Raw genomic sequence first — 48,821 nt, 5'->3', positions numbered from 1 at the left:
CCGCGCTTCTTCATTCACCGCAAGATTTACTGCGCCTTGGTCTCGGTCGTTGCAGCAGGCTTGGCCGCTGGCTTCTTCGCCGGTTCAGCCTTTTTCGCTGCCGGTTTGGCCGCAGGCTTTTTCGCTTCGGTCTTCGCCGCCGGTTTCTTAGCCGCTGGCTTGGCCGCTGCTTTCTTCGCCGGTTCAGCTTTCACGGGTGCCGCAGGCTTCGGAGCTTCCACCGGAGCTGGCGCAGGGGTCGGTGCAGGTGCTGGAGCGACCGGCGCTGGAGTCGGCTCTGGGGCCTTCACAGGCTCAGGCTTCTTCTCGTCATCCGAACCGCCGAACAGATTAGTGAAGAAGTTGCCCTTCTTCGCCGCCACGGCACCCGCCGCGCCTGCCGCTGCTGCAGCCGGCACCACTTTGGCTGGTTCGAACGATTTGCCCGCCGCCAGATCTTCAACCTGACTCGCTGCACGCTGACCGGTGCGCAGTGCACCTTCCAGGGTGCCCGGGTACAAGGTGTCGGTGTGTTCGCCGGCGAACGTCACACGTTGCAGCGGACGTTCCCACAGACGCCAGAACTTGCTGATCTGGCCCGGGCCGTAAGCCAGGTAGGCGCCGCCCATCGACGGGTCGGTGCTGTAGCGACGGATTTCATAACCGGTGAACGAGCCACGGGCCTGTGGATAAAACGCGTGCAGACGGATCAGCACCTGATCGACCATCTGCTTGTCGCCAAACGCCTGCATCACACGAGCGTTGTCGCCGGACAGGTTGATCACCACGTTGGCCCCGCCCTTCAGGGCTGGCTCAATCCAGAGCATGCCGAGGCCGGCGTTGCTGTAGATCTCGCCGGACATGCGCGCCTTGCTTTCCCACACCGGCGTCTTGAACTTCAGCATGATCTGGTCGCGCCAACCGTAGTTGGTGCCCTTGATCGCCGCCAGATGCTGAGCGTCCAGCGCCGGCGTCAAAGCAATCTTGTTCAGCGCACGCAATGGCACGGCCAGTACGACGTAATCAGCCTGGTAGCCAACACTGCCGACCTTGACGGTCACGCCGTCCTTGTCCTGAGTGATCGCCGACACTGGCGAGTTGGTCTTGATGGTTTTGATCTGTTTGACGAACGCCTGCGCCAGCACCTGACTGCCGCCGACCAGACGCGAAGCGCGCAGGTCACGGTCGGAGATGCCGCGATACACACGGTTCTGCTGCGCGAAGTACAGCAGCGACAGACGCGAAGGCTCGTCGTAATGCGTGCGGATATCCTGGTTGATCAACTGACGCGCAGTGGCCGGCAGGTTCTGCTTGTCGAGCCAGCTCGACACGGTGATCTGGTCCAGCGCGTGCAGGGTGCTGGTCGCCGCCGGGTTCTGCGGATCGTCGATCGAGCGTGCCAGATCGTCGAGGGTTTTCTGATAGCGCTTCAGGGCATCGGCGGTGGCCGGTTGCTTGGTCGCCAGATCAGCGGCAGAGAAATACTCGCCGTCGATCAGGTATCCCGGGGTCCGCACGAATTCCGGCGCAGGCGTGGTACCGAGTTTGAATGTCGAGACGTACTTGTTCAGCACCGGCTGGGTCTTGTCGTTGCCGATCCACTCGCTGGTGGCCATACCGGAGCGACCGCCCAGGCTCGGTTTGGCTTCCAGCAGGGTGACCTGCCAGCCCTTGTTTTGCAGTTCATAAGCGGCGGTCAGGCCCGACAGGCCGCCGCCGATCACGATTGCAGTTTTATCCTTGGCCAGCGCCGTAACGCTGAACAGCCCCAACATCACCAGCGCACAGGCGCGCAGCCAACCGACAGACATTCAGCGAACTCCGGAAATACACATAGGAAAAAGCAGTTGTGCGGGTCAGACGACCCAAAGAACCGCGAAGAATACGTTAGCCATCAAAACGCCGCCAGCGACGTCTATCGGCTCATACAAAGTAGCTCAATCGACACAATGGGTTGTCCCCACGCGATGCATTGCATAGGCTTGCGCGATTGTTTGCCCGCGCCTGTCGCGAGCCGCCTCGAGGAGACTGTAAATGGGCCTGAATAACCAGTGGATGCAACGCGACCTCGCGGTGTTGTGGCATCCCTGCACCCAGATGAAAGACCACGAACAGCTGCCGCTGATCCCGATCAAGCGCGGTGAAGGCGTCTGGCTCGAAGACTTCGAGGGCAAGCGCTACCTCGACGCGGTCAGCTCGTGGTGGGTCAACGTGTTTGGCCACGCCAACCCGCGCATCAACCAGCGCATCAAGGATCAGGTCGATCAGCTGGAACACGTGATTCTGGCCGGTTTCAGCCATCAACCGGTGATCGAGTTGTCCGAGCGTCTGGTGAAGATGACGCCGGAAGGCCTGAACCGGGTGTTCTACGCCGATAACGGTTCGTCCTGCATCGAAGTCGCGCTGAAAATGAGCTTTCATTACTGGCTCAATCGCGGTCAGCCGAACAAGAAACGCTTCGTCACCCTGACCAACAGCTACCACGGCGAAACCATGGCGGCGATGGCGGTCGGCGACGTGCCGCTGTTCACCGAAACCTACAAAGCGCTGCTGATGGACACCATCAAGGTGCCGAGCCCGGATTGCTACGGGCGTCCGCAAGGCATGAGTTGGGAAGAGCATTCACGCAACATGTTCGCCGCCATGGAACAAACCCTGGCCGAGAACCATGACAGCGTCGCGGCAGTGATCGTCGAACCGTTGATTCAGGGCGCTGGGGGCATGCGCATGTATCACCCGGTTTATCTGAAATTGCTGCGCGAAGCCTGCGATCGCTACGGCGTGCACTTGATTCATGACGAAATCGCCGTCGGCTTCGGCCGCACCGGGACGATGTTTGCCTGTGAACAGGCCGGCATCCGCCCGGACTTCCTCTGCCTGTCCAAGGCCCTGACCGGCGGCTACCTGCCGCTGGCCGCGTGCCTGACCACCGACGAGGTCTATAGCGCGTTCTACGACGACTACCCGACCTTGCGCGCTTTCCTCCATTCGCACAGCTACACCGGCAACCCGCTGGCGTGCGCGGCGGCACTGGCGACGCTGGATATCTTCGAGCAGGACAACGTTATCGAGAACAACAAGGCCCTGGCCCAGCGCATGGCGTCGGCGACGGCGCATCTGGTCGATCACCCGAACGTCTCCGAAGTACGCCAGACCGGCATGGTCCTGGCGATCGAGATGGTCAAGGATAAAGCCACAAAAGAGGCCTACCCTTGGCAGGAACGTCGCGGTTTGAAGGTGTTCCAGCATGCGCTGGAACGTGGCGCGTTGCTGCGTCCGCTGGGCAGCGTGGTGTATTTCCTGCCGCCGTACGTGATTACCCCGGAGCAGATCGACTTCCTCGCCGACGTCGCCAGCGAAGGCATCGACATTGCTACGCGTGACAGCGTCAGCGTCGCCGTGCCGAAAGACTTCCATCCCGGCTTCCGTGACCCAGGCTAACCGTGACCGCTCGTTCCCACGCTCCGCGTGGGCATGCAGCCCGGGACGCTCCGCGTCCCAAAGCGGACGCAGAGCGTCCATTGAGGCATTCCCGCGCAGAGTGTGGGAACGATCTAATCTGAGAGACCCGAAATGAGACTGTCCCGCTTCTTTATCGACGCCCCCCTGAGCACCGGCGAACACGAATTGCCGGAGGCCCAAGCGCATTACATCAGCCGCGTGCTGCGCATGGCCGAGGGCGATGCGGTGCAACTGTTCGACGGTTCCGGTCATGAGTTTCGCGGTTCGCTGGTGGAAGTCGGCAAGAAGCGCGTGGTGGTGCAGATCGACGAACAGCTCGCCGGCCAGGTCGAGTCGCCGCTGCACATCCACCTCGGCCAGGGCCTGTCCCGGGGCGAGCGGATGGACTGGGCGATCCAGAAAGCCACCGAGCTGGGCGTGAATGAAATCACCCCGATCTTCAGCGACCGCTGCGAAGTCCGTCTCAAGGACGAACGCGCCGACAAACGCCTGCTGCACTGGCGTCAGGTGGCGATCAGCGCCTGTGAGCAGTGCGGTCGCTCGCGGGTGCCGGTGATTCATCCGCCGGTGTTGTTGGCGGACTGGATCAAACAGACCGAAGCCGAGTTGAAACTGGTGCTGCATCCGGTGGCCGAGCCGCTGGTGAGTCATGCCAAACCTTCGACGCTGGCGTTTCTGATCGGGCCTGAGGGTGGTTTGACCGACGCCGAAGTCGAGCAGGCCAAAGGCAACGGTTTCCACGCCGCCCGCCTCGGCCCGCGCGTACTGCGTACCGAGACCGCGCCGGTGGTTGCGCTGGCGGTGGCCCAGCAACTTTGGGGGGATTTCTAACCCCCCAAAAGATCGCAGCCTTCGGCAGCTCCTACAGTTGAAATGCATTCCAATGTAGGAGCTGCCGAAGGCTGCGATCTTTTGATTTTGCTTCACAGGACGTAGAACATAATCGCCACAAAGTGCAGCAAACTCCCGGCAATCACGAACAAATGCCAGATCCCGTGCGCATGCCGCAAGCGGTGATCGAGGGCAAAAAAGATAATCCCCACGGTGTACAAAACCCCGCCAGTGGCCAGCCAGGCGAAACCAGTGGTGCCCAGCGCCGCCAGTAATGGCTTGACCGCCACCAGCACGATCCAGCCCATCACTGCGTAAATCACGATCGACAGGATCCGCGCCTCCGAGCGTGGCTTGATCTCCTGCAAAATGCCGATCAGCGCCAGCCCCCAGACAATCCCGAACAACGTCCAGCCCCAAGGCCCACGCAGGGTCACCAGACAGAACGGCGTGTAGCTGCCGGCAATCAGCAGGTAGATCGAAAAGTGATCGACCTTCTTCATGATCGCTTTCTTGCGCCCGCGCACGCTGTGGTACACGGTCGAGGCGCTGTAGAGCACCAGCAAGGTAAACGCGTAGATCGCCACGCTGACAATTTTCCACGGACTGCCGTCCAGGCAGGCAATCACCAACATCCAGACGCCGCCGACAAAAGCCGCCACTGCCCCGACCAGATGGGTCCAGGCGTTCAATCGTTCTCCGTGATACATGTATTGCTCACCTCACATTCGTTACCGCAGCGCGCAAGGCTCGGGCCTTGAGCGTAAAAGCGCAATGTTTCTGTTCAACGCCAGGATCAAAAGATCGCAGCCTTCGGCAGCTCCTACAGGTGATCGCATTCCAATGCAGGAGCTGCCGAAGGCTGCGATCTTTTGATGTTCAAGGCACAATCGACGCATTCCAAAAAGAGTCCGCGCCATGCTGATCGACGAAGAATTGACCCTGAAAAAACTCGAGGTGTTCCTCGCCTTCATGCGTACCGGCAACCTCGCCCGCGCCGCTGCCGAGTTGCAGACCAGCAATGTCAGCGTGCACCGCGCCATTCACTCGCTGGAAAGCGCCCTGCGCTGCCCGCTGTTCAAGCACGAAGGGCGCAACCTGACGCCGCTGGAAAGCGCTTACGTGCTCGAAGAACGTGCACAGAAGTTGATCAACGACGTCGTCGAAAGCGTGCGCCTGACCCGCGAAGCCGCCGGGTTCTCGGCTGAACGTTTCAAACTCGGCTCGCTGTATTCGCTGACGGTGAAAACCGTGCCGCAACTGATCATGGGCCTGAAGATCCGCCGCAGCGAACTCAACATCGACCTGATCCTCGGCTCGAACATCGACCTGCTCTACAAGCTGAAAAACATGGAAGTCGACGCGATTCTGGTGTCGCTGGACGACAGCATCAACGACCCGGATTGCGAGCAGATTGCGCTGTTCTCCGACGACATCTTCCTCGCCACGCCAGCGGATTCAAAATTCGCGCAACGCAGTGAAGTCGATCTGGCCGAAGTTCGCGATGAAACCTTCATCACCCTGACTCAGGGTTTTGCCACGCATCAGGACGGCAACCGGGTATTCAAGCAGGCAGGGTTCGAGCCGAAGGTGGCGATGCAGGTCAACGATATCTTCACGCTGTTGAGCATGGTCAGTTCGGGGGTGGGCTATGCGTTGCTGCCGGGGCGGATTGCGGCGGTGTACGAGAACCGGGTGAAGCTGATTCCGCTGCAGGAAAAGTACCGGTTGCAGCAGCACATTGGCGTGGTGTTTTTGAAGGCCAAGGAGCGGGATCCAAATTTGCTGGCGTTGCTGGCGGAGTGTCGGATGTATGCCAATCGACAGGTTGGGGTTTAGATCAAGATCAAGATCAAAAGCTACCCCCTCACCCCAGCCCTCTCCCCCAAGGGGTAGAGGGGGAAAGGGAGCAGGTCGGGGACTTTTCAAGGCCTGAGTTCGACTCAGGACTTTCAGGTCGGTGGATAACGCGAAAACAACTCGGCCGGTTCCCTCTCCCTCCGGGAGAGGGCTAGGGTGAGGGCAGCTTCTACGGCGACTACCCCATCAACCCGCGCATCGCCAGAAACAACAACGAAGGCCCAAGCAAACACCCAAGCGCGGTGTAAAACGCCGCCGTCAGGCACCCGTAAGGCACCAGCTTCGGATCGGTCGCCGCCAACCCGCCGGCCACGCCACTGGACGTGCCCATCAAGCCGCCGAAAATCACTGCGCTACGCGGATTGTTCAGGCCGATCATCGGCGCCACGAACGGCGTCATCACCATCACCAGAATCGCCTTGATCAACCCCGCCGCAATGGACAGCGCCATGACCTCGGAACTGGCGCCAATCGCCGCGCCGGTCACCGGGCCGACAATGTAAGTCACCGCGCCGGCACCAATAGTGGTCAGGCTCACAGCATCGGTATAACCGAACGCCATCGCCACGCCGACACCGGCCACAAACGAAGTCCCCACCCCCACAAACAGCGCCAGCACCCCGACAAACCCTGCCCGCTTCAACTCATCGACACTGACGCCGAAAGCCGTGGCGACAATCGCGAAGTCGCGCAACATCGCGCCACCCAACAGACCGATACCCGACAACAACGGAATATCCACCACGCCTTTCTGCCCACCGGTCAGTGCACCGCCGACATACGACAGCACCAGCCCCAGCAGAATGGCGATGGCCGAGCCGTGCAAACGGCCCTTGGTGAAGGTGTTGGACATCCAGTAGGAGACCCACATGGTCAGCCCGACAATCAGAAACCCGCTGATCAAACCGTAGCCGGTAATCACTTTCATCATCGATTCGTACATGGCGATTACCCCGCAGTCTTGGCTGGAGCGATCGGGGTCTGCTCCTTGTTACCCATGCGCGTCAGCACGGGCACCAGGGCAAAAGCGATCACCACAGCGAGGGTGCCGGCAAGAATCGCCATCGGCCCGCCCTTCAACGCGCCATAGACGTTTTGCTGCGCGGCCATGGCGACCACGATCGGAATGTAGATAGCGCTCCAGAACTCGACGCCCTGCTCAGTCTTGCCCTTGAGCCAGCCGCTTTTGTTCAGATAACTGCCGAGGCCGATCAACAGCAGCATCGCAATGCCGACGCCGCCGACGTTGGCCGGCACACCGATCAGCTTGCCGAGCAGTTCACCGACCCAGATACCCACCAGCGTACAAAAGGCGAGAAACGCCACACCGTAAATAATCATTGTTGTAGTCCTCAAAGTGCATCGTCGAATGTTGTTTTTGTTGTTCGAAGCTTGAGTCGGCGGTTTTAGAGTTGGCGGCCACCCTCCTCTCGCAACAGCGCCTGCAAGGTGTCGAGACGAGCACTGTCGAAGGCAGTGACGGTGCCCTGCTCGAACACCCGGCGCGCCAGCCCGGTCAGCACCGCACCGGGCGGCAGTTCGATTTGTAAACGCACGCCGCGCTCGTAGGCGCTTTGTACGGTGCCGCGCCAATCCACCACGCGGCACATGTTGAAAGCGAGGTCGTCGCGCAGCGCTTCTACTTTGGTCACAGGGCGCGCGCGACTGCCGCTCAGGTAAGCGATTTTCGGGGTTTTCAGTTGTACTCCGGCGAAGGCCTCGGCAAGGGTTTGCGCCGGTTCGTCGAGCAGCGGACAGTGCGACGGCACACTCACTGCCAAACGTTTTGCCAGACCGGCGCCACGACTGCGCGCCAGTTCAGCCACCGCTTGCATGGCCTTGTCGCTACCGGCAATGACCACTTGGTTATCCGCATTGATGTTGGCCAGATACACCGGCGAATCCTCGCTGTGCACTTGCGCCAGCAGCGTTTCGACTGTGGATAATTGCAGGCCGATAATTGCAGTCATGCCATAGCCCTGTGGATAAGTGTGCTGCATCAGTTCGCCGCGCAGGCTGACCAAGTGCAACGCGTTGCTGAAGCTCAATGCACCCGCAACCACCGCCGCAGGATATGCACCGATCGACAAGCCAGCGACGTAATCCGCCGTGAGTCCGCTCTGTAGCAATTGCCGTGAAGCAGCGACGCCGGCTATCAGCAGGCACAGCTGAACCGCCCTTGTGGTGCGCAACGCTTCGCTGGAATCGAGTAGCAAAACATCCTCACCGAGCACATCGCTGGCCTCGGTCAACGTTTCCCTAGGCAAGCGCTGCAGCATGCCCGCTTGCTGCGCGCCCTGGCCGGGGAACACCAGCAGACTGCTCACGCTGCCTGCTCCTGCGGGTTCCACGGGTCAGTCACCAGACCGGCCTGATACTCGTTTTTCAGCAGCACTCGCGCCGAACCACCGGCCCATTCACGCAACGCCACAGCACCGAACGGCGTCTGCAATTGCAGGTCGACCCGGCACACAGCTTGATCGAAAAGTTCAACCAGTTTGCGTGCCTGATTACGCGTGATCAGTTGCGGTGTACGCAGAATCAGATCGAGATCGCTGGCCGCGTGCATCGCGGTAAAACCACTGGCCAATTCAAACCCGACACTGCCGCTGACACCCCAGACCCAACCGCAGTCATCGAGCATCGGCCGCAATTGTTTGAGTGCCTGCATGACCGGCAGATCGCGCTCGCACTCAACATGACAAAGCGCTTCGGGACTGACCCGACAGGCAATCGAATCGATCGCCATAAACGCCGCCAGCCGCTGTTCGCGCAGCACGCCGCGCACGCCCACCGCGACAAAACCGTCAGTGCTCAAGGCCCGCCGCACCACCACCGGTTGCCCGGCGGCCAGCGACTCGACTGCCCACAACGGCGCATCCGCCGGCAACTGCGCCGGACTCATGCCCCAGAGCAAGTCGTGGGCCAGAGGCGTGTTCACCACTGTGCCCTCAGCAGTTCGCGAACCTTGCTGGAGGCCGCACGGTTTTTCGCGCCGAGGCGATTGCTCAAGTCAGTGCTGGAGATATCGCTGATGGCCTGTTTCAGGCATTCGTTCACCCGTGCCAGATCCTCTACGGTCGGCTGTTCAATCTGCTGCACCGACAGGGTTTCCCAGAGCAGTCCGAGGCTCGCATAGCTGTCGATGTCATACGCCATCGGCGGCACACTGGCGGCCAGCGCTTCAAGTTCTTCGACACTGCGCAAGGTCACCCGCGCCGCCGACGCCTTGCCCATCGCATGCACCATCACGCCCGGATCGCGCAGCGCAATCAAACGATTGGCCTGATAGCCGTGGGCGAGAAACGCACCAGACATGGCTTTGCCCACTAGCAGCGCAATCACCGGGTGCCCGGCCAGACGCGCACGGGCATAACTGTCCGCCGCACCGGCCAACGCCTGATGAATGCCGAGCGCTTCTTCGCGCCGACCATAAGCCTGGCTCGGTACATCGACGATGGCGATGATCGGACGCTTCTGCGCTTTATCACGATCAGCACTGATCGCGTCATCCACAGCCTTGGCCAGCCCCCAGCCTTCAAGCAAGCCAACTTCGCCATTGCGAGCACGCGGAAAACGATTGTCCGGATCAGCGACCACAGCGATAAAACGCCCCAGCTCACCGTCGGCAACCTTCAACGATGGCGGCAGCCCTTCGATACTTTTAGCGCCCGCGCTCAAGGCGTCGAACCAGTGCAAACCGCGCAGCGAATAACTGCTCATGAGCGCTCTCCTTGATACAGATCGCGAACCACCGACGGTTCGATTTGCGGGTCAGTGTTCAGACTGTCGAGACGCTGCAGAAACCAGTCGGCGCGCTGGCTGCGCGGTTGTGCCGGCAAACCTTGCTGGAGCAATTCGCCGACCTGCTGACGAATCTTCGCCACGTCATCGGCGACATACCGATCGACAAGACCACTGGCGAAACGCTGCTCGCCGCCGGTCAGGCTCCAAATGAAAGGCCGGTCGCGGGAGTCGTATTCCTCGATCCCGGCTTCCTGCTCGATCACCTGCGGGCCATTCAAGCCGAGGCGTGCTTCCTGAGTCACCAATAGATAGCTGCAGAGCGCCGCCGCAATCGACATGCCGCCGAAACAACCGACGCTACCGGCGACCACGCCAACCACCGGTTGGTACTGCTGCAAATCGACAATCGCCGCATGAATATCGGCAATGGCCGCCAGCCCGAGATTGGCTTCCTGCAAGCGCACGCCACCGGTTTCCAGCAGCAACACCGCGCGCGTCGGAATGCCTTTGCGGTTGTCTTCCGCCGCCAGTTCCAGCGCGCCGGCAATCTTCGCCCCACCGACTTCGCCAAGGCTGCCGCCCTGAAACGCGCCTTCAATCGCGGCAATCACCACCGGCAAACCGTCGAGGCTGCCCTTGGCAATCACCACACCGTCATCGGCCTGCGGCACCACGCCCTGACGTTCGAGCCACGGCGACATCACCCGTTGAAACGGGTCGAGCAATTCGCGAAAACTGCCAGCATCGAGCAAGGCTTGCGCCCGTTGCCGCGCACCGAGTTCGACGAAGCTGTGTTTGTGCAAAAGCGCTGCGCTGTCAGTCATGGCCGATCTCCTCGAAACCTTGTTCCAGACGCAAGCGCACCACCCCTGGCGTCGCGCCGAAATCGTGGATATCGATGGCCATCGCCGGCGGCGTGGTGCCGTCGAACATCCGCGCAAACAGGTGCTGCCAGCGCAGCTGCGCGCCATTGACCGAGGTCTGCACATTGATCGTCAACTTGCCGGCCACACCCGGTTCGATCAGCACTTCCAGATCCCCCGAGCCGACACAACCGACCAGCGCACGCCCGCGTGGCGGCTGCCCGGCGGGGAATTCAAACGATAGGGTTTCCATCAAAACGCTCCCTGAAGGATGCCGTCGCGCTCGATACGGTCGAGCAGCAGCGTGGCGGCGAGCAAGTCGGCGGCGCCACCGGGCGAGGCATTCAATGCGATGAGTTGTTGATCGAGTTCGTGCAAGCGGCGACGACCACTGAGGCTCGCGCTGCCACCGGCGTCGAGCACCGCTTGCGCGCCGGACTGCATGGCGTGCAGGCCCTCTTCGCCGGCGCGGTAAAGCACGCAGGTGTCAGCCAGGTCAGTCATGATCGCGAGCAAGGCGTCGAGCCGGGCGTTCTGTTCGCCGTGGCCATTGGCGCGGCTGCGCCTGAGTTGTGGCAGGCCGCGTTGCAGTACCGAAGGGAAGCCGAGTTGCGCTTGTTCACGGGCACCACGGGCGCCGTAACGCAGGGCGACTTGCGCGCCGTGGCTCAAGGGTTTTGGTGCGTGGCGATCATCCAGCAAGGCCAGACGTGCGGCGCGCAGGGTCACGGCATTGGCGCTGGAGGATTGCGGTTCCAGTGCAGCGGCGGTCACCAACAGACCCAAGGCCCAGATCGCCCCTCGATGGGTGTTCACACCGTTGGTGGTCGCGAGCATCGATTGCTCACCTTCACGACCAATCCGGCCAATCGCTTCGCGTAACGTTGAATCGACTTCGCCGATTGCAACCGCCGCTTCAGCCATTTCCTTGAACGCCGGCCACAACGCCAACGCCGACGCGTGCATCAAGCCTAGGTGCAGATCGGTGTGCGCGCCATTGCCGCGACGGTCGACCAGCGCCGGTTTCGGCGACAGATCGGCTTCGTCGATCAGCGCGTCCACCGCCAGATCAGCCAATCGATCAGCTTGGGACAGCGGTTTTGCTTGCAGGTTAAATGCGTGCATTACCAGCTCCTGAATTTCGCGGGCGGGTTGTACAGGCCGCCGGACCACTCGACCAGATCGGCCACGCTTTTCGCCGCCAGCAGTTCGCGGGTGGCGTCGGTGCGGCGGATGCCGAGGTCTTCGGGCAAGGCGATCAGGCCTTCGCGGCGCATGCGTTCGGTGTCTTTCGGGTTGTGGCGCAGGCCGATGGCGGTGACGCCCGCAACAGCGGCGATCATTGCCTGGCGTTCTTCCAGCGAGCGTGCCTTGTACAGGTAGGCGATGCCTTCTTCGGTGAGCAAGTGGGTGACGTCGTCGCCGTAAATCATGATCGGCGCCAGCGGCATGCCGCTCTTCTTCGCCACCTCGACCGCGTCGAGGGTTTCGACGAAGGTCGGTTTGCCGCCCTCCTGGAACGTCTCAACCATCTGCACCACGAGTTTCTTGCCGCGTTCGAGCATCGGTTGCTGCGCATCGTCGTGGCGCATATCCAGCCACGCCGGGGTGCCGTGACGGCGACCGCGCGGGTCGTGGCCCATGTTCGGCGCACCGCCGAAACCGGCGAGGCGGCCACGGGTCACGGTCGAAGAATGGCCGTCGCCATCGACCTGCAACGTCGCGCCGATAAACAGATCCACCGCGTATTGCCCGGCCAGTTGGCAGAACATCCGGTTGGAACGCAGCGAGCCGTCGCGGCCGGTGAAGAACACGTCGGGGCGCGCGGCGATGTAATTTTCCATACCCAGTTCAGTGCCGAAGCAATGCACGCTTTCGACCCAACCGCTCTCGATCGCCGGGATCAGCGTCGGGTGCGGGTTGAGCGTCCAGTTGCGGCAGATCTTGCCTTTAAGGCCGAGGGATTCGCCGTAGGTCGGCAGGATCAATTCGATGGCGGCGGTGTTGAAACCGATGCCGTGGTTGAGCGACTGCACGTTGTGTTTTTCATAGATGCCGCGAATCGCCATCATCGCCATCAGCACGTGCACAGGCTTGATGTGACGTGGATCGCGGGTGAACAGCGGTTCGATGTAGAACGGCTTGTCGGCCACCACGACGAAATCGACCCACGACGCCGGGATGTCCACGCGAGGCAGCTCGCTGACGTCGTCGACCAACTGATTTACCTGAACGATGACGATGCCGTCGCTGAACGCGGCCGGTTCGATCAGTGCCGGGGTGTCTTCGGTGCTCGGGCCGGTGTAGATGTTGCCGGCGCGGTCGGCCATGAACCCGGCCGAAAGCACGACGTTGGGAATCAGGTCCACCACCAGCCGCGCATAGAGTTCGATGTAGGTGTGGATCGCGCCGACTTCGAGCAAGCCGTCTTCAAGCAACTGGCTGATGCGCAGGCTCTGGGTGCCGGCGAAGGAGAAATCCAGCTTGCGGGCGATGCCGCGTTCGAACAGGTCGAGGTGCTCGGAGCGACCGACGCTGGGCATGATCATGTGCAGGTCGTGGAGCTTTTCCGGGTCAGCTTTGGCCAGCGAGCGCGAAAGGAAATCCGCCTGCTTCTGGTTGTTGCCCTCCAGCACCACACGGTCGCCGGGATGAATCAGCGCTTCGAGCGCGGCGACGATCCTGTCGGTGGGCAACACCACACCGTCGGCCAGCCCACGCACCTTGTCGAGGCGGCGCTGCTTCTCATCGCGCCGCCGCGTCCAGCACGAGTCGGGGGAAATTGTTGTTGTCATGCTCACTCCACGGGTTCGCTGTCGTGGAGCTAAGGTAGGCGTGTGGGGTGGGGGCATCAATCAAGCGCGGTGGTGAATCGTTACGCTCAGGGTAACGATCAAGAGCGCCCTCACCCTAGCCCTCTCCCGGAGGGAGAGGGGACTGATAGGGGGATATTCGGGAATTGCGCCGACCTGGGAATGTTGTACTGAATCCAGAATTTACCAGGTTTACCAGATCCATAATCGACTCGGTTTTCCAGGTCGATGTATGACGCCAGACACCTCACCCCAGCCCTCTCCCTCCGGGAGAGGGCTGGGGTGAGGGTCGGGCTTTTTCGCTACTCCGTCGGCACCAACCTATCCAACAAACGGTTGACGGCCATCTCCGCCACCATCACTACCTGCGCAATACCTTGCACAGTCTTGCGGTGCGTACCTTCCACCGTTGCCGCGTGATTGTTGAGCATCACCGTAGCCGAGCCAAGGGTTTCACTGGCATCGGCCAGCAGGGATTCGGTGTCGGCATTGGGATTGGCCATGTACAACGTGTTGGGGGTGTAGGGCGTGGCCATCAGGTCGGCGTTGGTCGGGCCGAGGTAATGGTCGAGGGCGCGTTCGGCTGCTTCGTGGAATTTCCTGGAATCGGGGGATTCGTAGGGGGATGCCGGGTCTGTGAGCGGGGGGTTAGGCGTTGGTTTAATCATCTTCAGGTTCCGAAATTAAGCTGGAACCGCTTCTCTGCTAAAAGAAGGGGTGGCAGCTGAACGCAGGTTAGCAGACCGGGGAACCTAAGGAAGCCGGCGCGCCGAAGCGCCCTGCGCACAGCCGCCATCGAATGCAGGCGCTGAGCCTGACGATGATGTATGTGCACCCTTAGATTAACCACGGGCTGCTAAACCCGATCACTGGAAATCAGTGACGGAATCAAGTTACGCAGCATGCCAAAGGCGCACAAGCCGGCGGATTCTGGTGCATGCGTAGGCAGCGGCGCAAGGATTTGTAGGCCAGGGAGCCGTAACACAGAGTGTCTTTAAACAACGTGGTTAAAGGGTGTTTATTGCAATTCAGCAATTGAGGATTTGCTTGTAAGAATTTGCTGGTGCTACTGGCCCCATCGCTGGCAAGCCAGCTCCCACAGTGTCCGAGTTGTATTCGAATTCTGTGAACCACACAAAAACCTGTGGGAGCTGGCTTGCCAGCGATGGGGCCAGTCAGAGCGACACGAATTCTGGATCAGTGAACCAGCCCAGCATCCACCAACAACTTCTCCAGCCCCAACAAATCCGGCACCTTCGCCACCTGCTCCCCGACCTGCACCGCCGCCTGCTCCAGCGAGCACAACGGCACGTCGACATAACTCAACTGGCTATCAAGCTTGTACGAACGCGGAATCCCCTGCACCAGCAGCGCAATGAACTTCAGCTCCGGCAATCCACCGAGGGCATTGAGAATCACGATCCGCGCGCGCTCGCCAATGACGATTTTCTGCCCGCAGGCCGATTCAAAACTCAACAACGGAATCTGCCGCTCACGCCACTTCACGCGCCCCAGGTACCACGGCGGCGTGTCCAGATCGAAGGCACTGGCCTGATAGTCAATCAACTCAGCGACAGCGACGTTAGGCAGGATCAAATTGCGATCCGCCAGCGGCAGCAGCAAACCGGTCAGTTGGCTGCTGCGCTGATTGTGCCGGCGCTCATGCATGTTTCTTGCTCCAGTGGGCAATGCTTTCAAGCAGCACCGACTCTTGATACGGCTTGCCGAGGTAGTCGTTGACGCCAATCGCCATGGCACGATCGCGGTGTTTCTGCCCGGTGCGTGAGGTGATCATGATGATCGGCAGGTGTTGCAGGCGTTCGTCGTTGCGTACCTGGGTGGCGACTTCGAAGCCGTCCATGCGCGGCATTTCGATATCGAGCAGCATCAGGTCGGGCATGTGTTCTTCGAGCAGCAGCATGGCGTCGACACCGTCCTTGGCAGTGAGCACGTTCATGCCGTGGCGTTCGAGCAAACGGCTGGTGACCTTGCGCACGGTGACCGAGTCGTCGACCACCATCACCAGCAGCGGTTTCTGCGGTTCGCTGTCGAGTTCCGGCAGCGTCGACGGCTGTGCAACCCGCGCCTGCATCGCACGGATCGGCGCGAGCAAATCGAGAATCAGCACCACCCGGCCATCGCCGAGAATCGTCGCCCCGGACACGCCTTGCACCGCCGCGAATTGCGCGCCGAGGCTCTTGACCACGATCTCGCGGGTGCCGGCCATGGTATCGACCAGCACCGCGATGTGCCGGTCGTTGTAGTGCACCAGCAGCACCGGCAACGGCAGGTTCTGGCCGAGCAGTTTTGGGCGTGGCGCGGTTTTCAGCAGCTCGCCGAGATAGCACAGTTCATAGGTCTGGCCGCCGTAGTGGTAGCGCGGCGGATCCTGACGGAAGTGTCCTTCCAGATCATTCGGTAACACGCGAACGATGCCTTCGATGGTATTCAGCGGGATCGCGTATTGATCCTCGCCGCACTGCACCATCAACGCGCGGTTGACCGACACGGTGAACGGCAGACGAATGCGGAAATGCACGCCCTGCCCCGGCACCGAGTCGATGCTCATGGTCCCGCCCAACTGGCGCACCTCTTCGTGGACCACGTCCATGCCGACGCCGCGCCCGGAAATCTGCGTGATCTTTTCAGCGGTGGAGAAGCCCGGCTGGAGGATGAACTGCAATACATCGCGGTCGCTGATTTCGGCATCCGGCGCCAGCAAACCGCGCTTGATCGCCTTGCGCCGCACCGCTTCCAGCGGCACCCCGGCGCCGTCGTCGCGGATATCGAAAACGATGTCGCCGCCTTCACGGGACAAGTCCAGGCTTATCGTGCCCTGCGCCGGTTTACCCGCCGCCAGCCGCACTTCGGCCGACTCCAGACCATGGTCGACGGCGTTGCGCAGCATGTGCTCCAGCGGCGCGGCCATGCGCTCGAGTACGTTGCGATCCATCTCGCCTTCGGCGTTGCCGACGACAAAGGCGACGTCTTTGTTCAGCTCTTCGGCGACCTGGCGGACGATGCGTTTGAGGCGCGGCAGCATGCGTTCGAACGGCACCATGCGCGTACGCATCAGGCCTTCCTGCAACTCGGTGTTGATCCGCCCCTGTTGCTGCAACAGGTTCTCCGCGTCGTGGTTGCGCCGGTCGAGGGTTTCTTTCAGATCAAGCAAGTCCGAGGCCGATTCGAACAGCGCCCGCGACAGTTGCTGCAACTGCGAATGACGGTCCATTTCCAGCGGGTCGAACTCCTCGTAGCCGAGGCGTTCGGCGTCGACTTGCTGGCGGCTGAGAATCCGCCCTTGGGTTTCAGTGTCGAGCCGGCGCAGTTGATCGCGCATGCGTTCGATGGTGGTTTCCATCTCGTTCAGCGCGATCTGTGCGTCGTTGACTTGCTGTTCGATACGGCCACGGAAGATCGAGGTTTCGCCGGCCAGATTGACCAGCTCATCGAGCAGTTCGGCGGAGACCTTGACCATGTCCGCGCCAGCGTCGGCAGCCGGCGGCACCACTTCAGTCTTGACTGGCACCGGCAACACCGGCGGCGTGTCGGGCGTCACCGGGTGGCTGAAATTCTGGATCGCATTGATCAGCCGATCGGCCGGCGGACACGGTTGCCCGGCGCGCACGCCATCGAGCATCTGCGCCAGCCGATCATGACCGCGCTGCACCAGCGCGAACAGTTCCGCCGAGGGCTGCAACGCCCCGGTCGAGAGACTTTCGTAAAGGTATTCCAACTCATGGGCGAGGTCGCCGATCGGGCCGATCTCGACCATTCGCGCGCCGCCCTTGAGCGTGTGCAAATCCCGCAGCAGGGTTTCCACTTCCTGACGATTGCCAGGCTCGGCCTGCCAGCGCAGCAGCGCGGCGCCGGAGTTTTCGATGATGTCGAAACCTTCTTCGAGGAAGATCTCCAGCAGTTCCGGATCGTGCCCGGCGCTGTCGGGATCGACCGCTGGCGGGGGCGTTTCGCTAGCGCTTTGGCCTTGGCGCACCTCACGCAGGGTTTCGATCAAATCCTCGGCTGGCGTCAGTGGCTGATGCTGTTGCAGTTGTTCCACCAGCAGCGCCAAACGCTCATGGCTCTTGAGCAGCAAGCGCCCCAACGCTTCACCGTAGCTGTAGCGACGATCGACCAGACCTTCGTAAAGGCTTTCCAGCTCCTGGGCCAGATCACCGATGGCCTCGACTTCGGCCATCCGCGCGCCGCCCTTGAGGGTGTGCAAGTCGCGCTGCAACGAGGACAGCGGCGCGGCGTTGTCCGGGTCATTGAGCCAACGCTGCAAGGCCTGGCCGGCGCTGTCGAGGATGTCCACGGCCTCCTCGATAAATATCTCGACGATCTCGTCATCCGCTTCAAACGGGGCGGCCGCCTGCTGCAATTCCGCCGTGGCGCTGCCCAGTTCACGGATGCTCAGGGTGCGGCTGCCATCGCTGCGAATCAGGCCCATGGACGACGGGTCGAGGCTTTGATCGAGCAGATCATGCAACGCCCGGATCCGTGCCGGTTGCGGGGTGACTTCCTGGCCTGCGGCCAGTTCGTCGAGCATGTTGATCAGTGCTTCGTGGGCGTTCTGCGCTTCGCGGAAAAACTGTTCGCTGACCGCCAGACTGCTTTCTTCCACCGCGCCATACAGGTCAAGCAAGGCTTCGCACAACACGTCCACCGGGAGCAGATCGGCCAGGTGCGCGCCTTCGCCAAGGGTGGTCAGTTCATCCAGCAAGGCGCTGAGTTCCTGACGCTCGCCGGGGTGTTGCTGCCAGCGCTGCAACAGGCTTTCGGCGTCGAGCAGGATGTCCATGCCCTGGGCGAGGAAGTTGTTGATCAGTTGCGGGTCGCGCTTGATTCGCAGGCCGGTATTCGGTGCGTTGAGAACGCTTTCGAGACGTTCGGCGAGCAGCGCGTCGGTGCGTTTGATCAGCGACTGTGCACCGACAATCGGCGCCAGCGGATCGTGCTTGAGCTGACGCAAGCCGATACGGAACAGGCCTTCGGCTTCCAGCAGCAGTTCCACTTCGTCGAGGTCCAGCGGCAACTGATGCGCCTTGAATTCGCGGGCCAGTTGATCGAGCGACGCGGCCAGTTCGGCAATCGGCAACACGCCGGCCATCGAGGCGCTGCCCTTGAGCGTATGCAGGGCGCGTTGCAATTCATCGCTGGCCTGTAGCGGCACATACTCGGCGGCCTGATCGAGAAAGCGATTGAGACTGGCTAGGTGGGTTTCGGCTTCTTTGCGGAAGATCTCCAGCAACAGCGGATCGAGCGCGGCGACATCGTCGACGTCTTCAGCCGCCAGCGGTTGGTCACCCTTGGCCAGAGCATGGGCGCGGGCAGCGAGTTGATCGACATCGCTGCGTTGACGCTGGCTGTTGGTGGCGAATTCGTTAATCAGTTCCGGCAGCAACAGCACCGTGTCGGTAAGCAGTTGCTGCACCACCGAGCCGGGTTCGACGCTCTGTTCCAGCACGCGGTTGAGCAGGTTTTCCACCGCCCAGGCCAGTTCGCCAAGGATCAACGCACGGACCATGCGCCCACTGCCCTTCAAGGTGTGGAAGGCGCGGCGCAGTTCAATCAGCGCTTCACGATCCTGCGGGTTGGCGCTCCAGCGCGGCAGGTATTCGTGGAGGACTTCGAGGACCTCATCGGTCTCTTCGAGGAACACTTCACGCAGTTCATCATCGACCGGTTCTTCATCGGCAGGCGGCGGCATCAGACTGCCGGGGGTGATCAGCGCCGGCGGGTTGAGCGCCGAAACCGGGCTGGCCAGAACATCGGCCAGCGACTGTACGGTTTCCGGGTCATCGAGCGCCTGCAGGTCCTGCATCACCAGCGCTTCGCTGGGGCTGAGCACGTCGTCGAGTACCGGCACATGCTGCGCGCCGGGCTGTTCATCGGGAAAGAAGCCGAGACTGGCGAGGCTCTTTTGCGCGACGTCCAGCAGTTGCTCGTTCGGCGCCTGCGGGTCGTCGCTCAAACGTTCGAGGTAATACTCGAGGCTGCTGATGACATCGGCCAAATGATCCAGTTGTTCCCAACCCGGTTCATGGGGATCGAGCAGCAAATGTTCGCGGATGAATCCATTGCAGGCCTCGACCAGACTCGCCGCGCGGCTCAACGGAATCATCGCCAGTGCCCCGCGCACCTGGGTCAGCAGCGCCGGCAACGGTTGCAGGTGCTGGCGATCCCAATCGGCGTCGATGTAGTCGACGATCATGTCCTTGGCCTGTTGCAGGCAGATGCGCGCTTCCTTGATCACGATCTGATGGATCTGCGTCAGGTCGGTGGTCGGCAGGCGTGAGTCTTCCGGACTTTCCGGCTCGACGGTGCCGACCATGCCGGCCAGCGTCGCTTCGACGTACAGCAGCGCCCCGGCAACGTCCATCAGGATCGCGTCGTTCGGTTCGCGCTGGCCCTGAGCAAGGCTGAGCACCACGGCCAATTGATCGATGATGACTTTGCGCGGCTGGCCGAAACCGAGCACGGCCAGGGTGTCGGCGATCTGCCGCAGCGGCGCCAGCAGGCTCTCCAGATCCGAAGTGTGCTGACGGTCGCTGCGCACGAACAGGTCGAGGCGTTCCTTGACCCGCACCAGCTCTTCGCACAATGCCGCCAGCACCGAGCGCATCGCATCGCGGTCAGGGCCGGCCAGGCGTGCGCGTTCTTCGTCGACCATCGCGCTGTCGGGCAACGCGTCGTCCAGCGAGTAGCGATCTTTCATGGTCAGCATCTGCCCGGTGGGATGTTCGGCTTTGGCAATATAGAACAACAGGCTTTTCAGCAGCTCGGCAGGCGCCGGCTGATTGAGGCCAGCCATACCCTGATCGAGCAGGCGTTTGAGTTCTTTGTCGGCGTCCTTGAACAGGCTGCGCAGCGCCGGGCTGTTGGCGATCACGCCCTCGCGCATGCCTTCGACCAGCGCCGAGGCGACTTGCCACAGGGGGCTCAGCGGCGAATCACCGCTCAGCGCTTCGAGGCGGGTAAAGACTTTGGCCAGATAACCGAGGTGGGTCTGGTCATCCTGCTCGCGCAGCAAACCGACCAAAGCCATTTGCAGCATCTGGCGTAATTTGCGCAGCACGTTCGGCAACTCTGCCGGCTCAAGCAGCGCCAGTGCTTCGGCGCTCAGGGGCGGGAAGTCAGGCAACTGCGGGCTGAACAGGCTGGTTTCAGACAACAGGCTTTCGCCACGGGCGCTGCGCAGATCGTTGATCAGCGGCAACACCACCAGCGGCAAATCGCGCCGGGCGCTCTGCACACGGTCGAGGTAGATCGGCAATTGCCCAAGGGCTTGCAGCAACAGATGCAGCGCTTCGTCGCGATGGCTGACGCGCTCGTGCTGCAGGGCTTCGACCAGATGTTCCATTTCTTCGGCGAGCAAGGCTGCGCCGTAGAACTCGACCATCTGCAAACTGCCGTGGACCTGATGGATGTAATCCAGGCACTCGTCCAGCCCCGGAAAAGCCTGCGGATCATCGAGCACGGCTTCAATCGCCTGATGCGCCTGCTTCAGCGTTTCGGCAATTTCGCCTTTGACCCATTCGAGGGCCACATAGTCGTGCCGATCACCCATAACCACTCCAATCACGCTTTATCTGTCGCCGCCGGCAAGGTGAATCCGGACACCGAACGCCGTAGCTGACTGGCCATTTTCGCCAGGTTGCCGATGCTCTCGGCGGTGGCCGTGGACCCCGACGAGGTCTGCGAGGTGATCTGCTGGATCACGTTCATCGTCAACGAGATCTGCCCGGCCGAAGAGGTCTGCTGCTGCGCTGCGTTGGAGATGCTTTGAATCAGCGCCGCGAGGGTCTTCGATACGCCTTCGATTTCTTCCAGGGCCACACCGGCATCCTGCGCCAGTCGCGCGCCGCGCACCACTTCGGTGGTGGTTTGCTCCATCGAGATCACGGCTTCATTGGTGTCGGTCTGAATTGCCCGCACCAGGGTTTCGATCTGCCGGGTGGCGGCGGACGAGCGTTCGGCCAGGCGCTGCACTTCGTCGGCGACCACGGCAAAACCGCGCCCGGCATCACCGGCCATCGACGCCTGAATCGCCGCGTTGAGGGCGAGGATGTTGGTCTGGTCGGCAATGTCGTCGATGAGGCTGACAATGTCGCCGATTTCCTGCGACGACTCGCCCAGACGCTTGATGCGTTTGGCGGTGTCCTGAATCTGCTCGCGAATGTTGTCCATGCCGTGGATGGTGTTGTGCACCACCTCGTTGCCCTTGTTGGCGATTTCCACCGAACGCTCCGCCACCGCAGAGGATTCGGCGGCGTTGGCCGAGACCTGATCGATGGATTCGGCCATGTCGCTGATCGCCGTCGACGCTTCGGAAATCTGCTGGGCCTGATGCTCCGAGGCCTGGGCCAAGTGCATGGCGGTGGCCTGTGTTTCCTGCACCGCTGCGGCGACCTGGCCGGCGGTGAGGTTGATCGTCGCGACGAGATCGCGCAACTGGTCGACGGAATAGTTGATCGAGTCGGCGATGGTGCCGGTGAAGTCTTCGGTCACCGAGGCGGTCACGGTGAGGTCGCCATCGGCGAGGTCTTCGATTTCATCGAGCAAGCGCATGATCGCGTTCTGGTTGCGCTCGTTCTTCTCGGCGGTTTCACGCAACTGGCGGTTGGTTTCCCGGACCATCACCAGACCGATGAGGATGATCGAGGCCAGCGCCAGCAAACCGAGGACGTAGCCACCGATGGTGTCGGTGTTGCGCCCGCCGGCAAGGTTTTCGAAGCGAGTGGCCAAATGCGAGGCTTCGTCAAGCAGGGTTTGCGAAAGGCTGAAGATGTTGCTCGCCGACTCCCGCACCTTGAACAGCTCCGGCGAGGTTTCGAGAATTTCATCCACCGAGCCGGACACGAACTGGAACAGCTCGGAGATTTCGCTCAAACGGGCGCGGGCGTCGCGGTCTTCGACCTGGCTGATTTTCAGCGCCGGGTTGCCTTGCAGCATGCCGTTGAGCACTTGGCCGAAACGGGTGGCATCGCGGCCAAAGGCATCGGCTGCCTGTTGCGAGTTTTCGTCGCCGGCGAGCACGGTGTTGACCGCGCCGAGGATCCGTTCAGCCAGCAACGACTGACGCTGTGCCATCGCCACTTGCGCGGCCGGGGCACCACGCTGGAGGAGAATTTCGACGACTTTTTCGTATTCGATCTGCAACTGCGGCACGGTTTCGGCCAGGGTCGCGGCGACCTGATGCAGCGACAGCACGGTCTGCTCGCTGGAGAGAATCGCGTCGGTGTTTTTCAGCAGGCGTTCCCAGTCGAGCTGCACGGCGCGCATTTCCGGGCGCACGGTGGCCGGTGCGGGTGGCAGGCCGGTGGCCGGGTCGCCTTTTTTCAGGTAACCCCAGCGCTGGGCGAAATCGTTACGCGCATCGCTGAGCAACTTGAACGCAGCAGCCTTGCCGGCGGCGGCTTCGGTGGCGTTCTTGGCGATGCGTTGCGAGAGCACGCGCAGCTCACCGGCGTGGCCGATGTACTGTTTGTCGTAGTTCGCCTGGGTGTTGAGGTAAGCGAAGTTGGCGAACAGCAGCATGATGAACACGATCAGTGCGATAAACAGCACGATGATCTGCGAGCGACTGCGCGAGCCTTCCGCCGGCTTGCCTGTTTTTGCTTTTATCATCGGTCCTCGCCCTTAACCCACACCTTTGAGGCCTGCTGCAATCCCTGTGGGAGCGAGCCTGCTCGCGAAAGCGCTGGGTCAGCCAATATTTATCTCGCCTGACACGCCCTCTTCGCGAGCAAGCTCGCTCCCACAGGGGACGGTGTTGAATCTGTTATATCGCGACGCTCATGAACACCGGGGATTTGGCCAATGCAAACAGGCTGAACACCCGCCAGTTCTGCTCGCGCCGAAAATAGCCTTTGACGAACTCGGCCTTGGAACCCTGGCGCTTGCTGATCGACAGCGGTTCAAAACTGCCCTGTTCAAAATGCTGCAGGCCGATAACCTCATCGACCATCAGCCCGGCAAATACATCACCATGCTCGACCACCAATACCCGCCGCTGTTTACGCAACGGCGACAGCTCATGGCCGAAGAAGCCACACAGATCCATGATCGGCAGCAGCCGTCCACGCAGGTTAGCCACGCCTTTGACCCACGGCTTGACCCCGGGCAATTGAGTGAAGCGCGGCTCGTGCAGCACTTCGCTGACTTCGCCCATCGGCGCCACATACCAATGCTCGCCAAGGCGAAAGCCGATGCCGCTCCAGCGATCCTGGCGCGCCGCCTGCGACGGCAAGTCCGCCGCCAGCAAGCGGCAGCGCTGGTCGATCTGCCAGAGCAATTCGAACGCCGTCAGCGATTCGCTCATGGTTGCGCGATCAGCCTTTGAGCACGTTGTTCAGGGTTTTGATCAGGGTGTCTTCGTCGACCGGTTTGGTCAGGTAATCCTTGGCGCCCTGGCGAGTGCCCCAGACCTTGTCGGTTTCCTGATCCTTGGTGGTGATGATGATCACCGGGATGTGACTGGTGTCGGCATCCTTGGTCAGCTGGCGGGTGGCCTGAAAACCGTTGAGGCCGGGCATGACAATGTCCATCAGCACGGCGTCGGGTTTTTCCTGACGGGCCAGGGCCACGCCGTCGGCGCCGTTTTCGGCCTTCAGGACTTCATGGCCGTGCTTTTCGAGCATGCCGGTGAGTTTGTACATTTCAGTCGGCGAATCATCGACGATCAGGATACGTGCCATGGTTTTCCCCATTTTTCTTGTCGACGCCCGGCCCGCTGGCCGCGTGTCTCTGTACGTGTCTTACTGCGGCAAAACGGCGGCGAAGCCCGGAACATGGGCCTGAATCGCGTTGAGCAGTTCTTCCTTGCTGAAAGGCTTGGTCAAAAATTGATCAGAACCGACAATCCGCCCCTTGGCCTTGTCGAACAGCCCGTCGCGCGATGACAGCATGATCACCGGTGTGGCCTTGAACGCACTGTTGTTCTTGATTAAAGCGCAGGTCTGATAACCATCCAGACGCGGCATCATGATGTCGACAAAAATGATCCCGGGATGGTTATCGGCGATCTTGGCCAGGGCGTCGAAACCGTCGATCGCCGTGATCACTTCGCAACCGACATTCTTCAACAAGGTTTCGGCGGTGCGACGAATCGTTTTCGAGTCGTCGATCACCATGACCTTCAAGGCGCTGGACTGCTGTTCCATAAGAGGGTTCTACCGTCGCCTTTGCGAATCAATTTGTCCGTTTTGCGATGAGTAATGGCTGGAAACCCTTGATGCTCAAGGGCCAGCACTGCATGGCAGCCTTTTTAGCACAGTCTCCAGATGCAATCTATCGACGGGTTTTTCCTTGACCGAAAACCCGGCCAGCGCCACTCTGGCGGCACTTTTTCAATACCGATCCGGTAGCCAATTTTCGAGGAAAACCCAATGAGCGTTCGCGTCGGGATTGTCATGGACCCTATCGCCAGCATCTCCTATAAAAAGGATAGCTCGCTGGCCATGCTGCTGGCCGCGCAGAAGCGTGGCTGGGAACTGTTCTATATGGAACAGCGCGACCTGTATCAGGCTGAAGGTCAGGCCCGGGCGCGCATGAAGCCGCTGAAGGTCTTCGCCAACCCGGAAAAATGGTTCGAACTGGAGGCCGAACAGGACAACCTGCTGAGCGATCTGGACGTGATCCTGATGCGCAAGGATCCGCCGTTCGACATGGAGTTCGTCTACTCCACCTACCTGCTCGAACAGGCCGAAACCGCTGGCGTGCTGGTGGTGAACAAGCCGCAGAGCCTGCGCGACTGCAACGAAAAACTGTTCGCCACGCTGTTCCCGCAGTGCACGCCGCCGACCATCGTCAGCCGTCGCGCTGACGTGTTGCGTGAATTCGCCGCGAAACACGGTGACGTGATCCTCAAGCCGCTGGACGGCATGGGCGGTACTTCGATTTTCCGTCACCGTGCCGGTGACCCGAACCTGTCGGTGATTCTGGAAACCCTGACCGCCCTCGGTGGCCAGCAGATCATGGGGCAGGCTTACCTGCCGGCAATCAAGGACGGCGACAAACGCATCCTGATGATCGACGGCGAGCCGGTGGATTACTGCCTGGCGCGGATTCCGGCGCAGGGCGAAACCCGTGGCAACCTCGCTGCCGGTGGCCGTGGTGAAGCGCGTCCGCTGACCGACAAGGATCGCTGGATCGCGGCTCAAGTCGGCCCGACGTTGCGTGAGAAAGGCCTGCTGTTCGTTGGTCTCGATGTGATCGGTGAAAGCCTGACCGAAATCAACGTCACCAGCCCGACCTGCATCCGTGAAATCGACAATGCGTTTGGCACCGATATTGGCGGCTTGCTGATGGACGCCATCGCCAAGAAGCTGCAAGCCGCCGGCAAAAAGCCACAAGCTTGATGCACGTCACATGCAGTCTGTCGCTTGAAGCGTGAAGCCCAAGGCGTGAAACCAACATTGCGTTATCATGCGCAGCCTCTGAAAAACGCGATGTTGGTTTTCTTGTCATGACCCTCCCGTCCGATCTGCCCGCAGAACTCGCCCACCGTGGCGTGCGCCCGGCCGATCGCCTCGGTTTTACCCTGTTCCTTGCGGCGCTGATTCATTTGGCGCTGCTGCTCGGCGTCGGCTTCACGATGGTCGAGCCCAAGCAAATCAGCAAAACCCTGGAAATTACCCTCGCCACCTTCAAGAGCGAAAAGAAGCCGCAGAAGGCTGACTTTCTCGCCCAAGAGAACCAGGAAGGCAGCGGCACGCTGGACAAGAAGGCGATCCCGAAGACCACTGAAGTGGCGCCGTTCCAGGACAATCAGGTCAAAAAAGTCACCCCGCCACCGGCCGCCAAGCCGCAAGTGCAGGAAGCCGCGCCCAAGGCTGCAGTGACCACCGTCGCGCCGAAACCTAAAAAAGCGCCGACCAAGAAAGAAGAAGCCAAAACCGAAGTCAAACCGACAGTCGACGCGCCGGAGTTCGACAGCTCGCAGCTGTCCAGCGACATCGCCAGCCTCGAAGCCGAATTGGCCAAGGAACAACAGCTGTACGCCAAACGCCCGCGTATTCACCGTTTGAGCGCGGCGTCGACCATGCGCGACAAGGGCGCCTGGTACAAAGACGACTGGCGCAAGAAGGTCGAGCGCATCGGCAACCTCAATTACCCCGAAGAAGCACGGCGCAAGCAGATCTACGGCAATTTGCGCCTGATGGTTTCGATCAACCGCGACGGCTCGCTGTATGAAGTACTGGTGCTGGAATCCTCCGGCCAGCCGCTGCTGGACCAGGCGGCGCAGCGCATCGTCCGACTGGCGGCACCGTTTGCCCCGTTTACCGGGGACTTGTCGGATATCGATCGTCTGGAAATCATTCGCACCTGGAAATTTGCTCGCGGCGACAAGCTCTCCAGCAATTAAGGGCAAGATCAAAAGATCGCAGCCTTCGGCAGCTCCTACATTGGCCTGCATTCACATGTAGGAGCTGCCGAAGGCTGCGATCTTTTGGCGGCTTCAGCTTGTCAGTTTGCCCCCCGAACGCCACACTAGCGCACATGAAAAACGTCAGCCCCAGCTACCTCAAGCATCAATTCCTGATCGCCATGCCACACATGGCCGACCCGAACTTTGCCCACACCTTGACCTACATCGTCGAGCACACGGCCAATGGCGCGATGGGGATTGTGGTCAACCGGCCGCAAGAGCTGAATCTGGCCGACATCCTTGAGCAATTGCGCCCGGAGATCGACCCGCCAGCACTGTGCCAGCACGTACCGATCTTCATCGGCGGGCCGGTGCAGACTGATCGCGGTTTTGTCCTGCACCCGGCAGGCAAAACCTTCCAGGCCACCGCGCAACTGGACGGTGATCTGGCCCTGTCCACCTCGCAGGACGTGCTGTTCGCCATCGCTGACGGTGTCGGCCCGGTGAAAAGCCTGATTGCCCTCGGTTATGCCGGTTGGGAAGCCGGGCAGCTGGAAGCGGAACTCGCCGATAACGCCTGGCTGAACTGCCCGTACGACGCCGACATCCTCTTCAACACCAGCAGCGAACTGCGCCTCGAAGCGGCGGCCAGGCATCTGGGGATCAACCTCAGCCTGCTGACGAGCCAGGCAGGTCACGCCTGATGGCCCTGCGCCTGATTCTCGGCTTCGACTACGGCACCAAACAGATCGGCGTCGCGGTCGGCCAGGTGATTACCGGCCAGGCCCGTGAGCTGTGCACCTTGAAGGCACAGAACGGCGTGCCGGACTGGAACCAGGTCGAAGCCCTTATAAAAGAATGGAAACCCGACGCTGTCGTCGTCGGCCTGCCGTTGAACATGGACGGCACGCCGAGCGACATGTGCGTACGCGCGGAAAAATTCGCCCGCCGCCTCAATGGCCGCTTCAACCTGCCCTTCTATACCCATGACGAGCGCCTGACCACGTTCGAGGCCAAAGGCGAGCGCCTGGCCCGTGGCGGGCAGAAAGGCAGTTACCGCGACAACCCGGTGGACGCCATCGCCGCCGCTCTGCTGTTGCAGGGCTGGCTCGATGAAAACACTGCATTGTTTGAATCCTGACAAGCGCTTCGGCGCTTTTCTTTTGGTTATAACCCGAGCCACGTCCGGCAGGACGCCGCTCGGACTCAAGAAGGAGCAACCATGAGCCTGCCCAATCCCGCCGATCTGATCAGCCAGATGGCGACCCGCCTCAAGGCGCACCTTGCCCAACGTGAAATCAACGAGCCGCGTTACATCGGCATTCGCACCGGCGGCATCTGGGTCGCGCAGGCCTTGCTCAAGGAGCTGGGCAGCGACGCGCCACTGGGCACGCTGGATGTTTCCTTCTACCGCGACGACTTCAGCCAGAACGGCCTGCATCCGCAAGTGCGCCCGTCCGCCCTGCCCTTCGAGATCGAAGGCCAGCATCTGGTGTTGATCGACGACGTACTGATGAGCGGCCGCACCATCCGCGCCGCCATGAACGAATTGTTCGACTACGGCCGCCCGGCCAGCGTGACCCTGGTCTGCCTGCTGGACCTCGACGCCGGCGAGTTGCCGATCCGCCCGAACGTGGTCGGCGCGACCTTGTCGCTGGCCGCTCACGAGCGGGTCAAGCTGTCCGGCCCTGAGCCGCTGACGCTCGAACTGCAAGATGTCTCCCTTTAATCCGCCCTATTGAGAGTCCCCCTCGCGATGACGCCTCTAGATACCAAGCGCCCGCTGCAGCTCAATGATCAGGGCCAGCTGCGCCACTTCCTCTCGCTCGATGGCCTGCGCCGCGAGTTGCTGACGGAAATCCTCGACACTGCCGACTCGTTCCTCGAAGTCGGTGCCCGGGCGGTGAAGAAAGTCCCGTTGCTGCGCGGCAAGACCGTGTGCAACGTGTTCTTCGAAAACTCCACGCGCACCCGCACCACTTTCGAACTGGCAGCCCAGCGGCTGTCGGCGGACGTGATCACCCTGAACGTGTCGACCTCGTCGGCAAGCAAGGGCGAAACCCTACTCGACACCCTGCGCAACCTCGAAGCCATGGCCGCCGACATGTTTGTCGTGCGCCACGGTGATTCCGGCGCCGCGCACTTCATCGCTGAGCATGTCTGCCCACAAGTGGCGATCATCAACGGCGGCGACGGCCGTCACGCCCACCCGACGCAGGGCATGCTCGACATGCTCACCATCCGTCGGCACAAGGGCGGTTTCGAAAACCTCTCGGTGGCGATCGTCGGCGACATCCTGCACTCACGGGTGGCGCGCTCGAACATGCTCGCGCTGAAAACCCTCGGCTGCCCGGACATCCGTGTGATCGCGCCGAAAACCCTGCTGCCGATCGGCATCGAGCAATACGGCGTGAAGGTGTACACCGACATGACCGAAGGCCTGAAGGACGTCGACGTGGTGATCATGCTGCGCCTGCAGCGTGAACGCATGACCGGCGGCCTGCTGCCGAGCGAGGGTGAGTTCTACCGACTGTTCGGCCTGACCACCGCGCGCCTGGCCGGCGCCAAACCGGATTGCATCGTTATGCACCCGGGACCGATCAACCGTGGCGTGGAAATCGAATCGGCAGTGGCCGACGGCCCGCATTCGGTGATCCTCAATCAAGTCACCTACGGCATCGCGATTCGTATGGCCGTGCTGTCCATGGCCATGAGCGGACAAACCGCGCAGCGTCAATTCGAGCAGGAGAACGCCCAGTGAAGCTCAGCATTCTCGGCGCACGCGTCATCGATCCAAGCAGCGGCCTGGATCAAGTCACCGACATTCACGTTGAAGCCTGCAAGATCGTCGCCCTCGGCGCGGCCCCAGCGGGTTTTACGGCAGTAGAAACCATCGATGCCCAAGGCCTTGTCGCCGCTCCGGGCCTCGTCGATCTGAACGTTGCTCTGCGCGAGCCGGGCTATAGCCGCAAAGGCTCGATCGTCAGCGAGACCCGCGCAGCGGCCGCCGGCGGTGTGACCAGCCTGTGCTGCCCGCCGAAAACCAAACCGGTGCTCGACACCTCCGCTGTCGCCGAACTGATCCTCGACCGTGCCCGCGAAGCCGGCAACACCAAAGTGTTCCCGATTGGCGCACTGAGCAAAGGTCTGGACGGCGAGCAGCTGGCTGAATTGGTCGCTCTGCGCGATGCCGGTTGCGTGGCGTTCGGCAACGGCCTCGAAAGCTTCCGCAACACCCGCACCCTGTGCCGGGCGCTGGAATACGCGGCGACCTTCGACCTGACGGTGATTTTCAACTCGCAGGATCATGATCTCGCCGAGGGTGGTCTGGCCCACGAAGGCGCGGTTGCGAGCTTCCTCGGCCTGCCGGGGATTCCGGAAACCGCTGAAACCGTGGCCTTGGCCCGTGATCTGTTGCTGGTCGAGCAGACTGGCGTGCGTGCGCACTTCAGCCAGTTGACCAGCGCGCGCGGCGTGGCCCTGATCGCGCAGGCTCAGGCTCGTGGTTTGAAGGTAACGGCGGATGTCGCGCTGTATCAGCTGATTCTGACCGACGAAGCGCTGATCGACTTCAGCAGCCTGTATCACGTGCAACCGCCGCTGCGTACACGTGCGGATCGCGATGGTCTGCGTGAAGCGGTGAAGTCCGGCGTGGTCTCGGCGATTTCCAGCCATCACCAGCCGCACGAACGCGACGCCAAACTGGCACCGTTCGGCGCAACCGAGCCGGGCATCAGCAGTGTTGAACTGTTGCTGCCGCTGGCGATGACGCTGGTGGAGGATGGTTTGCTGGATTTGCCGACCTTGCTGGCGCGTCTGAGTGCAGGCCCGGCTGAAGCGTTGCGTCTGCCGGCCGGCAAACTGGCGGTAGGTGGTGCGGCGGATATCGTGTTGTTTGATCCGCAGGCTTCGACGGTGGCCGGTGAAAACTGGTTGTCGAAAGGTGAGAACTGCCCGTTCATTGGGCACACTTTGCCGGGTGTGGTTCGCTATACGCTGGTGGATGGGCGGATCAGTCACCAGGCTTGATACCGGGTTGCCCCCAATCGCTGGCAAGCCAGCTCCCACAAGGTCTTGCGCTATCTTTGGGTTAGCGCAAAAACCTGTGGGAGCTGGCTTGCCAGCGATGGCTTACTGGAAGGCGCCTCTGCCTTCGGCGTTGCGTACGGACACCTGATCATTCAGCGTCCAGAAGTCATACAGCACCCCCAGAAAGAACAACCCGCCCGTCAGCAGATAGATCAGGCCACTGATCCATTTCCCCTGATACATCCGGTGCACACCCAATGCTCCGAGGAACGTCAGCAGAATCCACGCCACGTTGTACTCGATCGGCCCGGCGGTGAAACGCAGATCCGCCTCGCGATCCATCGCCGGGATCAGGAACAGGTCGATCAGCCAGCCAATACCGAGCAAACCGAAGGTGAAGAACCAGATCGTCCCGGTCACCGGCTTGCCGTAATAGAAGCGGTGAGCACCGGTAAAACCGAAAATCCACAGCAGATAACCGATGATTTTGCTGTGCGTATCTTGCTGCTGAACGAATTGTTGATAGGGGTTCATGAAGACCTCGATTCACACGATAGATAAATATTCTTGAATTCTTTGTGACTTTTTTACAGGTAGCCGACGTACGGCAAATGTTACCGTTGCTACCGTCAAAGCCTTATAGCACCGGACTTCTGTCCGACAATTGCGTCCATTTGCCGCTTATTTGGTTCCGTTGGCCGCCAACTGAATCGACCAACGGACTCGGAATGAAAAAAAACTCTGTTATAAAGTTGCGCGCTATCACTAAAGAGCCACGCCTAATGCGACCATTTTTCAAGACATGGCTAACCATTTGCCTATTAATGCCACTGGCCGCCCACGCCACCAATCGTGAGCAACGTCTTCCCAACGTTAACGGCTTCACCCCTAAATCCCATGCTTCGGCTCCTTCGAGCAAGAGCAGCAAAAGCAAAACCACCACGCTGAGCAGCAAGAGCCACAGCAAGCTGGTGCCACCGATGGCGAGCAAGGAAAGCAGCAATGTGCTGAGCCGTGCGGTGAACGTCCTCGGTACACCTTATCGTTGGGGCGGCAGCAGCCCAAGTAAAGGTTTTGATTGCAGCGGCTTGGTGAAATACGCGTTCAACGACGCCACCTTCGACCTGCCACGCACCTCGAACGCCATGGCCAGCGGCCACGGCGAGAAAGTCGAGCGCAAGGATCTGAAGCCGGGCGACCTGATTTTCTTCAACATCAAGAGCCGTCGGGTCAATCACGTTGCCATCTACCTGGGCAACGATCGCTTTATCCACGCACCGCGTCGTGGCAAAGCGGTGAGCATCGATACGTTGAACAAGCCTTACTGGGAAAAGCATTACGTCGTGGCCAAGCGAGTGTTGCCGAAAGAGCAAAGCCAGATGCGCGTGGTTCAGCGCTGAGTCTTCGAAGCAAGATCAAAAGATCGCAGCCTTCGGCAGCTCCTACATCGGGATCAGCGTTTCCCTGTAGGAGCTGCCGAAGGCTGCGATCTTTTGCTTCTGGTCTCAGAAATTATCCGGCGTACGCGCCTTCTCCCGCGCATTCTCGCGGCTGATCAAGCCTTTGGTCACCAGTTCCTTCAGGCACATGTCGAGTGTCTGCATGCCCAACGACCCACCTGTTTGAATCGCCGAATACATCTGCGCCACCTTGTCTTCACGGATCAGGTTACGGATCGCCGATGTCCCCAGCATGATCTCGTGTGCCGCCACCCGCCCGCCGCCGATCTTCTTGATCAACGTCTGCGAGACAACCGCTAGCAGCGACTCGGAAAGCATCGAGCGCACCATCGACTTCTCGTCTCCGGGAAATACATCGACCACGCGGTCAATGGTTTTCGCGGCAGACGTGGTGTGCAAGGTGCCGAATACCAGGTGTCCAGTCTCGGCTGCGGTCAGCGCCAGGCGAATGGTTTCCAGGTCACGCATCTCGCCGACCAGAATCACATCCGGATCCTCACGTAGCGCTGAACGCAAAGCCGTGGCGAAACTGCGGGTGTCGCGATGGACTTCACGCTGATTGATCAGGCATTTGCGCGATTCGTGGACGAACTCGATCGGGTCCTCAATGGTAAGGATGTGGTGATGCCGGTGGGTGTTGAGGTAATCGATCATCGCCGCCAGCGTGGTCGATTTGCCGGAACCGGTCGGCCCGGTCACCAGCACCAGCCCGCGCGGTGCATCGGTGATCTTGCGGAAGACATCGCCCATGGCCAAGTCTTCCATGCTCAGCACTTTCGACGGGATCGTACGGAATACGGCGCCGGCGCCACGATTCTGGTTGAAGGCGTTGACCCGAAAGCGCGCCACGCCCGGCACTTCGAAAGAAAAGTCGGTTTCCAGATGCTTCTCGAAGTCGACCCGCTGGGTGTCGTTCATGATGTCGTAGATCAGATCGTGCACTTGTTTGTGATCGAGTGCCGGCAGATTGATCCGCCGCACATCGCCATCGACACGGATCATCGGCGGCAGGCCGGCCGACAGGTGCAGGTCGGACGCGCCTTGTTTGGCGCTGAAGGCCAGCAGTTCAGTGATATCCATAGCGCTCCTCAATTCCAGTAGAATGCCGCGAACCTTCAGACCGCCGGCGCCTCTTGATGTCCACGATAGCAGACAACATTTCCCACGTTGGTTCGCGCATCCAGACCGCGACCCAAGCCGCACACCGTCCTGAAAACAGCGTTCAGTTGCTCGCCGTGAGCAAAACCAAACCTGCCGAAGCGCTGCGCGAAGCGTATGCCGCCGGCCTGCGCGACTTTGGCGAGAACTACCTGCAGGAAGCCTTGGGCAAACAGCTCGAACTGGCTGACCTGCCCTTGATCTGGCACTTCATCGGCCCCATTCAATCGAACAAGACTCGCGCCATCGCCGAGCATTTCGACTGGGTGCATTCCGTGGATCGCCTGAAAATCGCTCAACGCTTGTCCGAACAGCGCCCGGCTGAACGGCCGCCACTGAACATCTGCGTTCAGGTCAATGTCAGCGGCGAAGCCAGTAAATCCGGCTGCACTCCGGCTGACCTGCCGGCATTGGCCGCCGCGATCAGCGCACTGCCGCGCCTGAAACTGCGCGGCCTGATGGCGATTCCCGAGCCGACCGACGACCGCGCCGAGCAAGACGCGGCCTTCGCCGCCGTGCAGAAATTGCAGGCGAGTCTCGATCTGCCGCTCGACACACTTTCCATGGGCATGAGCCACGACCTCGAGTCGGCCATTGCCCAAGGCGCCACTTGGGTGCGTATCGGTACCGCCCTGTTTGGCGCCCGTGATTATTCCCAGTCTTGAACGATTCCAGATAAGGACCACACATGAGCAACACACGTATTGCGTTTATCGGTGCGGGCAACATGGCGGCCAGTCTGATTGGCGGCCTGCGCGCCAAAGGGCTGGAAGCGGCGCACATCCGCGCCAGTGATCCGGGCGAAGAAACCCGCGCCAAGGTCAGTGCCGAACACGGCATCGAAACTTTCGCCGACAACGCCCAGGCCATCGACGGCGTCGATGTGATCGTGCTGGCGGTCAAGCCGCAAGCGATGAAAGCCGTGTGCGAGGCCATTCGCCCAAGCCTGAAACCCAATCAATTGGTGGTGTCGATTGCTGCCGGTATCACCTGCGCCAGCATGACCGCGTGGCTCGGCGAGCAGCCGATCGTGCGCTGCATGCCGAATACCCCGGCGCTGCTGCGTCAGGGCGTCAGCGGCTTGTACGCGACCAGCGAAGTGACAGCCGAGCAACGTCAGCAAGCCGAAGAGCTGCTGTCCGCCGTCGGCATTGCCCTGTGGCTGAATGAAGAACAGCAACTGGACGCCGTCACCGCCGTGTCCGGTTCCGGCCCTGCCTACTTCTTCCTGCTGATCGAAGCCATGACCGCTGCTGGCGTCAAACTCGGCCTGCCGAAAGACGTCGCCGAGCAACTGACTCTGCAAACGGCGCTGGGCGCCGCGCACATGGCGGTTTCCAGTGACGTCGACGCCGCCGAACTGCGCCGTCGCGTGACCTCGCCAAACGGCACCACGGAAGCTGCAATCAAATCATTCCAGGCCAATGGCTTTGAAGCCCTGGTCGAAACCGCACTCGGCGCCGCCGCGCACCGCTCGGCCGAAATGGCCGAACAACTGGGCAAATAAGGAGCCTTACATGATTGGATTGAACACCGCAGCGGTTTACGTGCTGCAAACCCTCGGCAGTCTGTACCTGCTGATCGTGCTGCTGCGCTTCGTGCTGCAACTGGTGCGGGCGAACTTCTACAACCCGCTGTGCCAGTTCATCGTCAAAGCGACCCAGCCACTGCTCAAACCACTGCGCCGGATCATTCCGAGCCTGTTCGGTCTGGACATGTCGTCGCTGGTGCTGGCGATTCTGGTGCAACTGGCACTGATGGCGCTGACCCTGCTGCTGACTTACGGCACCACCGGCAACCCGCTGCAACTGTTTATCTGGTCGATCATCGGCGTGACCGCGCTGTTCCTGAAGATCTTCTTCTTCGCCCTGATCATCAGCGTGATCCTGTCGTGGGTCGCGCCGGGCAGCCACAACCCGGGTGCTGAACTGGTCAACCAGATCTGCGAGCCGGCGCTGGCGCCGTTCCGCAAGTTCCTGCCGAATCTTGGCGGTCTGGACCTGTCGCCGATCTTCGCCTTCCTCGCGCTGAAGCTGATCGACATGCTGGTGATCAACAATCTGGCGGCAATGACGATGATGCCGGAAATCCTGCGCTTGCTGATGTGAGCTGGTTCCGTTGGGACGGTGACGACCTGATCCTCGAGTGTCACCTGCAACCGGCAGCCCGTAGCGATGATTTCGCCGGGCTGCACGGTGATCGGCTGAAAATTCGCCTGACAGCGCCGCCGGTTGAGGGCAAGGCCAATGCGTATCTGCTGGGTTTTCTGGCCAAGGCATTTGGCGTTTCGAAGAGCCAGGTCAGTTTGCTCAGTGGTGAGCTGAACCGGCAGAAGCGGGTGAAGATCTGTTCGCCGAAGAAGTTGCCGGATTTGCCGGGGTTGGTTGGGCGCTTGTCTTGAGTTTTGCAGCGTCTGCGCCCCTCACCCCAGCCCTCTCCCCCTGGAGAGGGAGCCGATCTAGGGTGTTTTCGGAACCTGAGTTCAGCCCGGATAGATCAGGTCGGCGTAGCTCAAAAGAACACCTCGGTCAGTCCCCTCTACCTCTGGGAGAGGGTTAGGGTGAGGGCTGCTTGCCGCTAACCCCCCCGGTCTTTAGACTTACGCCTCATTTCAACGAGAGCAGGGTCGATGCCAACTGCCTTTCCCCCCGATTCTGTTGGTCTGGTGACGCCGCAAACCGCGCACTTCAGCGATCCGCTGGCCTTGGCCTGCGGCCGTTCGCTGGCCGCCTATGACCTGATCTACGAAACCTACGGCACGCTGAACGCGCAAGCGAGCAACGCCGTGCTGATTTGCCACGCCTTGTCCGGCCATCATCACGCAGCCGGCTACCACAGCGTCGACGACCGCAAACCCGGTTGGTGGGACAGCTGCATCGGCCCCGGCAAACCGATCGACACCAACAAGTTCTTCGTGGTCAGCCTGAACAACCTCGGCGGCTGCAACGGCTCCACCGGCCCGAGCAGCATCAACCCGGAGACCGGCAAACCGTTCGGTGCCGACTTCCCGGTACTCACCGTGGAAGACTGGGTGCACAGCCAGGCGCGTCTGGCCGACCTGCTCGGCATCCGCCAGTTCGCCGCAGTGATCGGTGGCAGCCTCGGCGGCATGCAGGCGCTGCAATGGACCATCACTTACCCGGATCGCGTGCGTCACTGTCTGGCCATCGCCTCGGCTCCGAAATTGTCGGCGCAGAACATTGCCTTCAACGAAGTCGCGCGCCAGGCGATCCTCACTGACCCGGAATTCCACGGCGGTTCGTTCCAGGAAGCGGGCGTGATTCCCAAACGCGGGCTGATGCTGGCGCGCATGGTCGGGCACATCACCTACCTGTCCGACGATTCGATGGGCGAGAAATTCGGCCGTGGCCTCAAGAGCGAGAAGCTCAACTACGACTTCCACAGCGTCGAGTTCCAGGTCGAAAGCTACCTGCGCTATCAGGGCGAAGAGTTCTCCGGTCGTTTCGACGCCAACACCTATCTGTTGATGACCAAGGCGCTGGATTACTTCGATCCGGCGGCTAACTTCGACGATAACCTGGCAAAAACCTTTGAGAACGCCACGGCCAAGTTCTGCGTGATGTCGTTCACCACCGACTGGCGCTTCTCCCCGGCCCGCTCGCGGGAACTGGTGGATGCGCTGATGGCTGCGCGCAAAGACGTCAGCTATCTGGAAATCGACGCACCGCAGGGCCACGACGCCTTCCTGATTCCGATCCCTCGCTACTTGCAGGCGTTCGGCAATTACATGAACCGCATCACGTTGTGAGAAAGCCATGAGAGCTGATCTGGAAATCATCCAGGAATGGATCCCCGCTGGCAGCCGCGTCCTCGACCTCGGTTGTGGTGACGGCGAGCTGCTGACCTGGCTGCGCGACAACAAGAACGTCACCGGTTACGGCCTGGAAAACGACGCCGACAACATTGCCGAATGCGTGGCCAAAGGCATCAACGTCATCGAGCAGGATCTGGACAAGGGGCTGGGCAATTTCGCCAGCAACAGTTTCGATATCGTCGTCATGACCCAGGCCCTGCAAGCGGTGCACTACCCGGACAAGATCCTCGACGAAATGCTCCGCGTCGGCCGCCAGTGCATTATCACTTTCCCCAACTTCGGCCACTGGCGCTGCCGCTGGTACCTGGCGAGCAAGGGCCGCATGCCGGTTTCCGAGTTCCTGCCGTACACCTGGTACAACACGCCGAACATTCACTTCTGCACCTTCGAAGACTTTGAAGAACTTTGCCGCGAACGTGATGCGAAGGTCATTGATCGGCTTGCCGTGGATCAACAGCACCGTCACGGGTGGGCCAGTAAGCTATGGCCTAATCTGTTAGGTGAGATCGGTATCTACCGCGTCAGCAGCCCGCAGCTTGCAGACCACAAAGTCGCGGTCTGAATCCCGTCATTTCGAGGAGCACGATCATGGGTCGTTTAGCGTTGTTGTTATTGACTGCCTGCCTGAGCGCCAGCGCCCTGGCGGCCGACGTCATCAAGGGTGAACGCAAGGAAACCTTTGGCGACGTGACGGTGCACTACAACACTTTCAACTCGACGTTTCTGACGCCGGACATCGCCAAGGCTGCGGAACTGGTGCGCAGCAAGAATCAGGGTGTGATCAATGTCTCGGTGATCAAGGACGGCAAACCGCTGATCGCCAATGTCACCGGCACGGTCAAAGACCTGACCAGCAACAGCGTGCCGCTGAAATTCCGCCAGATCACCGAACAGGGCGCGATCTACTACATCGCCCAGTACCCGGTGGAGCAGCAGGAAACCCGCACTTTTGAAATCAAGGTGCAGAACGGCGACAAGATCAACACCATCAATTTCAACCAAGAACTCTTTCCCGGCGAATGATGAACATCAAGCAGCTCGTACTGGCCAGCCATAACGCCGGCAAACTCAAAGAACTTCAGGCCATGCTCGGCGACTCGGTGCAACTGCGCTCGATTGGCGAGTGGAGCAAGGTCGAGCCGGAAGAAACCGGCCTGTCGTTCGTTGAGAACGCGATTCTCAAGGCGCGCAACGCCGCACGTATTTCCGGGCTGCCGGCGCTGGCCGACGATTCCGGTCTGGCGGTGGATTTCCTTGGCGGAGCACCGGGCATCTATTCGGCGCGCTATGCCGACGGCCAGGGCGATGCAGCAAACAACGCCAAATTGCTCGATGCGCTGAAAGATGTGCCGGAAGCCGAGCGCGGCGCGCAGTTTGTTTGCGTGCTGGCGCTGGTGCGTCATGCTGACGATCCGTTGCCGATCCTCTGCGAAGGCTTGTGGCACGGACGCATTCTGACCGCTGCCAGCGGCGAACACGGTTTCGGCTACGACCCGCTGTTCTGGGTGCCGGAGCGTGACCTGTCCAGCGCCGAACTGAGCCCGGCCGACAAGAACCAGATCAGCCACCGCGCCCGTGCAATGGATCTGCTGCGCCAGCGTCTGGGCTTGAAATGACCGTTGATTCTTCTGCGTCGTCGCTGATTGTCGGCGGCGCCGCTTCTTCGCCTCGGGCGCCGCTGCCAATGCTGCCGCCCTTGGCGCTGTACATCCACATCCCGTGGTGTGTGCGCAAATGCCCGTATTGTGATTTCAACTCGCACACTGCCAGCCCGGTGTTGCCGGAGCAGGAATACGTTGATGCGCTGCTGGCCGATCTCGATCAGGATCTGCACGCCGTGTACGGTCGTGAAATCAGTTCTATCTTCTTTGGTGGCGGCACGCCGAGCCTGTTCAGCGCCGAAGCCCTCGGGCGGCTGCTGGAAGGCGTCGAACAGCGGATTCCGTTTGCCCACGACATCGAAATCACTCTGGAAGCCAACCCCGGGACCTTCGAGCAAGAGAAGTTCGTCGCGTACCGCAAGCTGGGGATCAATCGCCTGTCGATCGGCATCCAGAGCTTCCAGCAGGAAAAGCTCAAGGCGCTGGGGCGGATTCACAACGGTGACGAAGCGGTACGCGCGGCCGGTATGGCGCGGCAGGCCGGGTTCGATAACTTCAACCTCGACTTGATGCACGGTTTACCCGATCAGTCGTTGGACGATGCCCTCAGCGATCTGCGCCAGGCCATCGCGCTGAATCCAACGCACATTTCCTGGTATCAGCTGACGCTGGAGCCGAACACGGTGTTCTGGAACCAGCCGCCGGTGCTGCCGGAAGATGACACGCTGTGGGACATTCAAGAGGCCGGGCAAGCGCTGCTGGCGGAACACGGTTATGCGCAATACGAAGTGTCGGCTTATGCCCAGGCGGGTCGGCCAGCGCGGCACAACCTCAATTACTGGAGTTTCGGCGACTTCATCGGCATCGGCGCGGGTGCGCATGGCAAGCTCAGCCATCCGGACGGGCGCATCGTGCGTACCTGGAAAACCCGTTTGCCGAAGGACTATCTCAACCCGGCAAAAAGCTTTCAGGCCGGCGAGAAAGCGCTGACCAACGACGAGATGCCGTTCGAGTTTCTGATGAACGCTTTGCGCCTGACCGCAGGCGTCGAATCGCGCCTGTATCCGGAGCGTACCGGGCTGTCGCTGGAAAGCCTCGCCGAAGGCCGGGCGGCGGCAGAACAAAGCGGTCTGTTGCAGGTCGAACCGTCACGTCTGGCGGCCACCGAGCGCGGACAGCTGTTCCTCAACGACTTGCTGCAACAATTTCTGAACTGACTTCAGTCCCAAGGGAAAACGCATGGATTTGATACTCGACCTGCTCGCCACCGTCTCCCGCTGGAGCCGCAGCAACCTTTCGGAAATCGCCCTGGCGCTGGTCGGCTGCCTGCTGGTGCTGTTCGGCGCCGACTTCAAAGGCTGGGTCGAGCAACGCCTGGGCAGCATCGCCGGTGCCTTGCGCGTGCCGCTGATGGCGCTGCTTTGCGTGATCGGCAGCGGCGCAGCATTGATCTACGCCACGCCGTGGGTGATCAAGGGCTTGAGCCAGTTCAACAACTACAGCCTGGCGCCGGTGTTGTTGGTGGTCCTCGTGCTCATCGGCGTAGTCGCCGACCGCCGCTGATTCCGCAATCACCCCAAAACAACTGTGGGAGCGAGCCTGCTCGCGAAGGCGTCTTAACATCCAACAACATCGTTGATTGTCAGACCGCTTTCGCGAGCAGGCTCGCTCCCACTATTGGGCCTTGGTTCAATGATTCTTCGATAAGTGGCTCTGCGCCTGAAGGATCGCCTTGAGGCCAACGGAATCCTTGCAGCCCAGCGCTATCGCTTTATCGAAGTGTTCGATATTGCCGCTGTCGCGCATATCGCTGCCGTTCACACGAGTCAACGCGAGTATGTAGTAGGCCTCAGCCCGAAACTGGTCTTCGGACAATACCAAGCCAGCTGCGCGGGCTCGCATCGCGGCCATCGGCCCGACCTTGCCGGCAGGCGCCCCGTTTTCTTCGAAACACAGCGAACGTTTGGCCTGCAACGGATAGTCGTCAGCATGCGTATCAGGCTTGAGCAGCAACTGCTCGAGAGACTGCAAGAATTTCAAATGATCAGGATTTTGCGCATCAAATCGTTCATACGCTTTGTCGCACAAATGGTAATAGCCCACCGCAGCCGCTAACAATCCATCATCCATGGCCTGCTGATAAAGACCACAGGTCTGTAAGCGCGTCTGCTCGGAAAACATCGGGTTGTCCTGCAGGCTGGCCAAAAAATAGGTGGCCAGCGTGTGCCCGCCGTCCGACGCATGCTTGAGGTTGTCCACAAGAGCCTCGAGATCACCTTCGGCAACGCGCAATTGTTCAGGGGTGTATTGCACGCTTTCCCCGGCGTCCTCACGCTTGATCCGGTCATTCGCGTCGCGCTCGATCTTTGCCGCCGTTCTCTGCGCACTCGCGAAGTATTCCTCGGGACTGACTACCCGTTCGCACGCTGCGCAACAAATGAGCCCCAGAACCAGCGTGCAGGCAAAAATGGCTTTCAAGATTTGTCTTCCTTTACAAATGGGGGCCTCGAGCTTTCGGCGGATCATAGCCAAACTTGAGCAAACTCCAGAAACAACTGTAGGAGCTGCGGCACGCTGCGATCTTTGATCTTCAAAATCAAAATCAAGATCAAAGATCGCAGCGTGCCGCAACTCCTACAGGGGTGTTGCGTGATGCTTAAGCGAGTTTTTCGAACTTCAGGTCCCACACGCCATGGCCAAGACGTTCGCCGCGGCGTTCGAACTTGGTGATCGGGCGTTCGGCCGGGCGCGGCACGCACTTGCCGTCTTCGGCGAGGTTGCGGTAGCCCGGGGCGACGTTCATCACTTCCAGCATGTATTCGGCGTACGGTTCCCAGTCGGTGGCCATGTGCAGAATGCCGCCGACCTTCAATTTGCTGCGCACCAGTTCAGCGAACGAGGCCTGAACGATACGACGCTTGTGGTGACGGCTCTTGTGCCACGGGTCCGGGAAGAACAGCATCAGGCGATCGAGGCTGTTGTCGGCGATGCAGCGGTTGAGCACCTCGATCGCGTCGCAATCGTAGACCCGCAGGTTGGTCAGGCCCTGAGTCAGCACACCATTGAGCAGCGCGCCAACACCCGGACGGTGAACCTCAACACCAATGAAATCCTGCTCCGGTGCCGCCGCGGCCATTTCCAGCAGCGAGTGGCCCATGCCGAAACCGATCTCCAGCGAGCGCGGTGCCGAACGGCCGAACACTTGATCGTAATCCACCGGCGCGTCCGCCAGCGGCAGCACGTACAGCGGCGCGCCCTGATCCAGACCGCGTTGCTGGCCTTCGGTCATGCGCCCGGCACGCATCACGAAACTCTTGATGCGGCGGTGTTGGCGCTCGTCGCCTTCTTCCGTCTGGATAGGCGTGTCGTTCGATTCAGTCATCAATGGCTCTTACTTGATCAGACCATCCAGCGGCGAAGAGGCGCTGGCATAGAGTTTTTTCGGCATACGGCCAGCGAGGTAGGCCAGACGGCCTGCAACGATGGCGTGTTTCATGGCTTCAGCCATCATCACCGGCTGCTGGGCGTGGGCGATGGCCGAGTTCATCAGCACTGCATCGCAACCCAGTTCCATGGCGATGGTCGCGTCGGACGCAGTGCCGACACCGGCATCGACCAATACGGGAATGTTGGCTTCTTCGAGGATGATCTGCAGGTTGTACGGGTTGCAGATGCCCAGACCGGAACCGATCAGACCGGCCAGCGGCATCACCGCGATGCAGCCGATTTCTGCCAGTTGCCGGGCGATGATCGGGTCATCGCTGGTGTACACCATCACGTCGAAGCCTTCCTTGACCAGCGTTTCCGCAGCCTTGAGAGTTTCGATCACGTTGGGGAACAGGGTCTTCTGGTCGGCCAGTACTTCCAGCTTCACCAGGTTGTGGCCATCGAGCAGCTCACGGGCCAGGCGGCAGGTGCGCACGGCTTCGATGGCGTCGTAGCAACCGGCGGTGTTCGGCAGGAAGGTGTAGCGCTCCGGCGACAGCACGTCGAGCAGGTTCGGCTCGCCTTCGATCTGGCCCAGGTTGGTGCGGCGCACAGCGAAAGTGACGATCTCGGCACCCGAGGTTTCGATGGCCTGGCGGGTTTCTTCCATGTCACGGTACTTGCCGGTACCGACCAGCAAACGCGACTGGTAAGTACGACCGGCCAGTACAAAAGGCTTGTCGCTACGAACGATGCTCATGGGGAATCCTCTTTAAAGGTGAGGGTCTTGCAGAATTCTGTGCCCTAGCGGGCCGGGCGATCAGCCGCCGCCGATGGCGTGCACCACTTCGACGTTGTCGCCGTCATTGAGCGTGGTGCTGGCATGCTGGCTGCGCGGAACGATATCCAGATTGAGTTCGACTGCCACCCGGCGTCCGGTCAGTTCCAGACGGGTGATCAGGGCCGCAACGGTCTCGCCGTCGGGCAGTTCAAGGGATTCGCCGTTCAACTGAATGCGCATGCGCTAGGCCGCCATCATTTTTAGGGGGTGGCATTCTAGCCCGATCATGACCTAAAGGTCAGCACCAAGCGTCAAGCGGTTGGTTGCAGGCGCCAGGCGGCGAGCCCCAGGCAAACCCATCCGGCCAGAAATGCCAAACCACCGAACGGGGTGATGATGCCGAGCTTGCTGATGCCGGTCATGGTCAGCACATACAGACTGCCGGAGAACAGCAGGATGCCGACGGTGAACGACACGCCAGCCCAAGCGACCAGTCGCCCCTGAATCTGCGTAGCCAGCAGCGCCACACCGAACAGCGCCAGGGTGTGCACCAGTTGATAGGTAACGCCGGTATGGAAAATCGTCAGGTATTCGGGTGTCAGGCGATTTTTCAGGCCATGGGCGGCAAACGCACCCAAAGCGACCCCGGTGAAACCGAAAAAAGCGGCCAGCATCAAAAAGCCACGCAGCATTGGGAACTCCAGTCAGACGCGATCGGCAGGGTCTGTATAATGGCCCGCTCCACCGGTTCGGCCAAGCCATCTCTATGCTGCGTACTATTTTCCGTCGTCTCACGAAGGCCCTGCTCTGGTTCGCCGGTGGCAGCGTCTTGCTGGTGCTGGTGTTTCGCTTCGTGCCGCCGCCGGGCACGGCGTTGATGGTCGAGCGCAAGATCGAGTCCTGGGTCGATGGTGAGCCGATTGATCTGCAACGCAGGTGGAAGCCGTGGGACGAGATCTCCGATGACCTCAAGGTGGCGGTCATGGCCGGTGAGGATCAGAAGTTTCCCGAGCATTGGGGTTTTGATTTCAGCGCGATCCAGGCAGCGCTGGCCCACAACGAACTCGGCGGCTCGATTCGCGGCGCCAGCACCTTGAGCCAACAAGTATCGAAGAATCTGTTTCTTTGGGCCGGCCGCAGCTACCTGCGCAAAGGCCTGGAGGCATGGTTTACTGCGCTGATCGAGGTGCTCTGGCCAAAGCAACGCATTCTTGAGGTGTATTTGAACAGCGTCGAGTGGGACGACGGCGTGTTTGGTGCCGAAGCGGCGGCACGGCATCACTTTGGCGTAAGCGCCAAGTCGTTATCACGACAACAAGCGAGCTATCTGGCGGCCGTTCTGCCCAATCCGCGTGTCTGGAGTGCCAGCCATCCGACCGCTTATGTGTCGCGCAGGGCCGGGTGGATTCGGCAGCAGATGAGTCAGTTGGGTGGAGATAGCTATTTGCTGGGCCTCAACGATTCGCGCCGGGCACCTTGGTCGCAGTGATTAAAAGCAAAAGATCGCAGCTTTCGGTAGCTCCTGCAGGTGAAATGCAATCCAATGCAGGAGCTGCCGAAGGCTGCGATCTTTTGATCTTCTAAATGAAAACGCCCCGATCATCGCTGATCGGGGCATTTTTTATTGCCGAGGCGCCGGTTACGCGGCGATCGACAACTTGAGCTTGTTCATCGCACTCTTTTCGAGCTGACGGATCCGCTCGGCCGATACGTTGTACTTCTGCGCCAGGTCGTGCAGCGTGGCTTTCTCTTCTGCCAGCCAGCGCTGGTAGAGGATGTCGCGGCTACGTTCGTCCAGCACTTCCAGCGCTTCGTGCAGATTGTGGTTGGAGTTGTCACTCCAGTCGGCATCCTCCAGTTGACGGGCCGGGTCGTACCGGTGGTCTTCCAGATAGTTGGCCGGCGACTGGAAAGCGCTGTCGTCGTCGGCTTCAGCAGCCGGGTCGAAGGCCATGTCATGGCCGGTCAGGCGACTTTCCATCTCGCGCACTTCCCGCGGCTCGACGCCGAGGCTTTCCGCCACGCGGTGGACTTCCTCGTTGTTCAGCCACGCCAGACGTTTCTTCTGGCTGCGCAGGTTGAAGAACAGCTTGCGCTGGGCCTTGGTGGTCGCGACTTTCACAATGCGCCAGTTGCGCAGGATGAACTCGTGAATTTCCGCCTTGATCCAGTGCACGGCGAACGACACCAGACGCACACCCATTTCCGGGTTGAAGCGCTTCACGGCCTTCATCAGGCCGACGTTACCTTCCTGGATCAGGTCAGCCTGAGCCAGACCATAGCCGGAATAGCTACGGGCAATGTGTACGACAAAACGCAGGTGGGCGAGCACCATCTGCCGAGCCGCCCCCAAATCCTGCTCATAGTAGAGACTCTCGGCCAGTTCACGCTCCTGCTCCGGCGTCAGCAATGGAATGCTGTTGACGGTGTGCACGTAGGCTTCCAGGTTCGCACCCGGAACCAACGCATACGCAGGTTGCAAAGAATTGGTCATGCGAAAAAACCTCCCACTTACATACTCGTGCCTCTCGGCACTGCGAAAAATTGACCGGGAATTCAAGTGCAAGTTCCCAAAAAAACCGCGAGGTCAATCACGCGCAAAAAAGATTCTACTTCGGCGCCAGCTCCCTGAGATGGCGTGCGACTGCAATCCATGCACCGATATAACCCAACAGCACCGCGCCAAGCAAGAGCGACAGACCGTCGGCAACTGGCACTCCGGCCAGCGCGAAATCACTGCCGTACAAGCCGGCCAGTCCAACCACCGCGTCGTTCAGCCAGTTCAGGCCGAACGCCAATACACCCCAGGACAAAAGTCCCGCACCGAAGCCATACAACGCGCCCATATAAAGGAAGGGACGACGCACATAGCTGTCAGTGCCGCCGACGAGTTTAATCACTTCTATCTCGGTGCGGCGGTTTTCAATATGAAGACGAATGGTATTGCCTATCACCAAAAGTAATGCAGAAACCAAAAGCACCGTCAGACCGAAAACAAAACGATCGCCAAGCTTGAGGATGGCGGCCAGACGCTCGACCCAGACTAGATCAAGTTGCGCCTGTTGTACCTTGGGCAGCTCGGAAAGTTTTTGTCTTAATGCTTCCAGAGTTGGCTTGTCGACTTCGTTCGGCGTGACCAGCACTACGCCCGGCAACGGGTTCTCCGGCAGCTCACGCAGGGCTTCGCCCAGTCCGGACTGTTGCTGAAACTCTTCCAGCGCCTGATCACGACCGACGTATTCAGCATCAGCTACGCCGGGCATGCCTTTGATCTGTTCACGCAACGACTCGCCCTGCTCCGGGCTGGCGTCGAGTTGCAGATACAACGAGATCTGCGCCGCGCGCTGCCACGAACCGCCAAGACGTTCGACATTGTTCAGCAACAGCGAAAGCCCCATCGGCAGGCTCAGCGCCACGGCCATCACCATGCAGGTGAAGAAACTGCCGATTGGCTGCTTGCCGAGACGACGCAAACTGTCGAGCAGGCTGGCGCGATGGCTTTCGATCCACGCGCGGAACAGCGTGGCGAAGTCCGGGCCATCGTCTTCGTCGTGTTTTTTCTTCTTCGGTGGCTGCGGATCGGCGGCTTTCGGCGCCACGCGCTCGGAAACCTTGGGACTGCGTGTCGCACTCATACTCCGGCCTCCCCATCGCCGATCAGTCGGCCGCGTTGCAGGGTCAGCATGCGGTGACGCATGCGCGCGATCAGTGCCAGATCGTGACTGGCGATCAACACACTGGTGCCCAGACGGTTGATGTCTTCGAACACACCCATGATTTCAGCCGCCAGACGCGGGTCGAGGTTGCCGGTCGGTTCGTCGGCCAACAGCAAGGCCGGACGGTGAACAATGGCGCGGGCAATGCCGACGCGCTGTTGCTGACCGGTGGACAGGTCGCCGGGGTACAGATCGGTTTTATCCGACAGCGCCACACGCTCCAGCGCCGAATCGACGCGCTTGGCGATTTCGGCCTTGGACAGCCCGAGAATCTGCAGCGGCAGCGCGACGTTATTGAACACCGTGCGATCGAACAGCAACTGGTGATTCTGGAACACCACACCGATCTGCCGGCGCAGGAACGGGATCTGTGCGTTGCTGATGGTGCTCAGGTCTTGCCCGGCGAGCAGCAGTTTGCCGCTGGTCGGACGCTCCATCGCCAGCAACAGACGCAACAAAGTGGATTTACCGGCGCCGGAGTGGCCGGTGACAAACAAGAACTCGCCACGACGGACTCGAAAGCTCAGCTCATGCAAGCCGACGTGACCGTTCGGGTAGCGTTTACCGACCTGTTCGAAACGAATCATGAACGCTCCCGCTCGGCAAACAATGCCTGGACAAAGGGTTCGGCTTCAAAGGTACGCAAATCGTCGATGCCTTCACCGACGCCGATGTAGCGGATCGGCAGGCCAAACTGCTTGGCCAGGGCGAAAATCACCCCGCCCTTGGCGGTGCCGTCGAGCTTGGTCAGCGCCAGGCCGGTCAGTTCGACGGTCTGGTTGAATTGCTTGGCCTGGTTGATGGCGTTCTGACCGGTACCGGCGTCGAGCACCAGCAATACTTCGTGCGGCGCGTCGGCGTCGAGCTTGCCGATCACCCGGCGAACCTTTTTCAGTTCTTCCATCAGGTTGTCTTTGGTGTGCAGACGACCGGCGGTGTCAGCGATCAATACGTCGATGCCACGGGCCTTGGCGGCCTGCACGGCGTCGAAGATCACCGAAGCCGAGTCAGCACCGGTGTGCTGAGCAATGACCGGAATCTTGTTGCGCTCGCCCCAGACCTGCAACTGCTCCACGGCGGCGGCGCGGAAGGTGTCACCGGCGGCCAGCATGACTTTCTTGCCTTCCAGTTGCAGCTTCTTCGCCAGTTTGCCGATGGTAGTGGTTTTGCCGGCGCCGTTGACGCCGACCACCAGAATCACGAACGGCTTGTGCTGCGAGGCGATTTTCAGCGGTTGTTCGACCGGCTTGAGCATCGCGGCCAGTTCGGCCTGCAGGGACTTGTACAGCGCGTCAGCGTCGGCCAGTTCCTTGCGCGCGACCTTCTGGGTCAGGCGCTGGATGATCTGCGTGGTGGCTTCGACGCCGACGTCGGCGGTGAGCAGACGGGTTTCGAGGTCATCGAGCAGATCGTCGTCGATGGTTTTGCGGCCGAGGAACAGACTGGCCATGCCTTCGCCGATGCTGGCGCTGGTTTTCGACAGACCTTGCTTGAGGCGGGCGAAGAAACCGGCTTTGGTTTCTTCGGTGCGCGGGGCTTCGACTGGGGCCTCAGCAACCACTTCAACCGGCACGACTGGAGCAACCGCAACAGGTGCAGGCTCGGGCTGTTGAACAACAGGGGCAACCGGGGCAGCAAACGCCGGAATAACAGGCTCAGCGACAACCGGCGCAGGCTCGACAACCGGCTCAACCACCGGCGCCGGAGCAACCTCAGGAACGTACGCAGCAGGCGCAGGAATCTCTGGCGTAATGTGCGGTGCAGCCTCTTCAACCAACGCCACCGGCTCTTCCGCCACGGGCAAGGTCAGCCAGGGCTCGGCCGCCGGAGTCAGTGGCAGTTCAGCCGCCACAGGCGCTTCAGGCTCAGGTTCTGGCTCGACCGGTTG

Annotated in this window: 51 protein-coding genes; 22 read left to right on the top strand and 29 right to left on the bottom strand. The window is 60.8% G+C overall.

Annotated features, from left to right (window positions below):
- Positions 1–26 precede the first annotated feature (26 nt).
- Entirely contained in the window at positions 27–1,790 is a 1,764-nt protein-coding gene (locus M9827_RS13780) for a flavin monoamine oxidase family protein (RefSeq protein WP_250605833.1), read from the bottom strand.
- Positions 1,791–2,013: 223 nt separating this feature from the next.
- On the opposite strand from M9827_RS13780, the gene M9827_RS13775 reads away from it, so the two are divergent.
- Both M9827_RS13775 and M9827_RS13770 read left to right on the top strand, forming a co-directional pair.
- Entirely contained in the window at positions 2,014–3,420 is a 1,407-nt protein-coding gene (locus M9827_RS13775; RefSeq protein WP_250605832.1) for an adenosylmethionine--8-amino-7-oxononanoate transaminase, read from the top strand.
- Between the two features lie 132 nt (positions 3,421–3,552).
- Complete coding sequence (locus M9827_RS13770) at positions 3,553–4,272, top strand: 16S rRNA (uracil(1498)-N(3))-methyltransferase (RefSeq protein ID WP_250605831.1); 720 nt, start codon at positions 3,553–3,555, stop codon at positions 4,270–4,272.
- A 92-nt stretch (positions 4,273–4,364) separates the two neighbouring features.
- Here the strand turns inward: M9827_RS13770 and trhA are convergent, their stop codons facing one another.
- A complete protein-coding gene (gene trhA, locus M9827_RS13765) occupies positions 4,365–4,982 on the bottom strand; it encodes a PAQR family membrane homeostasis protein TrhA (protein ID WP_123454262.1) in 618 nt (205 codons plus the stop codon).
- A 208-nt stretch (positions 4,983–5,190) separates the two neighbouring features.
- On the opposite strand from trhA, the gene M9827_RS13760 reads away from it, so the two are divergent.
- Positions 5,191–6,111 (top strand): LysR family transcriptional regulator, encoded by a 921-nt coding sequence (locus tag M9827_RS13760; protein ID WP_129395882.1) that lies wholly within the window; start codon positions 5,191–5,193, stop codon positions 6,109–6,111.
- A gap of 199 nt (positions 6,112–6,310) precedes the next feature.
- On the opposite strand, the gene madM is transcribed toward M9827_RS13760, so the two are convergent.
- From madM to pilG, 16 genes are all read right to left on the bottom strand, one after another.
- On the bottom strand, positions 6,311–7,075 hold the full coding sequence (gene madM / locus M9827_RS13755) for a malonate transporter subunit MadM (protein ID WP_038861195.1): 765 nt from the start codon (positions 7,073–7,075) through the stop codon (positions 6,311–6,313).
- A 5-nt stretch (positions 7,076–7,080) separates the two neighbouring features.
- Positions 7,081–7,473, bottom strand: coding sequence for a malonate transporter subunit MadL (gene madL / locus M9827_RS13750; RefSeq protein ID WP_016984760.1), 393 nt, complete (start codon positions 7,471–7,473; stop codon positions 7,081–7,083).
- A gap of 65 nt (positions 7,474–7,538) precedes the next feature.
- Positions 7,539–8,459 (bottom strand): malonate decarboxylase subunit epsilon, encoded by a 921-nt coding sequence (gene mdcH / locus M9827_RS13745; RefSeq protein WP_250605830.1) that lies wholly within the window; start codon positions 8,457–8,459, stop codon positions 7,539–7,541.
- Entirely contained in the window at positions 8,456–9,076 is a 621-nt protein-coding gene (locus M9827_RS13740) for a malonate decarboxylase holo-ACP synthase (RefSeq protein WP_250605829.1), read from the bottom strand. The genes mdcH and M9827_RS13740 overlap by 4 nt, the downstream gene beginning before the upstream one ends.
- A complete protein-coding gene (gene mdcE, locus M9827_RS13735) occupies positions 9,070–9,855 on the bottom strand; it encodes a biotin-independent malonate decarboxylase subunit gamma (protein ID WP_250605828.1) in 786 nt (261 codons plus the stop codon). The genes M9827_RS13740 and mdcE overlap by 7 nt, the downstream gene beginning before the upstream one ends.
- Entirely contained in the window at positions 9,852–10,703 is an 852-nt protein-coding gene (locus tag M9827_RS13730; protein ID WP_250605827.1) for a biotin-independent malonate decarboxylase subunit beta, read from the bottom strand. The genes mdcE and M9827_RS13730 overlap by 4 nt, the downstream gene beginning before the upstream one ends.
- Positions 10,696–10,995 carry a malonate decarboxylase subunit delta gene (locus M9827_RS13725; RefSeq protein ID WP_250605826.1) on the bottom strand — a complete coding sequence of 100 codons (300 nt, stop codon included), beginning with the start codon at positions 10,993–10,995 and terminating at the stop codon, positions 10,696–10,698. Before M9827_RS13725 ends, M9827_RS13730 begins: the two co-directional genes overlap by 8 nt.
- A complete protein-coding gene (locus M9827_RS13720) occupies positions 10,995–11,867 on the bottom strand; it encodes a triphosphoribosyl-dephospho-CoA synthase (RefSeq protein WP_250605825.1) in 873 nt (290 codons plus the stop codon). The genes M9827_RS13725 and M9827_RS13720 overlap by 1 nt, the downstream gene beginning before the upstream one ends.
- Positions 11,867–13,537 (bottom strand): malonate decarboxylase subunit alpha, encoded by a 1,671-nt coding sequence (gene mdcA / locus M9827_RS13715; RefSeq protein ID WP_250605824.1) that lies wholly within the window; start codon positions 13,535–13,537, stop codon positions 11,867–11,869. The genes M9827_RS13720 and mdcA overlap by 1 nt, the downstream gene beginning before the upstream one ends.
- A gap of 320 nt (positions 13,538–13,857) precedes the next feature.
- A complete protein-coding gene (locus M9827_RS13710) occupies positions 13,858–14,223 on the bottom strand; it encodes a DUF6124 family protein (RefSeq protein ID WP_250605823.1) in 366 nt (121 codons plus the stop codon).
- Positions 14,224–14,752: 529 nt separating this feature from the next.
- The gene (locus M9827_RS13705; RefSeq protein ID WP_180699044.1) at positions 14,753–15,223 is read right to left on the bottom strand and encodes a chemotaxis protein CheW; all 471 of its coding nucleotides are present in this window, start codon (positions 15,221–15,223) and stop codon (positions 14,753–14,755) included.
- Entirely contained in the window at positions 15,216–21,125 is a 5,910-nt protein-coding gene (locus M9827_RS13700) for an Hpt domain-containing protein (RefSeq protein WP_250605822.1), read from the bottom strand. The genes M9827_RS13705 and M9827_RS13700 overlap by 8 nt, the downstream gene beginning before the upstream one ends.
- An 11-nt stretch (positions 21,126–21,136) precedes the next feature.
- Complete coding sequence (locus M9827_RS13695; RefSeq protein WP_105704569.1) at positions 21,137–23,185, bottom strand: methyl-accepting chemotaxis protein; 2,049 nt, start codon at positions 23,183–23,185, stop codon at positions 21,137–21,139.
- A gap of 154 nt (positions 23,186–23,339) precedes the next feature.
- Positions 23,340–23,879, bottom strand: coding sequence for a chemotaxis protein CheW (locus M9827_RS13690; RefSeq protein ID WP_123454284.1), 540 nt, complete (start codon positions 23,877–23,879; stop codon positions 23,340–23,342).
- A 10-nt stretch (positions 23,880–23,889) separates the two neighbouring features.
- Entirely contained in the window at positions 23,890–24,255 is a 366-nt protein-coding gene (gene pilH / locus M9827_RS13685) for a twitching motility response regulator PilH (RefSeq protein ID WP_007913674.1), read from the bottom strand.
- A 60-nt stretch (positions 24,256–24,315) separates the two neighbouring features.
- Positions 24,316–24,720, bottom strand: a complete 405-nt coding sequence (gene pilG / locus M9827_RS13680) for a twitching motility response regulator PilG (RefSeq protein WP_007913673.1) — start codon at positions 24,718–24,720, stop codon at positions 24,316–24,318.
- 225 nt (positions 24,721–24,945) lie between these two features.
- On the opposite strand from pilG, the gene gshB reads away from it, so the two are divergent.
- From gshB to M9827_RS13645, 7 genes are all read left to right on the top strand, one after another.
- A complete protein-coding gene (gene gshB, locus M9827_RS13675; protein WP_250605821.1) occupies positions 24,946–25,917 on the top strand; it encodes a glutathione synthase in 972 nt (323 codons plus the stop codon).
- A 107-nt stretch (positions 25,918–26,024) separates the two neighbouring features.
- Positions 26,025–26,924 carry an energy transducer TonB gene (locus tag M9827_RS13670; RefSeq protein ID WP_250605820.1) on the top strand — a complete coding sequence of 300 codons (900 nt, stop codon included), beginning with the start codon at positions 26,025–26,027 and terminating at the stop codon, positions 26,922–26,924.
- Between the two features lie 134 nt (positions 26,925–27,058).
- The gene (locus tag M9827_RS13665) at positions 27,059–27,631 is read left to right on the top strand and encodes a YqgE/AlgH family protein (RefSeq protein WP_250605819.1); all 573 of its coding nucleotides are present in this window, start codon (positions 27,059–27,061) and stop codon (positions 27,629–27,631) included.
- Complete coding sequence (gene ruvX, locus M9827_RS13660) at positions 27,631–28,068, top strand: Holliday junction resolvase RuvX (protein WP_064589634.1); 438 nt, start codon at positions 27,631–27,633, stop codon at positions 28,066–28,068. Before M9827_RS13665 ends, ruvX begins: the two co-directional genes overlap by 1 nt.
- A gap of 81 nt (positions 28,069–28,149) precedes the next feature.
- On the top strand, positions 28,150–28,656 hold the full coding sequence (pyrR, locus tag M9827_RS13655) for a bifunctional pyr operon transcriptional regulator/uracil phosphoribosyltransferase PyrR (protein ID WP_250605818.1): 507 nt from the start codon (positions 28,150–28,152) through the stop codon (positions 28,654–28,656).
- A gap of 27 nt (positions 28,657–28,683) precedes the next feature.
- Positions 28,684–29,688 (top strand): aspartate carbamoyltransferase catalytic subunit, encoded by a 1,005-nt coding sequence (locus M9827_RS13650; RefSeq protein ID WP_007913665.1) that lies wholly within the window; start codon positions 28,684–28,686, stop codon positions 29,686–29,688.
- Entirely contained in the window at positions 29,685–30,956 is a 1,272-nt protein-coding gene (locus M9827_RS13645; RefSeq protein WP_250605817.1) for a dihydroorotase, read from the top strand. Before M9827_RS13650 ends, M9827_RS13645 begins: the two co-directional genes overlap by 4 nt.
- Positions 30,957–31,058: 102 nt before the next feature.
- On the opposite strand, the gene M9827_RS13640 is transcribed toward M9827_RS13645, so the two are convergent.
- On the bottom strand, positions 31,059–31,490 hold the full coding sequence (locus M9827_RS13640) for an NINE protein (RefSeq protein ID WP_007913651.1): 432 nt from the start codon (positions 31,488–31,490) through the stop codon (positions 31,059–31,061).
- Between the two features lie 248 nt (positions 31,491–31,738).
- Between M9827_RS13640 and M9827_RS13635 the strand changes: the two genes are divergently transcribed.
- Positions 31,739–32,356, top strand: a complete 618-nt coding sequence (locus tag M9827_RS13635; protein ID WP_250605816.1) for a C40 family peptidase — start codon at positions 31,739–31,741, stop codon at positions 32,354–32,356.
- Positions 32,357–32,461: 105 nt separating this feature from the next.
- On the opposite strand, the gene M9827_RS13630 is transcribed toward M9827_RS13635, so the two are convergent.
- On the bottom strand, positions 32,462–33,496 hold the full coding sequence (locus tag M9827_RS13630) for a type IV pilus twitching motility protein PilT (RefSeq protein WP_250605815.1): 1,035 nt from the start codon (positions 33,494–33,496) through the stop codon (positions 32,462–32,464).
- A 56-nt stretch (positions 33,497–33,552) separates the two neighbouring features.
- Here M9827_RS13630 and M9827_RS13625 point away from each other — a divergent pair, with 56 nt between their 5' ends.
- The 10 genes from M9827_RS13625 (at position 33,553) to M9827_RS13580 (ending at position 40,573) form a co-directional block, all read left to right on the top strand.
- Entirely contained in the window at positions 33,553–34,239 is a 687-nt protein-coding gene (locus M9827_RS13625; protein WP_250605814.1) for a YggS family pyridoxal phosphate-dependent enzyme, read from the top strand.
- 23 nt (positions 34,240–34,262) lie between these two features.
- Positions 34,263–35,081 carry a pyrroline-5-carboxylate reductase gene (gene proC, locus M9827_RS13620; RefSeq protein WP_250605813.1) on the top strand — a complete coding sequence of 273 codons (819 nt, stop codon included), beginning with the start codon at positions 34,263–34,265 and terminating at the stop codon, positions 35,079–35,081.
- Between the two features lie 10 nt (positions 35,082–35,091).
- On the top strand, positions 35,092–35,682 hold the full coding sequence (locus M9827_RS13615) for a YggT family protein (protein WP_250605812.1): 591 nt from the start codon (positions 35,092–35,094) through the stop codon (positions 35,680–35,682).
- Positions 35,679–35,975 (top strand): DUF167 domain-containing protein, encoded by a 297-nt coding sequence (locus M9827_RS13610; RefSeq protein ID WP_016985982.1) that lies wholly within the window; start codon positions 35,679–35,681, stop codon positions 35,973–35,975. The genes M9827_RS13615 and M9827_RS13610 overlap by 4 nt, the downstream gene beginning before the upstream one ends.
- 228 nt (positions 35,976–36,203) lie before the next feature.
- Positions 36,204–37,343: a homoserine O-succinyltransferase MetX gene (gene metX, locus M9827_RS13605; RefSeq protein WP_250605811.1), complete on the top strand. Its 1,140-nt coding sequence runs from the start codon at positions 36,204–36,206 to the stop codon at positions 37,341–37,343.
- 7 nt (positions 37,344–37,350) lie between these two features.
- Complete coding sequence (metW, locus tag M9827_RS13600; protein ID WP_008083798.1) at positions 37,351–37,971, top strand: methionine biosynthesis protein MetW; 621 nt, start codon at positions 37,351–37,353, stop codon at positions 37,969–37,971.
- Positions 37,972–37,997: 26 nt separating this feature from the next.
- The gene (locus M9827_RS13595) at positions 37,998–38,432 is read left to right on the top strand and encodes a DUF4426 domain-containing protein (RefSeq protein WP_250605810.1); all 435 of its coding nucleotides are present in this window, start codon (positions 37,998–38,000) and stop codon (positions 38,430–38,432) included.
- A complete protein-coding gene (rdgB, locus tag M9827_RS13590) occupies positions 38,429–39,025 on the top strand; it encodes an RdgB/HAM1 family non-canonical purine NTP pyrophosphatase (RefSeq protein WP_250605809.1) in 597 nt (198 codons plus the stop codon). Before M9827_RS13595 ends, rdgB begins: the two co-directional genes overlap by 4 nt.
- Before the next feature lie 68 nt (positions 39,026–39,093).
- Positions 39,094–40,227, top strand: a complete 1,134-nt coding sequence (gene hemW, locus M9827_RS13585; protein ID WP_250605907.1) for a radical SAM family heme chaperone HemW — start codon at positions 39,094–39,096, stop codon at positions 40,225–40,227.
- A gap of 22 nt (positions 40,228–40,249) precedes the next feature.
- Complete coding sequence (locus M9827_RS13580) at positions 40,250–40,573, top strand: DUF3392 domain-containing protein (RefSeq protein ID WP_007913629.1); 324 nt, start codon at positions 40,250–40,252, stop codon at positions 40,571–40,573.
- A 126-nt stretch (positions 40,574–40,699) separates the two neighbouring features.
- On the opposite strand, the gene M9827_RS13575 is transcribed toward M9827_RS13580, so the two are convergent.
- The 5 genes from M9827_RS13575 to M9827_RS13555 form a co-directional block, all read right to left on the bottom strand.
- A complete protein-coding gene (locus M9827_RS13575; protein WP_250605808.1) occupies positions 40,700–41,488 on the bottom strand; it encodes a hypothetical protein in 789 nt (262 codons plus the stop codon).
- Between the two features lie 178 nt (positions 41,489–41,666).
- Entirely contained in the window at positions 41,667–42,392 is a 726-nt protein-coding gene (gene trmB / locus M9827_RS13570) for a tRNA (guanosine(46)-N7)-methyltransferase TrmB (protein WP_007913622.1), read from the bottom strand.
- A 9-nt stretch (positions 42,393–42,401) separates the two neighbouring features.
- A complete protein-coding gene (locus tag M9827_RS13565) occupies positions 42,402–43,196 on the bottom strand; it encodes a thiazole synthase (RefSeq protein WP_250605807.1) in 795 nt (264 codons plus the stop codon).
- Between the two features lie 60 nt (positions 43,197–43,256).
- Entirely contained in the window at positions 43,257–43,457 is a 201-nt protein-coding gene (thiS, locus tag M9827_RS13560) for a sulfur carrier protein ThiS (protein WP_123454333.1), read from the bottom strand.
- A gap of 71 nt (positions 43,458–43,528) precedes the next feature.
- Positions 43,529–43,909, bottom strand: a complete 381-nt coding sequence (locus M9827_RS13555) for a DUF423 domain-containing protein (RefSeq protein ID WP_250605806.1) — start codon at positions 43,907–43,909, stop codon at positions 43,529–43,531.
- Between the two features lie 74 nt (positions 43,910–43,983).
- Between M9827_RS13555 and mtgA the strand changes: the two genes are divergently transcribed.
- A complete protein-coding gene (gene mtgA / locus M9827_RS13550; protein WP_250605805.1) occupies positions 43,984–44,706 on the top strand; it encodes a monofunctional biosynthetic peptidoglycan transglycosylase in 723 nt (240 codons plus the stop codon).
- Positions 44,707–44,856: 150 nt separating this feature from the next.
- Here mtgA and rpoH read toward each other — a convergent pair whose 3' ends face one another.
- The 4 genes from rpoH to ftsY all read right to left on the bottom strand — a co-directional run.
- The gene (rpoH, locus tag M9827_RS13545) at positions 44,857–45,711 is read right to left on the bottom strand and encodes an RNA polymerase sigma factor RpoH (RefSeq protein ID WP_003229146.1); all 855 of its coding nucleotides are present in this window, start codon (positions 45,709–45,711) and stop codon (positions 44,857–44,859) included.
- 115 nt (positions 45,712–45,826) lie between these two features.
- Complete coding sequence (gene ftsX / locus M9827_RS13540) at positions 45,827–46,852, bottom strand: permease-like cell division protein FtsX (RefSeq protein WP_099757424.1); 1,026 nt, start codon at positions 46,850–46,852, stop codon at positions 45,827–45,829.
- Entirely contained in the window at positions 46,849–47,520 is a 672-nt protein-coding gene (gene ftsE / locus M9827_RS13535; protein ID WP_003229148.1) for a cell division ATP-binding protein FtsE, read from the bottom strand. The genes ftsX and ftsE overlap by 4 nt, the downstream gene beginning before the upstream one ends.
- The coding region (gene ftsY / locus M9827_RS13530; RefSeq protein WP_250605804.1) for a signal recognition particle-docking protein FtsY at positions 47,517–48,821 on the bottom strand (1,305 nt) is incomplete at its 5' end. The genes ftsE and ftsY, both read right to left, overlap by 4 nt.

Origin of the sequence: Pseudomonas sp. AKS31, assembly GCF_023634765.1 — a bacterium.
GTDB lineage: Bacteria > Pseudomonadota > Gammaproteobacteria > Pseudomonadales > Pseudomonadaceae > Aquipseudomonas.
Note: the sequence above shows the minus strand (reverse complement) of the source record. Positions and strands in the feature narration are given on the sequence as shown.

What these genes read in the sequence shown, in the direction of transcription:
- M9827_RS13780 (WP_250605833.1), bottom strand. Translation starts at nt 1,790, where the DNA reads ATGTCTGTCGGTTGGCTGCGCGCCTGTGCGCTGGTGATGTTGGGGCTG.
- M9827_RS13775 (WP_250605832.1), top strand. Translation starts at nt 2,014, where the DNA reads ATGGGCCTGAATAACCAGTGGATGCAACGCGACCTCGCGGTGTTGTGG.
- M9827_RS13770 (WP_250605831.1), top strand. Translation starts at nt 3,553, where the DNA reads ATGAGACTGTCCCGCTTCTTTATCGACGCCCCCCTGAGCACCGGCGAA.
- trhA (WP_123454262.1), bottom strand. Translation starts at nt 4,982, where the DNA reads ATGTATCACGGAGAACGATTGAACGCCTGGACCCATCTGGTCGGGGCA.
- M9827_RS13760 (WP_129395882.1), top strand. Translation starts at nt 5,191, where the DNA reads ATGCTGATCGACGAAGAATTGACCCTGAAAAAACTCGAGGTGTTCCTC.
- madM (WP_038861195.1), bottom strand. Translation starts at nt 7,075, where the DNA reads ATGTACGAATCGATGATGAAAGTGATTACCGGCTACGGTTTGATCAGC.
- madL (WP_016984760.1), bottom strand. Translation starts at nt 7,473, where the DNA reads ATGATTATTTACGGTGTGGCGTTTCTCGCCTTTTGTACGCTGGTGGGT.
- mdcE (WP_250605828.1), bottom strand. Translation starts at nt 9,855, where the DNA reads ATGAGCAGTTATTCGCTGCGCGGTTTGCACTGGTTCGACGCCTTGAGC.
- M9827_RS13730 (WP_250605827.1), bottom strand. Translation starts at nt 10,703, where the DNA reads ATGACTGACAGCGCAGCGCTTTTGCACAAACACAGCTTCGTCGAACTC.
- M9827_RS13725 (WP_250605826.1), bottom strand. Translation starts at nt 10,995, where the DNA reads ATGGAAACCCTATCGTTTGAATTCCCCGCCGGGCAGCCGCCACGCGGG.
- M9827_RS13720 (WP_250605825.1), bottom strand. Translation starts at nt 11,867, where the DNA reads ATGCACGCATTTAACCTGCAAGCAAAACCGCTGTCCCAAGCTGATCGA.
- mdcA (WP_250605824.1), bottom strand. Translation starts at nt 13,537, where the DNA reads ATGACAACAACAATTTCCCCCGACTCGTGCTGGACGCGGCGGCGCGAT.
- M9827_RS13710 (WP_250605823.1), bottom strand. Translation starts at nt 14,223, where the DNA reads ATGATTAAACCAACGCCTAACCCCCCGCTCACAGACCCGGCATCCCCC.
- M9827_RS13705 (WP_180699044.1), bottom strand. Translation starts at nt 15,223, where the DNA reads ATGCATGAGCGCCGGCACAATCAGCGCAGCAGCCAACTGACCGGTTTG.
- M9827_RS13700 (WP_250605822.1), bottom strand. Translation starts at nt 21,125, where the DNA reads ATGGGTGATCGGCACGACTATGTGGCCCTCGAATGGGTCAAAGGCGAA.
- M9827_RS13695 (WP_105704569.1), bottom strand. Translation starts at nt 23,185, where the DNA reads ATGATAAAAGCAAAAACAGGCAAGCCGGCGGAAGGCTCGCGCAGTCGC.
- M9827_RS13690 (WP_123454284.1), bottom strand. Translation starts at nt 23,879, where the DNA reads ATGAGCGAATCGCTGACGGCGTTCGAATTGCTCTGGCAGATCGACCAG.
- pilH (WP_007913674.1), bottom strand. Translation starts at nt 24,255, where the DNA reads ATGGCACGTATCCTGATCGTCGATGATTCGCCGACTGAAATGTACAAA.
- pilG (WP_007913673.1), bottom strand. Translation starts at nt 24,720, where the DNA reads ATGGAACAGCAGTCCAGCGCCTTGAAGGTCATGGTGATCGACGACTCG.
- gshB (WP_250605821.1), top strand. Translation starts at nt 24,946, where the DNA reads ATGAGCGTTCGCGTCGGGATTGTCATGGACCCTATCGCCAGCATCTCC.
- M9827_RS13670 (WP_250605820.1), top strand. Translation starts at nt 26,025, where the DNA reads ATGACCCTCCCGTCCGATCTGCCCGCAGAACTCGCCCACCGTGGCGTG.
- M9827_RS13665 (WP_250605819.1), top strand. Translation starts at nt 27,059, where the DNA reads ATGAAAAACGTCAGCCCCAGCTACCTCAAGCATCAATTCCTGATCGCC.
- ruvX (WP_064589634.1), top strand. Translation starts at nt 27,631, where the DNA reads ATGGCCCTGCGCCTGATTCTCGGCTTCGACTACGGCACCAAACAGATC.
- pyrR (WP_250605818.1), top strand. Translation starts at nt 28,150, where the DNA reads ATGAGCCTGCCCAATCCCGCCGATCTGATCAGCCAGATGGCGACCCGC.
- M9827_RS13650 (WP_007913665.1), top strand. Translation starts at nt 28,684, where the DNA reads ATGACGCCTCTAGATACCAAGCGCCCGCTGCAGCTCAATGATCAGGGC.
- M9827_RS13640 (WP_007913651.1), bottom strand. Translation starts at nt 31,490, where the DNA reads ATGAACCCCTATCAACAATTCGTTCAGCAGCAAGATACGCACAGCAAA.
- M9827_RS13635 (WP_250605816.1), top strand. Translation starts at nt 31,739, where the DNA reads ATGCGACCATTTTTCAAGACATGGCTAACCATTTGCCTATTAATGCCA.
- M9827_RS13630 (WP_250605815.1), bottom strand. Translation starts at nt 33,496, where the DNA reads ATGGATATCACTGAACTGCTGGCCTTCAGCGCCAAACAAGGCGCGTCC.
- M9827_RS13625 (WP_250605814.1), top strand. Translation starts at nt 33,553, where the DNA reads ATGTCCACGATAGCAGACAACATTTCCCACGTTGGTTCGCGCATCCAG.
- proC (WP_250605813.1), top strand. Translation starts at nt 34,263, where the DNA reads ATGAGCAACACACGTATTGCGTTTATCGGTGCGGGCAACATGGCGGCC.
- M9827_RS13615 (WP_250605812.1), top strand. Translation starts at nt 35,092, where the DNA reads ATGATTGGATTGAACACCGCAGCGGTTTACGTGCTGCAAACCCTCGGC.
- metX (WP_250605811.1), top strand. Translation starts at nt 36,204, where the DNA reads ATGCCAACTGCCTTTCCCCCCGATTCTGTTGGTCTGGTGACGCCGCAA.
- metW (WP_008083798.1), top strand. Translation starts at nt 37,351, where the DNA reads ATGAGAGCTGATCTGGAAATCATCCAGGAATGGATCCCCGCTGGCAGC.
- M9827_RS13595 (WP_250605810.1), top strand. Translation starts at nt 37,998, where the DNA reads ATGGGTCGTTTAGCGTTGTTGTTATTGACTGCCTGCCTGAGCGCCAGC.
- rdgB (WP_250605809.1), top strand. Translation starts at nt 38,429, where the DNA reads ATGATGAACATCAAGCAGCTCGTACTGGCCAGCCATAACGCCGGCAAA.
- hemW (WP_250605907.1), top strand. Translation starts at nt 39,094, where the DNA reads ATGCTGCCGCCCTTGGCGCTGTACATCCACATCCCGTGGTGTGTGCGC.
- M9827_RS13580 (WP_007913629.1), top strand. Translation starts at nt 40,250, where the DNA reads ATGGATTTGATACTCGACCTGCTCGCCACCGTCTCCCGCTGGAGCCGC.
- trmB (WP_007913622.1), bottom strand. Translation starts at nt 42,392, where the DNA reads ATGACTGAATCGAACGACACGCCTATCCAGACGGAAGAAGGCGACGAG.
- M9827_RS13565 (WP_250605807.1), bottom strand. Translation starts at nt 43,196, where the DNA reads ATGAGCATCGTTCGTAGCGACAAGCCTTTTGTACTGGCCGGTCGTACT.
- thiS (WP_123454333.1), bottom strand. Translation starts at nt 43,457, where the DNA reads ATGCGCATTCAGTTGAACGGCGAATCCCTTGAACTGCCCGACGGCGAG.
- M9827_RS13555 (WP_250605806.1), bottom strand. Translation starts at nt 43,909, where the DNA reads ATGCTGCGTGGCTTTTTGATGCTGGCCGCTTTTTTCGGTTTCACCGGG.
- mtgA (WP_250605805.1), top strand. Translation starts at nt 43,984, where the DNA reads ATGCTGCGTACTATTTTCCGTCGTCTCACGAAGGCCCTGCTCTGGTTC.
- rpoH (WP_003229146.1), bottom strand. Translation starts at nt 45,711, where the DNA reads ATGACCAATTCTTTGCAACCTGCGTATGCGTTGGTTCCGGGTGCGAAC.
- ftsX (WP_099757424.1), bottom strand. Translation starts at nt 46,852, where the DNA reads ATGAGTGCGACACGCAGTCCCAAGGTTTCCGAGCGCGTGGCGCCGAAA.
- ftsE (WP_003229148.1), bottom strand. Translation starts at nt 47,520, where the DNA reads ATGATTCGTTTCGAACAGGTCGGTAAACGCTACCCGAACGGTCACGTC.